At 40.8% G+C, this 57,671-nt stretch carries 49 protein-coding genes (1 of these 49 only partly in view); 23 read left to right on the forward strand and 26 right to left on the reverse strand.

Going from position 1 to position 57,671, the window contains the following annotated elements; genetic code table 11:
* Window positions 1-83: 83 nt before the first annotated feature.
* Genes BVU_RS12720 through metH form a run of 3 tightly spaced genes read left to right on the forward strand, consistent with a single transcriptional unit; the run spans window position 84 to window position 3,896 of the window.
* Complete coding sequence (locus BVU_RS12720; RefSeq protein ID WP_005847462.1) at window positions 84-653, forward strand: Yip1 family protein; 570 nt, start codon at window positions 84-86, stop codon at window positions 651-653.
* On the forward strand, window positions 653-1,105 hold the full coding sequence (gene smpB / locus BVU_RS12725) for an SsrA-binding protein (protein WP_005847465.1): 453 nt from the start codon (window positions 653-655) through the stop codon (window positions 1,103-1,105). The genes BVU_RS12720 and smpB overlap by 1 nt, the downstream gene beginning before the upstream one ends.
* A gap of 37 nt (window positions 1,106-1,142) precedes the next feature.
* The gene (gene metH / locus BVU_RS12730; protein ID WP_005847467.1) at window positions 1,143-3,896 is read left to right on the forward strand and encodes a methionine synthase; all 2,754 of its coding nucleotides are present in this window, start codon (window positions 1,143-1,145) and stop codon (window positions 3,894-3,896) included.
* A gap of 194 nt (window positions 3,897-4,090) precedes the next feature.
* Here the strand turns inward: metH and BVU_RS12735 are convergent, their stop codons facing one another.
* From BVU_RS12735 to xpt, 4 genes are all read right to left on the reverse strand, one after another.
* Window positions 4,091-4,936, reverse strand: coding sequence for a sugar phosphate nucleotidyltransferase (locus BVU_RS12735; protein ID WP_005847471.1), 846 nt, complete (start codon window positions 4,934-4,936; stop codon window positions 4,091-4,093).
* Window positions 4,933-6,363 carry a RapZ C-terminal domain-containing protein gene (locus BVU_RS12740; RefSeq protein WP_011965636.1) on the reverse strand — a complete coding sequence of 477 codons (1,431 nt, stop codon included), beginning with the start codon at window positions 6,361-6,363 and terminating at the stop codon, window positions 4,933-4,935. The genes BVU_RS12735 and BVU_RS12740 overlap by 4 nt, the downstream gene beginning before the upstream one ends.
* 102 nt (window positions 6,364-6,465) lie before the next feature.
* Window positions 6,466-7,797 carry a nucleobase:cation symporter-2 family protein gene (locus BVU_RS12745; protein ID WP_011965637.1) on the reverse strand — a complete coding sequence of 444 codons (1,332 nt, stop codon included), beginning with the start codon at window positions 7,795-7,797 and terminating at the stop codon, window positions 6,466-6,468.
* Window positions 7,798-7,801: 4 nt separating this feature from the next.
* Window positions 7,802-8,368 carry a xanthine phosphoribosyltransferase gene (gene xpt / locus BVU_RS12750; RefSeq protein WP_005847479.1) on the reverse strand — a complete coding sequence of 189 codons (567 nt, stop codon included), beginning with the start codon at window positions 8,366-8,368 and terminating at the stop codon, window positions 7,802-7,804.
* Window positions 8,369-8,724: 356 nt separating this feature from the next.
* Between xpt and BVU_RS12755 the strand changes: the two genes are divergently transcribed.
* Together BVU_RS12755 and BVU_RS12760 are read left to right on the forward strand one after the other, a co-directional pair.
* On the forward strand, window positions 8,725-9,048 hold the full coding sequence (locus BVU_RS12755; protein ID WP_005848233.1) for a hypothetical protein: 324 nt from the start codon (window positions 8,725-8,727) through the stop codon (window positions 9,046-9,048).
* A 205-nt stretch (window positions 9,049-9,253) separates the two neighbouring features.
* Window positions 9,254-9,502, forward strand: a complete 249-nt coding sequence (locus BVU_RS12760) for a hypothetical protein (RefSeq protein WP_011965638.1) — start codon at window positions 9,254-9,256, stop codon at window positions 9,500-9,502.
* Between the two features lie 87 nt (window positions 9,503-9,589).
* Here the strand turns inward: BVU_RS12760 and BVU_RS12765 are convergent, their stop codons facing one another.
* The 10 genes from BVU_RS12765 to BVU_RS12810 all read right to left on the reverse strand — a co-directional run bounded on the left by BVU_RS12765 (window position 9,590) and on the right by BVU_RS12810 (window position 18,934).
* On the reverse strand, window positions 9,590-10,219 hold the full coding sequence (locus BVU_RS12765) for a nitroreductase family protein (protein ID WP_011965639.1): 630 nt from the start codon (window positions 10,217-10,219) through the stop codon (window positions 9,590-9,592).
* A gap of 12 nt (window positions 10,220-10,231) precedes the next feature.
* A complete protein-coding gene (locus tag BVU_RS12770; RefSeq protein WP_011965640.1) occupies window positions 10,232-11,584 on the reverse strand; it encodes a dipeptidase in 1,353 nt (450 codons plus the stop codon).
* Between the two features lie 13 nt (window positions 11,585-11,597).
* On the reverse strand, window positions 11,598-12,674 hold the full coding sequence (aroC, locus tag BVU_RS12775) for a chorismate synthase (protein WP_005847197.1): 1,077 nt from the start codon (window positions 12,672-12,674) through the stop codon (window positions 11,598-11,600).
* 208 nt (window positions 12,675-12,882) lie between these two features.
* Window positions 12,883-13,464, reverse strand: a complete 582-nt coding sequence (locus tag BVU_RS12780; protein ID WP_005847199.1) for a LemA family protein — start codon at window positions 13,462-13,464, stop codon at window positions 12,883-12,885.
* Between the two features lie 36 nt (window positions 13,465-13,500).
* The gene (locus BVU_RS12785) at window positions 13,501-14,421 is read right to left on the reverse strand and encodes a TPM domain-containing protein (RefSeq protein WP_011965641.1); all 921 of its coding nucleotides are present in this window, start codon (window positions 14,419-14,421) and stop codon (window positions 13,501-13,503) included.
* Window positions 14,418-15,368, reverse strand: a complete 951-nt coding sequence (locus tag BVU_RS12790) for an alpha/beta hydrolase (protein WP_005848225.1) — start codon at window positions 15,366-15,368, stop codon at window positions 14,418-14,420. The genes BVU_RS12785 and BVU_RS12790 overlap by 4 nt, the downstream gene beginning before the upstream one ends.
* A 7-nt stretch (window positions 15,369-15,375) precedes the next feature.
* The gene (locus BVU_RS12795; protein ID WP_005847207.1) at window positions 15,376-16,116 is read right to left on the reverse strand and encodes a shikimate dehydrogenase family protein; all 741 of its coding nucleotides are present in this window, start codon (window positions 16,114-16,116) and stop codon (window positions 15,376-15,378) included.
* 18 nt (window positions 16,117-16,134) lie between these two features.
* The gene (gene ubiE, locus BVU_RS12800) at window positions 16,135-16,872 is read right to left on the reverse strand and encodes a bifunctional demethylmenaquinone methyltransferase/2-methoxy-6-polyprenyl-1,4-benzoquinol methylase UbiE (RefSeq protein ID WP_005847210.1); all 738 of its coding nucleotides are present in this window, start codon (window positions 16,870-16,872) and stop codon (window positions 16,135-16,137) included.
* Between the two features lie 92 nt (window positions 16,873-16,964).
* Complete coding sequence (locus tag BVU_RS12805) at window positions 16,965-17,909, reverse strand: phosphoribosylaminoimidazolesuccinocarboxamide synthase (protein WP_011965642.1); 945 nt, start codon at window positions 17,907-17,909, stop codon at window positions 16,965-16,967.
* A gap of 20 nt (window positions 17,910-17,929) precedes the next feature.
* A complete protein-coding gene (locus BVU_RS12810; protein ID WP_005847214.1) occupies window positions 17,930-18,934 on the reverse strand; it encodes a PhoH family protein in 1,005 nt (334 codons plus the stop codon).
* 157 nt (window positions 18,935-19,091) lie between these two features.
* Between BVU_RS12810 and BVU_RS12815 the strand changes: the two genes are divergently transcribed.
* Window positions 19,092-19,766: a DUF5715 family protein gene (locus BVU_RS12815; protein ID WP_005848222.1), complete on the forward strand. Its 675-nt coding sequence runs from the start codon at window positions 19,092-19,094 to the stop codon at window positions 19,764-19,766.
* A 34-nt stretch (window positions 19,767-19,800) separates the two neighbouring features.
* Window positions 19,801-20,574, forward strand: coding sequence for a tRNA pseudouridine(38-40) synthase TruA (truA, locus tag BVU_RS12820; RefSeq protein ID WP_041174455.1), 774 nt, complete (start codon window positions 19,801-19,803; stop codon window positions 20,572-20,574).
* Here truA and BVU_RS12825 read toward each other — a convergent pair.
* On the reverse strand, window positions 20,540-21,307 hold the full coding sequence (locus BVU_RS12825) for a TIGR03915 family putative DNA repair protein (protein ID WP_008669931.1): 768 nt from the start codon (window positions 21,305-21,307) through the stop codon (window positions 20,540-20,542). The genes truA and BVU_RS12825 overlap by 35 nt on opposite strands.
* Entirely contained in the window at window positions 21,304-22,572 is a 1,269-nt protein-coding gene (locus BVU_RS12830) for a putative DNA modification/repair radical SAM protein (protein ID WP_005847221.1), read from the reverse strand. The genes BVU_RS12825 and BVU_RS12830 overlap by 4 nt, the downstream gene beginning before the upstream one ends.
* Before the next feature lie 356 nt (window positions 22,573-22,928).
* On the opposite strand from BVU_RS12830, the gene BVU_RS12835 reads away from it, so the two are divergent.
* From BVU_RS12835 to BVU_RS12845, 3 genes are all read left to right on the forward strand, one after another.
* Window positions 22,929-24,269 (forward strand): TlpA family protein disulfide reductase, encoded by a 1,341-nt coding sequence (locus tag BVU_RS12835; protein WP_008669932.1) that lies wholly within the window; start codon window positions 22,929-22,931, stop codon window positions 24,267-24,269.
* 107 nt (window positions 24,270-24,376) lie between these two features.
* Window positions 24,377-27,580 carry a SusC/RagA family TonB-linked outer membrane protein gene (locus tag BVU_RS12840; RefSeq protein WP_224205139.1) on the forward strand — a complete coding sequence of 1,068 codons (3,204 nt, stop codon included), beginning with the start codon at window positions 24,377-24,379 and terminating at the stop codon, window positions 27,578-27,580.
* A 12-nt stretch (window positions 27,581-27,592) separates the two neighbouring features.
* Window positions 27,593-29,035 carry a RagB/SusD family nutrient uptake outer membrane protein gene (locus BVU_RS12845; RefSeq protein ID WP_011965644.1) on the forward strand — a complete coding sequence of 481 codons (1,443 nt, stop codon included), beginning with the start codon at window positions 27,593-27,595 and terminating at the stop codon, window positions 29,033-29,035.
* A 147-nt stretch (window positions 29,036-29,182) separates the two neighbouring features.
* Here the strand turns inward: BVU_RS12845 and BVU_RS12850 are convergent, their stop codons facing one another.
* Window positions 29,183-29,761 carry an FKBP-type peptidyl-prolyl cis-trans isomerase gene (locus BVU_RS12850; RefSeq protein ID WP_005847229.1) on the reverse strand — a complete coding sequence of 193 codons (579 nt, stop codon included), beginning with the start codon at window positions 29,759-29,761 and terminating at the stop codon, window positions 29,183-29,185.
* A 355-nt stretch (window positions 29,762-30,116) separates the two neighbouring features.
* Between BVU_RS12850 and BVU_RS12855 the strand changes: the two genes are divergently transcribed.
* From BVU_RS12855 to BVU_RS12885, 7 genes are all read left to right on the forward strand, one after another.
* Window positions 30,117-30,491 carry a hypothetical protein gene (locus BVU_RS12855; RefSeq protein WP_005847231.1) on the forward strand — a complete coding sequence of 125 codons (375 nt, stop codon included), beginning with the start codon at window positions 30,117-30,119 and terminating at the stop codon, window positions 30,489-30,491.
* Between the two features lie 410 nt (window positions 30,492-30,901).
* Window positions 30,902-32,704: a dihydroxy-acid dehydratase gene (gene ilvD, locus BVU_RS12860; protein WP_005847233.1), complete on the forward strand. Its 1,803-nt coding sequence runs from the start codon at window positions 30,902-30,904 to the stop codon at window positions 32,702-32,704.
* 99 nt (window positions 32,705-32,803) lie between these two features.
* Window positions 32,804-34,501 (forward strand): biosynthetic-type acetolactate synthase large subunit, encoded by a 1,698-nt coding sequence (ilvB, locus tag BVU_RS12865; RefSeq protein ID WP_011965645.1) that lies wholly within the window; start codon window positions 32,804-32,806, stop codon window positions 34,499-34,501.
* A gap of 10 nt (window positions 34,502-34,511) precedes the next feature.
* The gene (gene ilvN, locus BVU_RS12870) at window positions 34,512-35,066 is read left to right on the forward strand and encodes an acetolactate synthase small subunit (protein WP_005847237.1); all 555 of its coding nucleotides are present in this window, start codon (window positions 34,512-34,514) and stop codon (window positions 35,064-35,066) included.
* Window positions 35,066-35,809, forward strand: a complete 744-nt coding sequence (locus BVU_RS12875) for an acyl-[acyl-carrier-protein] thioesterase (protein WP_005847239.1) — start codon at window positions 35,066-35,068, stop codon at window positions 35,807-35,809. Before ilvN ends, BVU_RS12875 begins: the two co-directional genes overlap by 1 nt.
* Before the next feature lie 34 nt (window positions 35,810-35,843).
* A complete protein-coding gene (ilvC, locus tag BVU_RS12880; RefSeq protein WP_005847241.1) occupies window positions 35,844-36,887 on the forward strand; it encodes a ketol-acid reductoisomerase in 1,044 nt (347 codons plus the stop codon).
* A gap of 127 nt (window positions 36,888-37,014) precedes the next feature.
* The gene (locus tag BVU_RS12885; RefSeq protein WP_008669942.1) at window positions 37,015-38,100 is read left to right on the forward strand and encodes an energy transducer TonB; all 1,086 of its coding nucleotides are present in this window, start codon (window positions 37,015-37,017) and stop codon (window positions 38,098-38,100) included.
* A gap of 630 nt (window positions 38,101-38,730) precedes the next feature.
* Here BVU_RS12885 and BVU_RS12890 read toward each other — a convergent pair.
* The 6 genes from BVU_RS12890 to BVU_RS12915 form a co-directional block, all read right to left on the reverse strand.
* Entirely contained in the window at window positions 38,731-40,863 is a 2,133-nt protein-coding gene (locus BVU_RS12890; RefSeq protein ID WP_005847247.1) for a peptidylprolyl isomerase, read from the reverse strand.
* Between the two features lie 105 nt (window positions 40,864-40,968).
* Window positions 40,969-42,228, reverse strand: a complete 1,260-nt coding sequence (locus tag BVU_RS12895; protein ID WP_011965646.1) for a hemolysin family protein — start codon at window positions 42,226-42,228, stop codon at window positions 40,969-40,971.
* Window positions 42,229-42,241: 13 nt separating this feature from the next.
* Window positions 42,242-42,886: an LPS export ABC transporter periplasmic protein LptC gene (gene lptC / locus BVU_RS12900; RefSeq protein ID WP_005848207.1), complete on the reverse strand. Its 645-nt coding sequence runs from the start codon at window positions 42,884-42,886 to the stop codon at window positions 42,242-42,244.
* Window positions 42,887-42,888: 2 nt separating this feature from the next.
* Window positions 42,889-44,244 carry a tetratricopeptide repeat protein gene (locus tag BVU_RS12905; protein ID WP_005848206.1) on the reverse strand — a complete coding sequence of 452 codons (1,356 nt, stop codon included), beginning with the start codon at window positions 44,242-44,244 and terminating at the stop codon, window positions 42,889-42,891.
* A gap of 46 nt (window positions 44,245-44,290) precedes the next feature.
* Window positions 44,291-45,607 carry a membrane protein gene (locus BVU_RS12910; protein ID WP_008669946.1) on the reverse strand — a complete coding sequence of 439 codons (1,317 nt, stop codon included), beginning with the start codon at window positions 45,605-45,607 and terminating at the stop codon, window positions 44,291-44,293.
* Complete coding sequence (locus BVU_RS12915) at window positions 45,594-46,322, reverse strand: type III pantothenate kinase (RefSeq protein WP_005847258.1); 729 nt, start codon at window positions 46,320-46,322, stop codon at window positions 45,594-45,596. The genes BVU_RS12910 and BVU_RS12915 overlap by 14 nt, the downstream gene beginning before the upstream one ends.
* Before the next feature lie 126 nt (window positions 46,323-46,448).
* Between BVU_RS12915 and BVU_RS12920 the strand changes: the two genes are divergently transcribed.
* From BVU_RS12920 to BVU_RS12940, 5 genes are all read left to right on the forward strand, one after another.
* Entirely contained in the window at window positions 46,449-47,624 is a 1,176-nt protein-coding gene (locus BVU_RS12920) for an Lnb N-terminal periplasmic domain-containing protein (protein ID WP_005848203.1), read from the forward strand.
* A complete protein-coding gene (locus tag BVU_RS12925; protein ID WP_011965647.1) occupies window positions 47,621-49,204 on the forward strand; it encodes an alkaline phosphatase family protein in 1,584 nt (527 codons plus the stop codon). Before BVU_RS12920 ends, BVU_RS12925 begins: the two co-directional genes overlap by 4 nt.
* Before the next feature lie 95 nt (window positions 49,205-49,299).
* Complete coding sequence (gene secA, locus BVU_RS12930) at window positions 49,300-52,596, forward strand: preprotein translocase subunit SecA (protein WP_005848202.1); 3,297 nt, start codon at window positions 49,300-49,302, stop codon at window positions 52,594-52,596.
* A gap of 122 nt (window positions 52,597-52,718) precedes the next feature.
* Entirely contained in the window at window positions 52,719-53,711 is a 993-nt protein-coding gene (locus BVU_RS12935) for a DUF6340 family protein (RefSeq protein ID WP_011965648.1), read from the forward strand.
* A gap of 70 nt (window positions 53,712-53,781) precedes the next feature.
* A complete protein-coding gene (locus BVU_RS12940) occupies window positions 53,782-54,231 on the forward strand; it encodes a hypothetical protein (protein ID WP_005847268.1) in 450 nt (149 codons plus the stop codon).
* Window positions 54,232-54,304: 73 nt separating this feature from the next.
* Here the strand turns inward: BVU_RS12940 and BVU_RS12945 are convergent, their stop codons facing one another.
* Both BVU_RS12945 and BVU_RS12950 read right to left on the reverse strand, forming a co-directional pair.
* Complete coding sequence (locus BVU_RS12945; protein WP_005848201.1) at window positions 54,305-54,682, reverse strand: hypothetical protein; 378 nt, start codon at window positions 54,680-54,682, stop codon at window positions 54,305-54,307.
* On the reverse strand, window positions 54,679-55,224 hold the full coding sequence (locus tag BVU_RS12950) for an RNA polymerase sigma factor (RefSeq protein WP_011965650.1): 546 nt from the start codon (window positions 55,222-55,224) through the stop codon (window positions 54,679-54,681). Before BVU_RS12950 ends, BVU_RS12945 begins: the two co-directional genes overlap by 4 nt.
* 144 nt (window positions 55,225-55,368) lie before the next feature.
* Here BVU_RS12950 and BVU_RS12955 point away from each other — a divergent pair, with 144 nt between their 5' ends.
* Window positions 55,369-55,809, forward strand: coding sequence for a DUF6249 domain-containing protein (locus tag BVU_RS12955; RefSeq protein ID WP_005847274.1), 441 nt, complete (start codon window positions 55,369-55,371; stop codon window positions 55,807-55,809).
* 180 nt (window positions 55,810-55,989) lie between these two features.
* On the opposite strand, the gene BVU_RS12960 is transcribed toward BVU_RS12955, so the two are convergent.
* On the reverse strand, window positions 55,990-57,671 hold the 3' portion of the coding sequence (locus tag BVU_RS12960) for a valine--tRNA ligase (RefSeq protein WP_005848198.1). Its footprint extends 946 nt past the window's final position; only the last 1,682 of its 2,628 coding nucleotides appear in the window; its start codon lies off the right edge, out of view; it ends in the stop codon at window positions 55,990-55,992.

Below are 57,671 nucleotides of genomic sequence, written 5' to 3' on the forward strand. Positions count from 1 at the left end.
ATGCGTTTTTTTATTCGTTTATTCCAGTGAATTAATTACCTTTGCATTTCATTGAAGTTGAACTGAGGTAAATAGATTAGGCATTGAATTACAAAGATTTATTTAAACGAGTAATATCGCTGATTTCATCTCCGGCAAAAGCATGGGAGGAAATTGGCAAGGAAGAGGATAGGCGTAAAGTGCTGGGAGCATTTGTTTATCCCATGATAGGTTTATGCGGATTGTCCGTTTTTATAGGTACATTCATTGGGAATACGGCAGGGGTCGCTGCTTTCCAGATAGCAATGACACGATGTTGTGCTATATTTGTATCCTTGTTCGGAGGATATTTTTTGGCGGCATACGCCATAGACCAGTTGGGCAAGAAACTGTTAGGACGTGAAGACCAGTATGAACTAAATCAGCAGTTTGTAGGTTATTCTATGGTAGTGACTTTTGTGCTCGATATTGTCAGTGGGTTGTTCTCTATTTCCATTCTCCATTGGATATTGCAATTTTATACTATATTCGTGGTGTTCGAGGGTGCACGTACCCTGATGAAGGTAAATGAAGAGAAACTGACACGATACACCTTGATTGCTTCAGTTATTATAATTGTTTGTCCGGCATTGATTGCCGCTGTGTTTAATGAGTTATCTGTTATTTTAAATTAATGAAACCGACTCCTATTAATATAAAGAATAAGCGTGCATCGTTCGATTATGAATTTATCGATACGTACACGGCAGGTATCGTGCTCACGGGAACCGAGATAAAGTCCATCCGTTTGGGCAAAGCCAGTCTGGTAGATACCTATTGTTATTTTGTGCAAGGCGAGTTGTGGGTGAAGAATATGCACATAGCCGAATACTTTTACGGCTCATACAATAACCATTCTGCCCGTCGCGAACGTAAATTGTTGTTGAATAAGAAAGAACTGCGGAAATTGGAAGAAGCCGGAAAGAACCCCGGTTTTACGATTGTCCCTGTCCGTCTGTTTATTAATGAGAAAGGACTGGCGAAGCTGGTTGTCGCATTGGCTAAAGGTAAGAAACAATATGATAAGCGCGAGTCATTGAAAGAGAAGGACGACCGTCGCGAAATGGACCGTATGTTTAAAAGGTAAGTGAAATCCGTGTTATCCGTACCCCAAAAATAGACTTATGGCTACATTAAAACAACTAATTGACGAGAGAGTTCTCATTCTTGATGGTGCAATGGGAACTATGATACAAAGGTATAATTTGTCTGAACAGGATTTCCGGGGAGAGCGTTTTGCTGAGATGCCCGGACAGATGAAGGGCAATAATGACTTGCTTTGTCTTACCCGCCCTGATGTGATAAAGGATATCCACCATAAATATCTGGAAGCAGGGGCTGATATTATTGAAACAAATACGTTCAATGCCCAACGGGTTTCGATGGCAGATTATCATATGCAGGATTTGTGCCGTGAGATTAATCTGGCCGCTGCCGGACTTGCTCGCGAAATGGCTGACGAATATACCGCGAAGACCCCTCATAAACCTAGATTTGTAGCAGGTTCGGTAGGTCCTACCAACAAAACTTGTTCCATGAGTCCGGATGTCAATAATCCGGCCTTGCGTGCTTTGACATACGATGAACTGGCCGCTGCCTATCAGGAACAAATGGAAGCTTTGCTGGAAGGAGGAGTGGATGCGCTTCTGATAGAAACCATTTTCGATTCCCTGAATGCCAAAGCGGCCATTTATGCTGCGGAAACGGCAATGAAGAAGATAGGGCGTGAGGTTCCTCTTATGCTTTCTGTTACTGTTTCGGATATTGCAGGACGTACTCTTTCGGGGCAAACATTGGATGCTTTTCTGGCATCCGTACAGCATGCGCCTATTTTTTCTATCGGCCTGAACTGCTCGTTCGGAGCGAAACAATTGAAACCTTTTCTGGAAGGGCTGGCTGCACGGGCACCTTATTATATAAGTGCCTATCCCAATGCCGGACTTCCTAACAGTTTGGGACAGTATGACCAGACTCCGGAGGAAATGGCTTCAGAAGTGAAGGAATATATCGATGAAGGATTAGTAAACATTATCGGTGGTTGTTGTGGTACAACGGAGGAATATATTGCAAAATATCAGGAATTGATCGTTTCCGGTTCTGCCTGGGTATCTCCTCATATCCCTGCCACCACTCCTGAGAGGCTGTGGCTTTCCGGGTTGGAGCTGTTGGAGCAGACTCCCGAAATGAATTTTATTAATGTAGGCGAACGGTGCAATGTGGCCGGATCCCGTAAGTTCCTCCGTTTAATCAATGAAAAGAAATATGAGGAAGCGCTAAGTATCGCTCGCAAGCAGGTGGAAGACGGTGCTTTGGTGATTGATGTAAATATGGATGACGGTTTGCTGGACGCCCGGGAGGAGATGACTACTTTCTTGAATCTGGTCATGTCCGAACCCGACATAGCCCGTGTACCTGTTATGATTGACTCTTCCAAGTGGGAAGTCATTGAGGCCGGACTGAAATGCCTGCAAGGAAAGTCCATTGTCAATTCTATTTCTTTGAAGGAAGGGGAGGAGATATTTATAGAACATGCCCGTCTGATAAAAAAACTGGGAGCTGCCGTTGTAGTGATGGCTTTCGATGAAAAAGGACAGGCAGATACTTTTGAACGTAAGATTGAAGTCTGTGCCCGTGCTTATAAAATATTGACAGAACAGGTGGATTTTAATCCTCATGATATCATTTTCGACCCTAATGTACTGGCTGTGGCTACGGGTATTGAGGAACATGATAATTATGCGGTGGATTTTATCAAGGCTACCGGATGGATCAAAAAGAATTTGCCCGGTGCACACGTCAGTGGTGGCGTGAGCAACCTGTCGTTCTCCTTCCGTGGAAATAACTATATCCGTGAGGCGATGCATGCCGTGTTTCTTTATCACGCTATCCGTCAAGGTATGGATATGGGTATTGTAAATCCTGCTGCTTCGGTGCTCTATACGGATATTCCTGCTGATGTGCTGGAACGGATAGAGGATGTGGTCTTAAACCGTAGGCCCGATGCTGCCGAACGTTTGATAGAGACTGCTGAGGCGTTGAAAAATACGGCGACCGGAACAGAAGCGGTGAAACAGGATGTGTGGCGTGAAGAACCGATGGTAGAGAAACGGCTTCAGTATGCCTTGATAAAAGGCATTGGCGATCATTTGGAAGAGGATTTGGCAGAAGCGGTTAAACTGTATCCTAAAGCAGTGGATATTATTGAGGGTCCGCTAATGGAAGGTATGAATAAAGTCGGAGAATTGTTTGGAGCAGGGAAAATGTTTTTACCGCAAGTTGTGAAGACTGCCCGTACCATGAAAAAGGCGGTAGCGATTTTGCAGCCGCTTATTGAGGCCGACAAACAGGAAGGTGTCCGCAGTGCAGGAAAAGTATTGATGGCTACCGTAAAAGGGGATGTGCATGATATTGGGAAGAATATCGTATCAGTGGTCATGGCTTGTAATAACTATGAAATTATAGACCTTGGCGTGATGGTTCCTGCCGAAATGATAGTCAGGAAGGCTATAGAGGAAAAGGTGGATATAATAGGATTAAGCGGGCTGATTACTCCATCATTGGAAGAAATGGCGCATGTGGCTGTAGAGTTAAAGCGTGCGGGGCTGGACATTCCCATTATGATTGGAGGAGCCACTACTTCCAAGCTACATACTGCCTTGAAAATAGCACCTGTTTATGGAGGTCCGGTCATTCACATGAAAGATGCTTCACAGAATGCCTTGGTAGCCGCCCGTTTGCTGAATCCGGAATCTTCTTTTGAGTTTGTGGAAAGGCTGAACAAAGAATATGAGGATCTTCGTCTGAAAAACAGTGCCAAGCAGGTAAAAACGGTATCTTTGGAAGAAGCTCAGAAAAATAAATTGAACCTTTGGTCATAAAGAAGTGTCCCCCAAAAAGTTAAACACAAAACTTTTTGGGGGCACTTCATAAAATTACGACTTTTTTTATCTGCCCATTTTATTCGAAAGAATAAGAAGCTATTTGCTAGCAAACAAAACAGTATCCCGCCTGAAATAACCCATTATATTAGGCGGGATACTGTTTTATGTTATGGATATATTTCTAGGACTGCTTAGAATTTACTGAGAAACTCTTCCGCTTTTTCCAGATTTTCGGGTTTGCCGATATCAAGCAATTGCAAGTCATCTTCTACATAGCACTGGATGTCGACCCTGTGACATATGGAGAGATAGAAATCGATAATGGAATATTTTCCTTTGGGAAGGAGATGTAAAATTTTAGGGGTGGTCACTTGTATTCCGCTATAGGCGTATTCCTGGTATTCCCCTTCTCTATACCGGAATCCTGCCGGTTTGGTTTCCATGGTGTCCTTATTGACCCAGCCACATAACAGATTGTCGTCATTAAACAACAGGTAACGGGAGGTCTTGCGCTGGCTGACTAAAAGGGTGGCATTGATGTTAGGACTATGCTGGTGATAATACATCAGACTTTCAAAATCGCAATTGGAAAGGATATCTACGTTGTGGAGCAAGTAGCATTCTTTCCGCATAACTCCTAAGGTTTTTTCGATTATCTCTTCCTCATCCATCCCTTTGTTCAGATTTTCGAATATCAGTTCATACGGGGTTTCGCCTTTTTGGGTAAACATATTCTCAGGATGGTATAATAAATGGTATGCTTTTTCCAAACCGCCGCCGGTATCAAGCAGGCAGTCTGTTTCGTCCGAGATTTGTATGTTGACTCCAAAGTTCTGGTTAGCTTCCAGAAAAGCAAGAATCTGATTGGAAAAGTGGTGTACATTGATCACTATTTCATCAAATCCTGCTGCTTTCAGCTTTAAGATGATGTGCTCTAACATGGTTTTTCCACCTACCGTTACTAAAGCTTTGGGACGGGTGTCTGTTATAGGTTTAAGTCGGCTGCCTAGTCCGGCGGCAAAAATCATTGCTTTCATAATGTTCTTTCAAATGTTTGTTCTATATTCTGCTCACGGTGTATGAGTTCTACTTTTACACCGAATTTTTTATTGATATGTTCTGCCATGTGTTGCGCTGAATAAACAGAACGGTGTTGTCCGCCTGTACAGCCGAAACATACAGACAGATTGCTGAAACCTCGTTCCATGTATCTTTTTACTGAAGCATCCACTAAAGAATAGGCAGCATTTAAAAATGGGAATATTTCCCCGTCTTCTTCCAAAAAACGAATAACAGGCTCGTCTAACCCGGTGAAAGGTTTGTAACGTTCATATTTTCCGGGATTGTTTACGGCACGGCAGTCGAAAACATACCCGCCACCGTTGCCTGTGGGGTCGTTGGGTATTCCTTTTTTGTAGGCAAAACTCATAACCTTCACAGTGAGTTGCCGTTTTTTTAAGTCATCTTTAAATTGTTTCAGTTCGGTCAGGTCTTTTAGTACGGAACACAGGTAGGAATATTCGGGGTATTCATTATGAAGCAATTGTCGCAGGTTCTCGATGGCGTATGGTACACTTTGGATGAAATGTGGCTTCTTTTCGAAATAGCCACGGAAACCGTAGGCTCCCAATACCTGCAAGGTGCGGAAGAGTACGAAGTGACGCAACTGGCTAAAGAAATAATCACGGTCTACTGGTTTGTATTTGGAGAGGGCGTCTATATATTCTTCCAACAGTTCGTTGCGCAGGGTTTCGGGAAATTTAGCTTTAGCCTGCCATAAGAAAGAGGCTACGTCATAGAAAAACGGTCCTTTACGTCCTCCCTGGAAATCAATGAACCAGGGTGCTCCATCCTTTATCATCACGTTTCTGCTTTGGAAATCCCGATACATAAAGGTGGCGGAAGAGCTGCGTAACAGTACATCACTCATTTTTTGAAAGTCATCTTCCAGCTTGTCTTCTTGAAACTCCAGGCCGGTAGCTTTCAAAAAGCAGTATTTAAAATAGTTCAAGTCCCAAAGGATAGAACGTTGGTTGAATTCGGCTTGGGGATAACAGTGTGAAAAATCAAAGCCGTCTGCTCCGGCAAATTGGATAGAAGGCAGTAGGCGGATGGTCTTGCGCAGCAATTCTTTTTCCTCTTCGGAGAAGACGCTGGTCGCCCGCCCTTTTTCAATAGCGTTGAACAACAGGATATCTCCTAAATCTTCTTGCAAATAACAATTCTTGTCTTCAGAACAGATGTATACTTCTGGAACAGGAAGACCTTTCTTGCGGAAGTGTGCTGCCATATAAAGAAAGGCTTCGTTTTCTTCTTTGGCAGTGCCGTATACGCCAATCAGTTTTTGGGTTCCGGTCAGCCGGAAATAACGCCTGTTGGAACCGGATGAGGGTAATTCTACAATCTCTTCGGGTACTTCTCCGAGATAGGTTTGATATAGGTTCTGTAAATCCTCTGTAATCATAATCATATTTTGGAACAAAGATATATATTATTCTCCCTTTCTTGGCTGATTTGCAAAGAAAGTTAATGCTTTAGTTCCAAATTATGAGAAAATTACTTGTTTTTACTCTTTCATCCGTATCAGTGCATTTGAAATGATGGCAGTCACTCCGCCTGTTGTAATGCCGGATGAGAAAATATTCTTTATTGATTCCGGAAATTGACATAGTATTTCAGGAACCATTTCTACACTTAAACCTAAAGCGAAACTAAGTGCGATGACTAATGTTGCTTTCCGGTTGATCTTCTGTGCTGCGATAATACGAATGCCTGCTGAAGCTACTGTTCCGAACATCAGTAAAGTAGCGCCTCCCAATACAGGTTCGGGCATTAGGGAGAAAATTAATCCTACACTGGGAAATAATCCTAATAGAATAAGAAAACCTGCAATGTAATAGCCTACATATCGGCTGGCTACTCCTGTCAGTTGTATCATACCGTTATTTTGCGCGAAAACGGAGTTTGGAAAAGAGTTGAGAATACCTGCCATCATCGAATTGAATCCGTCTGCCAAAATTCCTCCCGAAGCACGTTTGATGAATGTTTTTCCTTCTACAGGTTCTCCTGATATCAGTGAGTTGGCAGTAATGTCTCCATAGGCTTCTATGGCTGTTATCAAGAATACTAACCCCAAAGCTATGAATGCGGAAAAGTCGAAATCCAGTCCGTATTTAAATGGGAGGGGAATATTGAAACCACCAAAACTTTGTACTGCCGAGAAATCAATTCTACCGAGTCCCCAGGCAACTAAATATCCTATAATCAGACCGATAACGATGGAACTCATACGTAGGTAGCGGTTGGAACTTCTATTAAAAAGGATAATGAGGATAAGTACCAGCAGAGCTAGACCTAGATTCTCAAAACTTCCGAAAGTGCCGTTGCTTTGGGCGGAAACACCCCCGCCACAAGCTGTGATACCTACTTTTATCAGGCTCATTCCAATCAAAGTGACTACAATGCCCGATACCAGAGGGGTGATTATTTTACGGGTATATTTTAAGATGCGGCTGATGACCATCTCTACAGATGATGCCACGATGCAAGTGCCGAAAATCAGTGGAAGTCCGCCCAGCATACCTGCCGAGATGATGGGACCGATAAATGAAAAACTGGTTCCTTGGATACATAAGAGACCGGTGCCGATGCCTCCTATCCGTCTGCATTGGATAAAGGTAGAAATACCTGAGGCAAAGAGAGACATGGATACTAGGAAACTGGTGGTTTCCAAATCCAGTTTTAATGCTCCAGCGATGATAAGAGGCGGAGTGATGATGGCTACAAAAATAGCAAGCAAATGCTGTATGGCAGCAAAAATGGCCTCTCGTACAGGGGGGCGGTCGTTCAATCCGTAAATCAGTCCGGTATTGGATTGGGCGGTTTGAGATTCCTGCATGGGGTTATCTTATTTTGATTTCACAATTGTCCAGACTTTCAATGATGGCCAATGATTCTACGCGGATACCTGCATTACGCAAATAATCTCCGCCATGTTGGAATGCTTTTTCGATGATGAATCCCATTCCGGACAGTTCGGCTCCGGCTTTTTCTACCAAATCGATGATACCCTTGGCTGCATTGCCGTTGGCGAGAAAGTCGTCAATAAAAAGAACACGGTCTCCTTTGGACAGGAAATCTTTACTGACACATACATCATAAGAACGGTCTTTAGTAAATGAATATACACTGGTGGTGAGCATATTTTCCATTGTGACGGGTTTCTTTTTCTTGGCGAAGACAACAGGAAGTTCCAGTAAGTAGCCTACCATGATGGCGGGAGCTATACCACTGGCTTCGATGGTCATAACTTTATTGATATTGGTAGAGGCGAAACGGCGTACAAATTCTACAGCAATGGATTTCATGAGGATAGGATCCATTTGGTGATTGATGAAATTGTCTACTTTCAGTATTCCTCCTTCGAAACATTTTCCGTCCCGTAAAATGCGTTCTTTTAATGCTTTCATTCAAACTGTATTTTATAAATGAGTCGCAAAAGTACGTATTTTGCTGCATTATGCCAAACGTTTGTACAACTATCTCTACAGAAGCCTATTTACTTAATGATCAGGAAAGCCGGAATAAATAAGCCTGTGGAAGCATAAGCTGGTGTGGATTAAAGAATGTTTATTTCCACAAACTTTAGTTTATATATTTGGTGTGTACTTCTTTTCTTGATAATTTAGTTCTCAATATAATTTTCTTAGTTTAGTATTCTTACTTAGCGAAGATATTCTAATGGGAGGAAATGACTGAATATGATGTATATTTTTCTTGTCTTTTATGATATCTGTCGGTAGGTAAACATTTAAATTTAACCATTATGAAAAAGATATTTTTATCACTTGTATTCCTTTTTGGTGTAGGAACTTTTGTCATGGCTGATGATACCATGAAAGTAAAGAATGATACAGTTGCCGTTGAAGACGGATTTAAAAACATAGACCTGAAAGAGGTTCCTCAATCTGTTAAAGATGCCATAGCCAAAAAATATCCCGAATCAACTCTTAAAAGTGCTTCTCTTTCTCTGAAAGAAGAAGGGGTGAAGGCATATAGAATAATATATGTAACCAAGGAAGGGGTTGAAAATAGTATTCTTATTAATATAAAGACGGCTCCTGCTAAAACGGCTCCTGCTACAAAGTAGTTTGACAGGTAGTATAGAATTGAATGTTTTATTAATATATTGAAAGCCACCTTGCTATGGTGGCTTTTTTTGATGGGATAAGTTTTTTTCCTGTCGGATTTAGATTTTATATGTATCAAAGAACAGGTTGAATTTGTAAGAAATAGGCTATATGCTTATATTTGAACATAGTTTAAAATCAAGTTTATAATCAAATAGAAAAAGTATGAAAAGACAATTATTTACAGTGTTAGTGTGCATGACGATGTTTGCTGTTGCATCTTGTGGCGAAAAGAAAGGAAAGGATAAATTCGAGGAGCGTATAGAAAAAGCCAAAGAATCGGTTGAAGATGTGGTGGATGATGCCAAAGATCAAATTGAGGATAAAGCTGATGAGGTTGGGGAAACCTTGGATAAAGCTAAAAGCAAGATAGAAAAAGCCAAAAAGAAACTTGATGAGGCTAATAGAGATTGAGAAAAATTGATTATGGATGAATGGAAAGAGATTGTCGGCTGATTTATATTAAACCAGCCGACTTAATTTATATTTCTAGACCTTTGTTCACCATTTGTTATAATGGATATTTTCGGTCTTGAATTTGTCTTTAGCTTCTTCCCGATGTTGTGGATAACCTACCGGAATCAAATTGAAAGGAATGATATGGTCTGGTAAAGACAAGACTGACCTTACCTTTGCAATGCGGTCGTTCTCCGGATAGACCGCAGTCCATACCGCTCCCAACCCCATTGATTCTGCTGCCAGCAACAAATTTTCGGATGCGGCAGAGCAGTCCAGCATCCAGTACCTATCTGTTTCTCCGTTCAGGGCTTTGCTTAAATCACCACAAACCACGATGGCTAGCGGAGCCTGTGCCGTCATCTTGGCATAAGGCAGTTCGGCGGCCAGTTTATCCAATACTTTACGGTCATCCACTACCACGAAAGCCCAGGGCTGCTTGTTTACTGCTGTCGGTGCAGCCATGGCAGCTTTTACTAATAAATCCACTTTTTCTTTTTCTATCGGTTGGGGTGTATAGGTCCGGACGCTCTTTCGGGCAAAGATATTTTCTATAGCCGTGTTCTTTCCTGTTTCTTCTTTTTTTGCTTCCATATTGTTACAACCTCCTGTAATTAGTAATGTTATTGAAAGAGTAACAGTTGTCAGAGTTTTAAAGATTGTTGCCGCAGTCATTTTTATTATTGATTAATAATTGAGATGGAATTCTACCACAGCTTCAATTCCTTTGCGGAATATATCCAGAGAGAAGTTTTCATTGGGCGAATGGATGGCGTCACTTTCCAATCCGAATCCCATGAGAACGGTCTTTATACCTAGGATTTGTTCAAAATCGCTGATGATAGGAATACTTCCTCCACGGCGTACGGCAAGTGGTTTTTTTCCGAATGCCTTAGCAAAGCCTTTTTCGGCAGCCTGGTAGGCGGGCAAGGTGATGGGGCATACATATCCTTCGCCTCCGTGCATCGGGGTTACTTTTACTTGTACATATTCCGGAGCGATAGACTGGATATAGTCCACAAACAATTGGGAAATTACAGCGTGGTTTTGATGTGGAACCAGTCGGCACGATACCTTGGCATATGCTTTTGAGGGAAGTACTGTTTTTGAACCTTCGCCTGTATATCCGCCCCAGATGCCACAAATGTCAAAAGAGGGACGGCAGCTGTTACGTTCTAAAGTAGAATATCCTTTTTCACCTTTCAGTGCTTTTACACCGATGGCTTCCATGTATTTTTTTTCGTCGAAAGGAATTTGTGCAATCATCTCACGTTCGGCTGCCGGTACTTCCTCTACATCGTCATAGAAATGGGGGATAGTGATGTGTCCGTCTTCGCCAATGACTTGGGCTAACATACTGCACAGGGTATTGATAGGATTGGCTACCGCTCCGCCGAAGTGTCCGGAATGAAGGTCACGGTTCGGACCGGTCACTTCTATTTCCCAATAAGCCAGTCCTCGTAAACCTGTGGTCAGAGAGGGAAGATCCGCGTCTAGCATACTGGTATCCGAAACAAGAATTACATCGGCTTTCAGCAATTCCTTATGTTCCTTGATGAAGGTATTCAGACTGGGAGAACCTATTTCTTCTTCACCTTCGAAAATAAATTTCACATTGTGTTTCAGCAGTCCGTTTTTTACTACGTATTCGAATGCTTTTACTTGGATCATGGCTTGTCCTTTATCATCGTCAGCTCCACGTGCCCAAATGTGTCCGTCACGAATTTCAGGTTCAAAAGGCTGGCTTTTCCACAGGTCCAACGGCTCGGCAGGCATTACGTCATAGTGGGCATAAATCAATAGGGTAGGAGCATCATTGCTTACATGCTTTTGTGCAAATACCAATGGATTGCCTTGTGAGGGCATTACCATGGCTTCGTCTGCTCCGGCTGTCAACAAAAGTTCTTTCCAACGTAAGGCACAGGCCAGCATATCGTTTTTATGTTCGGGTAAAGCACTGATACTGGGAATACGGATGAGGCTGAAAAGTTCCTCCATGAAGCGTGCTTCATTTTCTTTAATGTATTGTTTTATTTCCATAATTGAATGATTCTTATAGTTGTGTAGTTCTGTCTATCAGATAATAATCCAAAATGGTCATGGCAGCCATGGCTTCTACAATGGGGACGGCACGCGGCAGTACGCAGGCATCATGACGCCCTTTGGCTTTCATGGTCGTGTCTGTGCCGTTGATATTTACTGTATGTTGCTCCATCAGAATTGTGGCAACTGGCTTGAATGCCACACGGAAGTAAATGTCTTGCCCGTTGCTGATGCCTCCTTGTATTCCTCCGGAATAATTACTTTTTGTTTCTACTCTTCCGTTATTATTATAAAATACATCATTCTGCTCACTGCCTTTTAGCTCCATGGAGTCAAAACCTTGTCCGTAAGAGAAACCTTTTACGGCATTGATACTTAACATGGCATTTCCTAGTGCGGCATGTAACTTACCGAATACGGGTTGCCCTAGTCCGATAGGGCATCCTTTGATGACGCAACTCACTACCCCGCCTATTGTATCGCCTTCTCCTTTGATTTTCCAGATAAGTTCTGCCATTTCCTTGGCTTTTTCCGGATCGGGACAACGCACATCGTTTGTTTCTATCAAGTCGAGGTTATAGCTTTTGTAATCTTTATCAAGTTTGACAGGTCCTACCTGTGAGGTATAAGCTGTGACACTGATTCCTAGTTGTTTCAATGCCAATTTGGCTAAAGCTCCTGCTACTACACGTGAAATGGTTTCTCGTGCTGATGAACGTCCCCCGCCACGGTAGTCACGGATTCCGTATTTTTGCATATAAGTATAATCTGCGTGTGAAGGGCGGAACAGATTCTTGATATTCTCGTAGTCGTTTGAATGTTGGTTCTTGTTCCATACCACAAATCCGATGGGGCAGCCGGTGGACTTGCCTTCGAATATACCTGAAAGGAATTCCACTGTATCAGGCTCCTTGCGGCTGGTGGTAAGTAATGACTGTCCGGGACGGCGGCGGTTCAGTTCCTGCTGAACGAAATCCATATCAATCTTAATACCGGCAGGGAAGCCGTCAATGACGCCGCCTACTCCCGGTCCATGGGATTCACCGAAACTGGTTAACCGGAAAATATTACCAAATGAATTGAACATATTGCTTGTAGTTTTAAAAGTTTCTTTCCGTAAAGATAATGATTTTAGGGATAATATACTTGATTGTTGCTGAAAAATTAGCAGAATGGATAAAAATGGGGTACGGATTGTATGAATTTTACAGTTTGGAATAAGAAAAACTGTAAAATTCATACAATCCGTACCCGGAAACTGTTTCTTAAGGATGGAAACAGGTATCTTTTACGAGTTAGAATTCTACCTTAGGTGCTTTATCGGCTCCTTCCTCAGATTCAAAATATGGGCGTTTGTCAAATCCGAACATGCCAGCAAGCAAGTTACGGGGGAAAGTACGGATGGCTGTGTTATATGCCCGTGCTGTGTCATTGAATCTTTTGCGTTCTACGCTGATCCGGTTTTCTGTACCTTCCAATTGTGCTTGCAACTCTTTGAAGTTCTCATTGGCTTTCAAGTCGGGATAAGCTTCGGTGATAGCGAGCAGGCGGCTCAATGCACTACCTACTTCGCCTTGTGCCTTTTGATAGGCCTGCATTTTTTCGGGAGTCAGGTCATCGGCGCTGATCTGCATCTGAGTGGCTTTGCTACGGGCGTCTACTACGGCTTGAAAAGTTTCTTTTTCGTGTGAGGCGTATCCCTTTACTGTATTTACCAGGTTGGGTATTAAATCAGAACGGCGTTGGTACTGGTTTTCTACATTGCTCCACGCTGTGCTGACAGATTCATCCATTTTTACCATACCATTATAAGAGGTTATTCCCCAAATGGCAATTAATACAATGACTACTATTACAATAATCGTTGACTTTTTCATATGTATATACTATTAAAATTATGAATATTCTTGTTCTTAAAAACGGCTTCCGGCTCCTCCGCCTCCAAAGCTTCCACCTCCGAAACTTCCTCCGCTAAATCCGCCTCCACTTCCACCGTGGCCACCAAAAAATCCTCCTCCCATTCCGCCTATAAACGGCCCTCCTCCTCGGGGGCCTTTGTAATTTTCATCTCTCGACCGTTCTTTCCGTCTGAGGATATGTCCGCAATTTCTGCATTTATATACTACTTCTTCAGTCTTTGTTCCGTTACTTCGGTCTATAACTTTGGAAGAAAGACGTTGCAGTTTGTGTTTTTTGCAGTGGGGGCAGCGTGTTTTACGCCAGTTTGCATACAATCCGATGCCAATAAATCCTCCGAAAATCACAAAAAAGATGATAATGAATTCCAAGGGATCATCTTCGCTTTCGTCATTGCCGATATTTTCCATGGAACCGTCCAGGTAGCCGTTTACGGCCCGTATTCCTGCTACCATTCCGGCGTTCCAGTTATTGTCCTTGAAATAGGGCAGCATATAGCGGTTCTGAATCCGTTTGCAGATGGCATCCGGCAATATCCCTTCAAGGCCATATCCGGTAGCGAATTGCACACACCGCTCGTCGGTGGAAAGCAAGATGACCAATCCATTGTCACGTTCTTTTTGTCCTACGCCCGTTTCCTGTCCCAGCCGGTGGGCAAAATCAAAACAATCACCTCCCTCTATGCCTGTTACCGCTACCACTAATGTCTGTATACCTGTTTTTTGCTCTAAAGCGTAGAGGATGCTGTCCATAGTGGTGACAGCGGTGGATGAAAGGATACCGTCGGGATTGCTGACGTAGCGGGTACGGTTTTGCAAATGTACCATCGGTATGTCTTTTATGGCATATTCTTTGGCTTGAAGCTGGACGGAGCCTAGAAGCATGAAAAAAGTAAGTAAAAATGTCAATTTTCTCATTGGATGTATTTGTCTACAAATGCTTTTACTTTTTGGGTATATTCTTCAGTATTGAACAGATAGGAATGTGCATGGTCTGCTTCCGGAACTATCCATAATGCTTTGGGCTGAGGTTTTGCCTCATACAATTTGTACACCATCCATGTGGGTACGTAGTCATCTTTATCACCATGGATAAAGAACATGGGCAGATGGCATCGGGCTACCTGTTTCAATGCGGATGCTTCTTTGAACCCCCATCCATATTCCAGCTGGCATAACCAGTCGGCGGTGTACATTAACGGGAATTGAGGCAAGCCGAATTGTGCTTTCAGTTCTTTGGAAAATTGGTCCCATACGCTGGTATATCCGCAGTCCTCGACAAAACATTTCACATAGTCGGGTTGCGGTTCGCCCGAAACCATCATAGTGGTGGCTGCACCCATCGAGATTCCATGTACTACCATGCTGGTGCTGTCACCGTAAATTCGATTGGCAACCTCCATCCATTGTGTTACATCTTTGCGGTCTAACCATCCCATTTGTATGGCATTTCCACCGCTCAGGCCAGTGTCGCGTAAATCTGGTAGGAGGATGTTGAAATCCAGTTTTTTATTGTATAGATAACCTATCATCATCATGCGGATGGCATTGTCTGTATACCCGTGTACTATAACTGCGGTTTTGGCTGTCGGGCGGCTGGAAGCCACATAGTAAGCATGCAGTTTTACGTGGTCGGGAGAATAGATAAAGGTATCCTTCAGTGCTTGGTTCTGTTTCAGACTATCTATCCACGGTTTTAGATAGGGGTAAGTCTTAAACATATATTGCCAGGAACTTTCCAAATTCTTTCCTCTGTTTTCAGGGCGTAAGGAATAGTTCAGCATATATTGACTGCCTCCAAGTAGGACTATAATAAGCAGAACGAATATACTACTCGTTCCAATAATCATTTTTTTTCTTTTCATACCTTAACTATTTGTTCCATATATCCCATGCACCAAAGGCTTGCAATAAGAGCATTTCTAAACCGTTTTTGGTAATTGCCCCTTTGTCTGCCCCCTTTTTCATAAAAAGAGTAGTGTCAGGATTATATAACAAATCATAAAGCAAATGGTTGGGTGTGAGATATTGGTATGGAATATTGGGATATTCATCGGCACGGGGATACATACCTACAGGAGTACAGTTGACAACTACTTTATACTCATCCATGATTTCGGGAGTGAGCTGATCGTAAGTCAGCATTTCTTCACGCAGGTTCCGTGATACGAATTTGCATTCCAAACCTAATTTTTTCAGTCCGTAAGCAATCGCTTTCGAGGCACCTCCTGTTCCTAGGATCAGAGCTTTTTTGTGCTGGGGTTCCAGCAAGGGTTCGATAGATTGAGTGAAGCCAATCACATCGGAATTATAGCCTATCAGCCTGGTCTTACCTTTTTGGCGGACAATTTTGATTACATTGACGGCTCCGATGGCTGCCGCATCTTTATCCAGTTCGTCCAAATAAGAGATGACTTGTTCTTTATAAGGTATAGTGACATTGAGCCCTACTAAATCAGGATTAGCCAATAGCACAGAAGGCAGTTCTTTGATGGATGGGATTTCGAAGTTTACATATTCGGCATCAATGTTTTCCGAATGAAACTTTTCATTGAAAAAGTTCTTTGAGAACGAGTGTCCTAACGGATAACCTATCAAACCATATTTTTTCATAAAACTCTATACTTTAAATTATTTCGTTGCTAAATAAAGCGTACAGATACCTAGTGTCAACCGCTTGAAACTCACCTGATTGAATCCGGCTTTACGGATAATGTCTGTCATTATTTCGCCTTGTGGAAAGGCTTTGATGGACTGCGGCAGGTAAGTGTAGGCACTACGGTCTTTAGAGAGTAGCTTGCCCAAAGTGGGGATGACTATTTTAGAATAGACAGCATATAGCTGTTTCATGGGGAACCAGTCGGGTTCGGAGAGTTCCAAAATGACTAGTTTTCCGTTGTCTTTCAGTACGCGGTGCATTTCGCGGAGTCCTTTGTCAAGGTCTTCGAAATTGCGTACACCGAATGCTACGGTAATAGCGTCAAAGCGTTTGTCGGGAAAGGTGAGTGCTGTACAGTCTTCCTTAGCGAAAGAGATGCGGCTGTCCAGTCCGGCGGCTTTTACTTTTTCACGTCCCACATTCATCATGCCTTCGGATATATCGGTACCTATCAGCTCTTGGGGGTGAAGTGTCTGACAGGCTTGAATGGCAAAATCGCCCGTTCCGGTGGCTACATCCATTATATGTTGCGGGTGAAAAGGTTCCAGCCAGTTAATGGCTTTGCGGCGCCAGCTTTTGTCAATGTTCCATGAAAGGGCATGATTCAACTGGTCGTAAGCAGGGGCAATGTTGTCGAACATTTTCTCTACTTGGACGCTTTTCTTTTCGTCAGCGTTGTAGGGCTTGATTTTTTCTTGTGGGTAGTTCATGTTTAATTAAAATTGAAAATTAAAGATTAAAAGGAGAGGATGGAGGATAGATTCCTGTACCTGTCTTTTAATCTTTAATTTTTCATTTTTATTTATTTCAAGTATTCGGTTACGTTCTTTTCTATACGTGCGGCGATATTTTCAGTGTCTGCTTTCACAAATTTTTCGCCGGTGATGTGTTCGAACAGTTCCATGTAGCGTTCGCTGATAGAATTAACGATTTCCGGGGTCATTTCGGGAACTTGTTGTCCTTCTTTGCCTTGGAAACCATTTTCCATCAACCATTCGCGTACGAACTCTTTAGAAAGTTGTTTTTGAGGTTCGCCTTTTGCAAAGCGTTCTTCATAACCTTCCAAGTAGAAATAACGGCTTGAATCCGGAGTGTGGATCTCATCCATCAGATAAATAGTGCCGTTGTGTTTACCGAATTCGTATTTGGTATCTACCAGGATCAGTCCGCGTTCTGCAGCGATTTCAGTACCGCGTTTGAACAGAGCCAATGTATACTTTTCCAATATTTCGTATTCTTCGGGAGTGGCCAGACCTTGTTTCAGAATTTCTTCCTTAGAGATGTCTTCGTCATGCAGGCCCATTTCGGCTTTAGTGGTTGGAGTAATGATTGGTTCGGGAAATTTCTGGTTTTCTTTCATTCCTTCGGGAAGTTTTACACCACAGATTTCACGAACGCCGTTTTTGTAAGCACGCCATGCGCTACCGCACAGGTAACCACGGACAATCATTTCCACAGGAAAACCTTGACACATAACTCCTACGGTAACCATAGGATCTGGAGTCGCCATTTTCCAGTTGGGGCAGATGTCGGTAGTTGCATCCAGAAATTTGGCTGCAATCTGGTTCAGCATTTGTCCTTTGTAGGGAATACCTTCAGGCAGAACTACGTCGAATGCGGAGATACGGTCGGTAGCTACCATTACTAACTTTTCGTCATTGATGTTGTATACATCACGCACTTTGCCGTGGTACACACTTTTCTGTCCCGGAAAGTTAAAGTCTGTTCTTGTTAATGCTTTACTCATGTCTTTATTTATAATTAAAATCAATAAATTCGTTTTATGTTTTCAGATTTTTCACTTCGTTCAGAATGACATGAATGAAGGGTTTTCTGTTTTTCTTCAAACTTCTCGTATGCTTCCACAATGCGGGTAACCAGTTTGTGCCGTACAATGTCCTTCTTGTTGAGTTCGATGAAACTGATTCCTTTCACGCCTTTCAGAATTTTTAGTGCCTGTATCAACCCCGAAGTTTGTGAAGATGGTAAGTCTATCTGTGTCATGTCACCTGTTACAATCATTTTGGTGTTCATCCCCATACGGGTGAGGAACATCTTAATTTGCTGGGTGGTGGTATTTTGAGCCTCGTCCAATATCACTACAGCATCATTCAAGGTGCGTCCGCGCATAAATGCCAATGGGGCTATTTGAATCACATTCAATTCCATATATTCTTTTAGCTTGGCGGCGGGAATCATATCTTGTAATGCGTCATACAGTGGTTGTAGATAAGGGTCAATCTTATCTTTCATATCACCGGGTAAAAATCCGAGTTTTTCTCCTGCCTCCACAGCCGGACGGCTCAAAATAATTTTTTTGATTTCTTTGTTTTTCAGGGAACGGACAGCAAGGGCGATAGCAGTGTATGTCTTTCCTGAACCTGCGGGACCGATAGCGAACAGCATATCGTTCTTTTCGTATTCTTGTACCAGCTTCAACTGGTTCTCACTACGGGGAACGATCGGTTTTCCTGTTACACTGAATACAATAGTATCCCCTGTATTCTCTATTTGGGGTGAACGACCTTTCACTATGTCTAAAATCACTTCTTCTTTCAGTGAGTTATACTGGGCGCAATGCTTTTCCAATGCCAATATATTCTCTTCAAAAGCACACATTTCCTCTTCGTCTCCCAATACTTTGATGACATTTCCACGTGCCACAATTTTTAATTTGGGATACAAAGCTTGTATCATTTTCATATTGACGTTGTTTACGCCATAAAATATCACAGGATCAATATCCTCTAAAACTATATGTTTTTCTATCATTTAACTAGTTTAGGTACTTTATGTACTTGTTTATAGGGTGCAAATTTAATGAAAGGTTTTCATTGTTCTTATTTTCCGGGCAATTTATTTGCATAAGCTTTTTCAGAAAAAGGATTTTAATCTATCTTTGCGAGGAATTTGAAAAGATAGTTAGATTATGAATTGTATGAAAGGTGCATGTTGCACGCTATTGTCACTTTTGTTTTCCTTGACAGTTTCTTCCGGTTGCAAGGAAAAAGATATGTCCATGAAGATGAACGAGCCTCATAATATAAAAGGTGTAATTAGCTATAAACGTAGTTTCGGTGATTTGAATGATACTCATCTCAGTGTGGCGAAGAAAATAGGAATTCGTCCGTTGGCTTCTCGTTCGGAAGCAGAGGGGCTGGGTGGCAAATTGGTTCAGATAAAACCCTGTGAGCGTTATGCCATGGATTCGCTGACTCACTCCATTCCTTTTCTGATTCCGCAGGCTAGTGCGTTATTGGATACAATAGGAGCCAATTTTTTGGATTCATTGAGTTGCAAAGGATTGAATCCTAATCAAATCATTGTTACTTCTGTACTTCGTACGGCAGATGATGTGAAACGTCTTCGTCGTCGCAATGGAAATGCTTCTGCCAATTCAGCTCATGCTTTTGGGACAACTTTCGATGTCAGTTACCGTCGGTTTTGTAAAGTGGAAGACCCGGATGGACGTCCTATGCAGGATGTTAGTCCGGATACGCTGAAGTTGGTATTGGCCGAGGTACTCCGTGATCTTCGGAAATCGGACAAATGCTATATTAAATATGAGTTGAAACAGGGATGTTTTCATATAACAGCCCGCTGATTTATTGAATTTTCACTTGGTCGGAGGCTTTACGATGCGGTATTTCATATATTTGGCTTATGATGGAACGAATTATCACGGTTGGCAGATTCAGCCCAATGGTGACAGTGTACAGGAAACATTAATGCGTGCTCTTTCTACTTTTCTCCGTCAAGAAATAGAGGTAGTGGGAGCGGGACGTACTGATGCCGGTGTGCATGCGCGTCTCATGATCGCGCATTTTGATTATGACCGGGAGTTGGATTGTGTTCAGATAACGGAGAAATTGAATCGCTTGCTTCCTCCCGATATAGCGGTTTACGCTGTAAAGCGGGTGAAGGATGATGCGCATGCCCGTTTTGACGCGACTTATCGTACTTATAAGTATTATGTGACTACCCGGAAAGATCCGTTTAACCGTCACTATGCCTGGAGGCTTTTTAATTCATTGGATTTTGAGAAAATGAATGAGGCTGCCCGTGTATTGTTTGATTATACTGATTTTACCAGTTTCAGTAAATTGCATACTGATGTGAAGACGAATAATTGCCGGATTATGCATGCTGAATGGACGCAGGTGAGCGGGACAGAATGGGTATTTATTATTAAAGCTGACCGTTTTTTACGGAATATGGTAAGGGCTGTGGTAGGTACGTTGGTAGAAGTGGGACGTGGTAAAATGACTGTGGATGAGTTCAGGAAAGTGATAGAGGATAAAGATCGTTGTAGTGCCGGGAGTTCTGTTCCGGGACATGCCTTGTTTTTGGTAGATGTGGGATATCCGGAAGAACTGTTTATTGTTTCTCCGTCAGATATTTCCAATATCTGACAGGCATATCTTGCCGGTGTTTTCTGGGATTCCAACGTTCTTTGATGCAAATGGACTTGAAATATGTTTTCCAAAGTTTCTGAAACAATTTCTCATCATTGTCCATCAATGTTTCATTTAGCATTCCTGTGACCAGATGCGCTTGGCGGGGGTCTTCAAATGTTACTTCTTCCATCTCCGTCAGATTATAGTAATATCCATATTGTCGCTTCACATCATAAATGAGCCAACGCTGGTCGGCAAACCGGTCTTTGAAATGATCCACAGCCAGTGGCAGTGCGTTGAATTGAGGCTCTACGGCTGCAAAGAAAGTTCCGTCCGCAGCTTTTTGGAAACGGACGAACTGCATGAGGTGTACTCGTTCTCCATCTACTCTTTTATAGATTTTCGCAAGCTCCAGCACATCAGGATCGGCAAAGTTGGTTTCGATGGAATGAGGAGAGTTTATGGCCTTCCGGATATAGCGGAAAAGCATTTCGTCCACCTTTGGTAATTCTGATAACCAGCAGCAGGTCAGGCAGAACAGGGCATGCTTGGAGATTTTTTTCTGTAATCCGCGCCACACTCGTCCGGCTTTCTCTTCATCAGTGGCTATGTGTATGGCTTCATCATAAAATAAGGGTAGCGGCTCGCCTTCCATCAAGAGCGAGTCTGGAAAGGTTTTGCGGAAGTAGGCATCGAAAATGCAAGTCAGCAAGCCTTCAAATGTATGGTCATAGATAAACAGAATCATTCGTTATCAGTGAAGTTTAGTATTAATTGGCGTTCGTCCACTTTCTTTTTGGGTTTGGGTACTAACAGTCTGCGTACTCCTGTCGGGGTCAGTTCATTAACAGTTCGGGTGGGGAGTTCGTTGCAGGTTATGAAGTATTGCGCTTTTTTCATCACTACACCTATTTTTTTCAGTTCATAGAATCCCAGTTTGGAGAAGCGGCGTGATGCGATGATTTGTCTTGCCGATTTGATTCCGATGCCCGGTACTCTGAGAATCATTTCGTAATCTGCCTGATTTATATCTATCGGAAATAGTTCGGGATGCCGTAATGCCCAACCTAGTTTGGGATCGATTTCCAAATCCAGGTCGGGATAGGAGTCATCTACTATTTCTTCTACTTTAAATTGATAGAAACGTAACAGCCAGTCGGCCTGATACAAACGGTTCTCCCGTACCAATGGCGGCTGTTTCAGTGCCGGAAGTCGTTTGTCGTATGTATTTACGGATATATATCCTGAGTAGTAAACGCGCCTCATGGTGGGGTGTTGGTAGAGTGAAGAAGAAAGATAAAGGATGTCTTTGTCTGATTCGGTTGTGGCACCGACAATCATCTGCGTGCTTTGTCCGGCAGGAACGAAGCGTGGAACATGGCGGAATTTTTTCCGGTCTTCCTTATTGGTAAGTACTCCCTGCTGGATATAGCGCATGGGCTGGTACACACTTTTGTGATCTTTTTCGGGAGCCAGTAATTTCAGATTCTCTTCTTTGGGAATTTCTATGTTTACACTGAGGCGGTCAGCGTAGAGTCCGGCTTCATTAACTAGTTCGCGACTGGCTCCGGGGATGCTTTTCAGGTGAATATATCCGTTGAATTTGTGTACTAACCGCAGGTCTTTGGCAACACGTACCAACCTTTCCATGGTGTAATCCGGATTGCGTACAACGCCGGAGCTGAGGAAAAGCCCTTCTATATAGTTGCGCCGGTAGAATTCGATGGTGAGGTCTACCAGTTCGCTTACCGAAAGTGTGGCACGGGGAATGTCATTGCTTCTTCTATTGATACAATAGGCACAGTCATATATGCAATAATTGGTCAGCATAATTTTCAGCAAGGATATGCAACGACCGTCCTCGGCGAAGCTGTGGCATATTCCCCAGCCGCCTACGGTGTTTCCCAATGTGCCTGATTGGTTACGGCGCACAGTCCCACTACTGGAGCAGGAAACATCATATTTGGCAGATTCTGCTAGTACTTTCAATTTGGCAAGGACATTCTCATTCATTTAATCAGAATATTTCTGCCAAAAATACAGATAGTCTTTGGAATGGGCAAACGGTTTGGCATTTTCTCCGTTAATTTTTAACTTCTTTGTTGGATTATGCTGTTCCTTTTTTCTAATTACAATATAAGCCCGCTTGCTTTAAGCAGGTGTGTATTGGTGGTGACTATAATTCTTTTAACTTCTTTGTGGAGAATATATGGGGTATTGGAACGGGGATGAACTCTGTATGAATTCCATCGCTTTTTTTATGTTAAGATGCTACTTAAACATTAGTTTATGTAATATAAATTAAGGCGGTTTGCAAATTATTTATTAATTTCGCACTTCATTTTTAATGTTTAATATAAAAAATATTTATGGAGTGGTTTAAGAAAAAAATGAGAGTCTTTCTTTTTGTCTGTTTGTTATTCCCTTTTTATAGTTATGCGGCAAAGATTTCTTTGTCTATAAGTGGTAAAATAGAAGATCATTCAGCAATGCTTTATTTTCCTGACGGGAGAGAACTTCCTATTTCAATAGATGCTTCAGGAAAGGGAGAATTGGTAGTCGATGTTACGGAGCCTGTTTATGTGGCATTAGGTTATCATTATATAAGTCGTACTTTGTTGCTTACACCTGATACAGATATACAAATTTCTTTTGAAAATAAAAAATTTGGAGAACGTGTAGCCATTACAGGCACAGGTTCACAAGTAAATATCTATTTGAATAACGGACGTTTGAAAGCAGCAAAAATTGATGATATGGCATTAGGAGAAAAAGCGTTCTTTTTGAAAATGGATAGTATTTTGAATGTAAATCTGCAAGAGTTGGATCATGCCGGATTATCAGAGGAAATTAATGAAATGGAGAAAATACGTTTGAAATATTTTACTTGTGCTACATTGCCTTCTTATCCTTATTTCCATATGCGTATAGCTAAGGATTCTACTTATGAAGCTTCTTTAGAATATTGGAGTAAGTTACAGGAGTTGATGGTTATGGATGCTTCTTTGTTGCGATATGACGAATTCCGTTCATTTTTGGTTGAGGCGGTAAGCAGAGTGGCAAGAAAACAATACCCGGAATCAAAGTCTTTGGATGCAGTAGTCCGATATGTGGAATCGGAAGTGAAGGAGCCTGGTATTGCAGAGTTCTTAATAAATAAGAATGTATATGCTTATGTAGAGAGATATGGACTTGATTCTGCTGATGCTTATTGTGCTGTGTTCGATCGGTATGTAAAATCACCGCTATTGGTGAAGAATTTTGAGACATTGTGCAATCGTTGGCGCAAATTGTCGGTAGGAGCTCTTTCTCCAAATTTTAACTGTACGGATTTGTCTGGTAAAAAAGTTTCTCTTTCTGATTTTAAGGGAAAGTATGTATATATAGATATTTGGGCTACTTGGTGTGGTCCTTGCCAACGTGAAATTCCACATTTGCAAAAGTTAGAAGAAAAATACCATGGAAAAGATATTTATTTTGTTAGTATCTCATGTGATAATAACAAAAAAGCATGGGAAAATAGAGTGAGGGCTGGTTTAAAGGGTATTCAGTTGCATTTTGTAAATGGAGATACATTTATGAATGACTACATGATAAAGGGGATTCCCCGTTTTATTCTTTTAGATAAGGAAGGAAAAATTATATCGGTGGATATGAGTCGTCCTTCTGATCCCAAAACAATAGCTAAATTAGATGAATTACTTAACTGACTTTTATATTGATAAATTTTTTTAATTTTATGAGTGAAGAATCAGTAAACTCAAGAAGGTGCAAAGGGGGAAATCTGTTTTTTTCAAGAATTCTTTTTTGTATTTGTTTGTGTGGACCGGTAGCTTATGCGTTGGCAGAGGAAAGTACTGTCGTTTCAGAAATACGGCAGAATGAAAAAAAATCTATTTCGGGAGTGGTTACAGATACTAATGATGAACCGTTGATTGGAGCGACTGTATTGGTAAAAGGAACTCAGAATGGTACCGTAACAGATGTGGATGGACGTTTCCATCTGAAGGTAAACAGTGGGGAAACACTTGTGGTTTCATATATTGGTATGAAATCAAAAGAAGTGGCGGTTGTGGATGGAAAGAAAGAGCTTTTTATTCGGTTGGATGCGGACACTGAAATGTTGGATGAAGTGTTGGTTACTGGATATCAGACTTTGTCGAAAGAACGTTCTACGGGTGCGTTTTCTAAAGTTTCTACTGAAAAGTTAGAGTTGAAACGTATGGATAACTTGTCTTCTATGCTTGAGGGACAAGTGGCTGGATATGTGAATGGACAGATTCGTGGTGTCACAACCATGAATGCTGTCGCGAATCCGATGGTCGTGATTGATGGATTTCCTGTAGAAAATACAACATTAGACAGAATAGGGCAGACAACTGAAAATATGCCTGATTTAAATCCGGAAGATATTGAAAGCGTAACAGTGCTGAAAGATGCTGCTGCTGCTTCTATCTACGGTGCGCGAGCTGCTAATGGCGTGATTGTGATTACTACGAAAAAGGCTAAAGAAGGTAAAGCGGAAGTAAGTTTTTCTTCTACCTTTACAGTGCACCCTTATTCTTATTATAAAAAAAATCGGACTAATGCGGCTGATGTTATTGCTATGGAACGTGAATGGGCGACTATGGCATTGAGTACGCCTGAGGCTGCGGAGATGCAGGCTGCCGATTTGCGTGAAAACGGACCATATCCTAGTTTGGGAGTTAATACTTTGTTAGATATGTACACTGGGAAAATCAGTATGGCTGAGGGAGATAAAATTCTGAATCAGTTGGCTTCCTACGGTTATCAATATTATGATCAGGCAGAAAAATATGGTAAGCGTAACCCTTTTTACCAGCAGTATAATTTGAGGGTAGGTAAAACAACAGAGCGTAATTCTTTTAATTTCTCTACTACTTATTGGGATAATGATTATGAGGATATAAATCATAGTGATTGGAAATTAGGTATCAATATTACTAATTCATTACAGCTAACCAATTGGTTGCATTTTGATACAGGCGTTTATCTGAAATATGGCAAAGAGAAGAACCAGTCATATGATTTGTTTGATCCGGGCTTTTCTGTCATGCCTTATGATCCGTTGGTCAATGCAGATGGAAGTTATTTTGTGGCACCTTCACAAAGTGACAAGTCACGTCGTGATTTAGTGGATCAATATGGGCTGTATTCAGAAGATCTCGTGCCGATGGATGAGTTGAATTATGCTCTTAATACAACCAAAACTTTTGAAACCCGCGCTTATGCTAAGTTGAAGTTTGATTTGACTTCTTGGTTGAATTACAATGTGATGTTCCAATATGAAACAAGTGATTCGGATTATGAATCATTGGGTGAGAAAGAGTCAAATTTTATGCGTAAGCGTATTAATGATTTTACCAGCAAATCACCGAATGGCAGTTCTTTGGTATATAATCTGCCGAATGGAGATTCGTTTCATACGTTGAAGAACAGCAAACATAGTTATAACTTCCGTCAACAGTTGAGTCTTGATAAAACATTTGATGAAAAGCATAATTTAGTATGGATATTAGGACAGGAAGTGCGCCATTCATTGATTAATTTTGATGAAAATACGGTATACGGATATGATCCGGAGCTTAAAACATGGCAAAATTATAATATGAAAGATTTGGCTTATTTTTCGGGCTTGTTAGGATCTGCTCAGTTAGATCAGAATAGTATTGCTTCGTCTCGTGAATTGCTTAATCGTTTTGTTTCCTTCTATTCGAATGCATCGTATACGTATGATGATAAATATGTACTTTCTGGAAGTATTCGTTGGGATCGTTCGAACTTGTGGGGAACTAATTCGAAATACCAGAATAAACCTTTATGGTCAGTCGGGGGAAGTTGGAATATCTATAAAGAGAAATTCTTTCAAGCGGATTTTGTAGACATGTTGAAATTACGCGCTTCATACGGTATTGGTGGTAATATTGGGCGTAATACAGCTCCCTATCTGATAGCTTCCTATTATGATTCCAGCCTTGTGGATGGTATGGCAGGGTCTGTGAATACTCCTCCCAATAAGGATATCCGTTGGGAAAAGACAACGACTGTGAATGTAGGTGTAGATTTTGCTTTGTTCCGTCATCGTCTGTCGGGAACAATAGAGTATTATAATAAATATAGTGTTGATCTACTTGCTGCTATAAATGGTAGTCCTACACAAGGGTTTGGCTATACAACGTTGATGACGAATAATGGAAAAATGGTAAACCGGGGAGTGGAAATCACTTTGAGCGGAGAGATTATCCGTCAGAAGGACTTTAGTTGGAACGCTTCATTGTTATATGCATTTAATCGTAATAAAGTAAAACACATCAGTGTGCAACCAAGTTTGTGGGATAGCCGTATAAGTATGCCTACCAGTTATCCTATGGTTGGAAAACCATTATATGGTATTTATGCGTATAAGTGGGCTGGATTGAATGAGAATGGTGATCCACAGGTATATGATGCGGAAAATAATGTCACTTCAGGTCCTGCACGTGATTATCATGCATTGGTTTATTGTGGTACGACTGTTCCTATACATAATGCTTCGTTAACCAATGTATTACGTTATAAAGGTTTTGAATTTTCAGCAATGCTGATATTGGATGCAGGTCACAAGTTGCGGTCAAGCAATATTCCAAGCATTAATATGTCGAACGGACGTATTACATCTACTGCTAAGGGTATAGTGGACCGTTGGACTCAGCCTGGGGATGTAACGGACGTACCACGTCTGCTTTTCTCTAATGATACGGAGAATTTTAATACACACCGTACGGAATTATATCGTTATTCGGATTTGTTTGTGTATGATGCATCAAATATTCGTTTGAGTAATATTTCATTGGCGTACAGAGTTCCGGCCCATTGGTGCAAGAAAATTTCTCTTTCCGGCGCTCGTCTTCAGTTCAATGTAGAGAATGTAGCAACATTTGCTTTTGATAGTAAAGCGAATTACGATTTAGGCGGTAAAGTGAAACCGAATTATGTATGGGGATTGTATTTGAATTTTTAAAGGATGAATAATATGAAAAAACAAATGATAAAGATAAGCAGTCTGCTTTTTGTTATGGTGGCTATGATGCTTTCCGCTTGTGATGATTATTTGGATGATGTGCCGAAAGGGCAGAAGATTCCGAAGACATGGGAAGACTATAATGCTTTTATCCGAAATAATTTTTCCTACCATTTTCTTGATCCCGATCAGCTTGCGGTATTAGCAGGAGATATATTTAAACTTCCTTCTGCCGTAACTAGTCCGTCGTTAACACGTGCCAATTATTACGCAGATGAATCTGTAAATCGAATAGACTTAATGACAGGCAATGATAAGAACCCTTATTTTAATGCTTATGAGGGACTTTTTGCGTGGAATCTAATCGTAGAGGATGTACCGGATGCGACAGAATGTACGGAGGTTCAGCGCCGTCAGTTAATAGCTCAGGGACGTGTTCTTAGAGCCATGCATTATTTTTATTTGGCTAATTTTTATGCTGACCAGTATGATGAGGCTACTAAGGATAAACTGTCAGTTCCTTTGATAACTTCGGCTTCTGTGGAGGCTCCGTCGCCGCAGGTAACTTTGCAAACAATCTATGAGTTTATGCTTGATGATTTGAATAAGGCGGTTGAAGATCTGCCTGTACATAGTGAGTCGATTCTTCATCCTAATCGGGCACTTGGATATGGTATGTTGGCTCGAGTGTATTTGTCTGTGGGGGATTATGACAATGCTTTGAAGAACGCTTCATTGGCATTGGAGCAAAATGACCAGCTTTTTAACTGGATAGATCTTTATGAGGCGGATAAGGAGCGCTATGATGATCCCAAGAATTATACATCAGGGGTAGCCGGTAATCCTGAAACAGATAATGTAGAGAATTATATTTATTGTTATGGATCTTCCACTTCAGGCTGGACTGGCTTGAATAACACAAGCTACGCTATTTCTCCTGAACGGGCGGCTCGTTTTGAAAAGGGGGATACTCGTCTGCTGACCCATTGGAAATCCAGAGTGTCATCTTCCGGTATTCCTTATTATGCGGGTATCTATGCTTTGGAAATGAATAAAGGAGGTATGCGTTCACCTGAAATGTATTATATAAAGGCCGAATGTTTGGCTCGTAAAGGGGGAGAAGCTAATATTAGAGAAGCAATGGAACTGGTGAATAAGGTGAGAAAAACACGTATTCTTCTTGAGTTTTATCAAGATTGGACTGCTGCAACAACGAAAGAAGCAGTGGAAAAAATAATAAGAGATAAAGAGAGTGAATATATCCAGACTCAGGTTATATATTGTGATTATAGACGTTTGAATAAGGATCCGGAGTATGCCCGTACTTTTCCACGCACTATTGAAGGAAAAGAGTATATTCTAAAGTCTGATTCGCATTTATGGATTATGCCTTTTCCGCGTGAAGCCGTATCTAATCCTGGAAATGGAACGATTACACAGAATGTGGAAAAGTAATAAAGCGATAATTTTGCGATAGAATTTATATTATCGATAGGAGTATTCTGAAAAGATTAAGAAATATCCGGATATCCTATAGAGAGAAACAAAAAGGGCGGAACAAAAAATCCGCCCTTTTCTCGTTTTATTATTTTTCAAATTGGATTAGTGGCAATGTCCGCATCCACAGTTGTTTTCATCACTACAACCATCACCGCATCCACCTCCGCAGTCACCACAACCACAGCCGCATCCTTCTCCACTCATCATTTTTACCATTTCCTGAATTTCTTCATTAGTGGCTGTGCGGGATTCTACTACTTCACCTTCAAAAGTGAGATCTTTACCTGCATGAGGATGGTTTAAATCTACAGTAACAGTGTCATTGGTTACTTCGCTTACGGTAGCGTAGAAGTGATGGCCTTCATTGTCCTGTAAGGGAATGACAGCCCCCGGGAAGATACGTTCTTCATCAAAAACACCATCAATGGTGAACATATCTTTAGATACAGTGCGCACACCTTCGGGCATATATTCTCCGTAGGCTTCTGCGGTAGGAATGACAAATTCAAATTTATCACCCTTCTTCAAGGCTGTTATTTCTGTTTCAAAGCGTTCCAGTGTGGTTCCTAAGCCGGATATGAACTGGAAAGGATGTTCTACAGTTGCTTCTTCTACCAATGTTTTCTGGCCGTCTTGCATTACATAAAGTTTGTATGCTACGGTGATGTACTTATTTTCCATGTTTTCTTATTATAATAATGTAATATAAACTACTTACGTAAGTTTTCCGTTGGCAAAGATACGAATTAATTCCCCTTAATCCTTTGTTATTACGTTTATATTACATAAATTTGTTATTATGATACTATAAATGCATTTTCGGTGGCGTTTAATCCTTGATATAAATCAATTAACTGCTCGTTTTGATAGATGTTTGCTTTAATTAACAGATATATGACAACATGTTATAAAGCATGTTGTTATATTTGCAACGTAAAGAGAAAGAGATAACGAGATTGTTTTTAAAAGGTATTATTTAGTTCTTAGGTACTAAGTAAATTGTTTTTAGGTTTAACAAATTAAAATTTTAGGTATTATGAAACGTTTAGTATTGTTGGTTGTAGTGGCATTAGGAATGTCAGCTACAAGTTTTGCAGGAGAAAAAGTAGAAGGTAAAGATTGGAAGGTAGATGTTAACGTCGCAAAGTTGAGCAAATATTTGAATCTGGATGCACGTCAGATGGAGGAGGTTGCTAATATTTCTGATTATTTTGCTGACAAAGTGCAAAGCGCAAGCTACGCAAAAGAAGCTAAACAAGGTAAAAAATTGCGTGAAGCCGTATATGGAAACTTCAAACTGATGAAACGTACATTGACAAATGAGCAGTACAAGAAGTATGTGCAGTTGTTGAATGTCACATTGAAAAACAAAGGGTTGGATTCCTATATGGAAGATGCGGCGAATAAATAAATTTATAAAGTGAAATAAATGAATAGAAAAGAGAGTGCATTGGTTTGTATTCTCTTTTTTATTTATCCGTCGGAAGATATAGTGTATATTTGTGATAAAATGATTGTTTAAAGCCCGATTTAGTTACGAATGATAATTTATAAGAAAAAAAATCTTCATTTTATTTGTTTGTTACAAAAAACGCTTTACCTTTGCAGTCGTTAAAGAAACAAAGAAAACAGATATATGAATATTACTACTCTAAATAACCTGGCAGTCCTGCATATTATTCGCGTCGTGGTGGTCACACTGGGAGCGTGAGAAAGGTTGTGTATGTGTAGTTGTACATATAAAGAAATAATTGAAAGCCTTTCTCACATGGTGAGGAAGGCTTTTTCAATAAGTATAGGACGTTATAGATTTAGAATAAGATGAAGAATCAGTTACGCAGTTCGTTTAGCACACAGGGTCGCCGTATGGCAGGAGCGAGAGCTTTATGGGTAGCTAACGGCATGAAAAAAGAAATGATGGGCAAGCCCATTATAGCCATAGTAAATTCGTTTACACAGTTTGTTCCGGGACATACCCATCTGCATGAAATAGGTCAGCAAGTAAAAGCCGAGATCGAAAAACTGGGATGTTTTGCAGCAGAGTTCAATACAATTGCCATTGATGACGGAATAGCTATGGGACACGATGGTATGCTATATTCACTGCCCAGTCGTGATATCATTGCCGACAGCGTGGAATATATGGTGAATGCTCATAAGGCGGATGCAATGGTGTGTATCAGTAATTGTGACAAAATCACTCCGGGTATGCTGATGGCTGCCATGCGGCTGAACATACCGACTGTTTTTGTATCGGGTGGTCCTATGGAGGCAGGAGAATGGAATAACCAGCATCTTGATTTGATAGACGCCATGATTAAATCTGCTGATGCATCGGTCAGCGATGAGGATGTGGCTCAAATAGAAGATAATGCGTGTCCCGGCTGTGGATGCTGTTCAGGTATGTTTACGGCTAATTCCATGAATTGTCTTAATGAGGCTATTGGTCTGGGACTTCCGGGTAATGGCACTATTTTGGCAACTCATGCCAATCGTACTCAGTTGTTTAAAGATGCGGCTGCTCTGATAGTGAAGAATGCTTATAAATACTATGAGGAAGGAGATGACAGCGTGTTGCCACGCAGCATTGCTACTCGTGATGCTTTTCTGAATGCCATGACATTGGATATTGCAATGGGTGGTTCCACCAATACTGTGCTCCATCTTTTAGCTATCGCCCACGAGGCGGAAGTAGATTTCAAGATGGATGATATTGATATGCTTTCACGCCATGTGCCTTGTTTGTGTAAAGTAGCTCCGAACACACAGAAATATCATATCCAGGATGTGAACCGTGCCGGCGGTATCCTTAATATATTGGGAGAATTATCCAAGGGTGGTTTGCTGAAAACCGATGTGAAACGAGTGGACGGTCTGACATTGGCGGAAGCTGTCGAAAAATATAATATATGTAAGAAGGAAGTGGATACTGAAGCAAAACGTATCTATTCAAGTGCTCCGGGAAACAAATTCAATATAAAGCTGGGTTCTCAGAATGCTGTTTATAAAGAACTGGATACAGATCGTGCCAATGGTTGTATCCGTGATTTGCAACATGCTTATAGTAAGGACGGAGGTTTGGCTGTTTTGAAAGGGAACATTGCACAGGATGGTTGCGTAGTGAAAACAGCCGGAGTGGATGAAAGTATTTGGAAATTCTCGGGACCTGCCAAGGTGTTCGATTCGCAGGATGCTGCTTGTGAAGGTATTCTAGGAGGAAAGGTAGTCAGCGGAGATGTTGTTGTTATCACTCATGAAGGTCCGAAAGGTGGTCCCGGTATGCAGGAAATGCTTTATCCTACTTCTTATATCAAATCCAAGCATTTAGGAAAAGAATGTGCTCTGATTACCGACGGACGTTTTAGTGGAGGAACCTCGGGATTAAGCATCGGGCATATTTCTCCCGAAGCTGCAGCGGGTGGTAATATCGGAAAAATAGTGGATGGTGATATAATTGAAATCGATATTCCGAACCGCAGTATCAATGTGAAACTGAGCGACGAAGAATTGGCCGCCCGACCGATGGCACCGGTGACCCGCGACCGTAAAGTTCCTAAAAGCTTGAAGGCATACGCTAGTATGGTAAGTTCTGCAGATAAAGGAGGAGTGAGAATCATTGACTAAATTAGAAATTAAAAATTGAGAATAAAAAACAGTTTCGTTGTCATCGGCCAGTTGTCCGGCATCGTATTTTTTTGAATCTCAATTCTCAACTAAACAATTATGGCAAAAGAAAAGATAACAGGAGCAGAGGCGATGATGCGTTCTTTGGAGTATCAAGGAGTAAAAACTCTTTTCGGATATCCCGGAGGTTCTATCATGCCTACTTTTGATGCTTTATATCATCATAAAGATACATTGAACCATATATTGGTCCGTCATGAACAGGGAGCTGCCCATGCAGCACAGGGATTTGCCCGCGTATCCGGGGAGGTTGGTGTCTGTTTGGTGACTAGCGGACCCGGTGCGACAAATACCATCACCGGCATTGCCGATGCTATGATTGACAGCACGCCTATTGTGGTGATTGCCGGACAGGTAGGAGCTTCTTTTTTGGGTACGGATGCTTTTCAGGAAGTAGATCTGGTGGGCATCACTCAGCCTATTACCAAATGGAGTTACCAAATTCGCCGTGCGGAAGATGTAGCTTGGGCTGTAGCCCGTGCTTTCTATATAGCCAAAAGCGGACGTCCCGGTCCTGTTGTTCTGGACTTTGCCAAGAATGCACAAGTGGAGATGGTGGATTATGAACCGATGAAGCTTGATTTTATCCGTAGTTATGATCCGGAACCTAATCCTGATAAGGAATCTCTTCAGGAGGCTGCCGAATTGATAAACAATGCCCAAAGGCCATTAGTGTTGGTAGGGCAGGGGGTAGAGTTGGGTAACGCGCAAGATGAGTTACGTGCATTCATAGAAAAAGCCGATATGCCTTGTGGCTGTACTTTGCTGGGACTTTCGGCTATACCGACTTCGCATCCTTTAAATAAAGGAATGTTAGGTATGCATGGAAATCTGGGGCCCAATGTCAAGACTAATGAATGTGATGTGTTGATTGCCGTAGGTATGCGCTTTGACGACCGTGTAACCGGAAAATTAGAGACATATGCTAAACAGGCAAAGGTGATTCATTTGGATATTGACCATTCTGAAATAGACAAGAATGTAAAAGTGGATGTACCCGTATTAGGTAATTGTAAACATACGCTAGCTATGCTGACGCAACTTATCCGGGAGAATAAACATTCCGAATGGATTGATAGCTTTGCTGAATATGAAAAGACGGAATATGAACATGTTATCAGTAAAGAAATTCATCCTGTTGACGGGGCATTGAATATGGGTGAAGTGGTGCGTGCGGTGAGTGAGGCTTCGAATAATGAGGCCGTACTGGTGACAGATGTGGGACAGAACCAAATGATGGCTGCTCGTTATTTTAAATACAGTAAGAACCGCAGCATTGTAACTTCGGGTGGATTGGGAACAATGGGATTCGGTCTTCCCGCTGCTATAGGCGCTACTTTCGGTTGCCCGGATCGTACTGTATGCGTATTTATGGGTGATGGCGGTTTGCAGATGAATATTCAAGAATTGGGAACTATCCTGGAGCAAAAAGCGCCGGTAAAGATTATTTTGTTGAACAATAACTATTTGGGTAATGTTCGTCAGTGGCAAGCTATGTTTTTCGGTCATCGTTATTCATTTACTCCGATGTTGAATCCGGATTACATGAAGATTGCCGAGGCATACGAGATTCCTGCCCGTCGTGTCATGAAGCGCGAGGAATTGCAGGATGCTATCCATGAGATGCTGGCTAATGACGGGCCGTTCCTGTTGGAGGCTTGTGTGATAGAAGAGGGAAATGTATTGCCGATGACACCTCCGGGAAGCTCGGTGAATCAGATGTTACTGGAATGCTAATTTAATAATTATGGATAAGACATTATATACATTAATCGTTCATTCAGAAAATATCGCCGGTTTGCTGAACCAGATTACGGCTGTGTTTACTCGTCGCCAAATCAATATCGAAAGTCTTAATGTTTCTGCGTCTTCCATCAAGGGAGTGCATAAATATACTATTACTGTCTGGACTACTCAGGATGTGATAGAAAAGGTGGTGAAGCAGATTGAGAAGAAAATAGATGTTTTGCAGGCACATTATTTTACTGATAGTGAGATTTATCAGCATGAGATTGCTTTGTACAAGGTTTCTACTCCTGAATTTCAGGAGAATCCTATGGCATCTAAAGTTATCCGCCGTTATAGTGCCCGCATTGTAGAAGTAAATCCGGTTTTCTCTATTGTTGAAAAGAATGGAATGAGTGAGGAAATTACTGCTCTTTATGAGGAGTTGCGCGGATTGGGATGTGTGTTGCAGTTTGTACGTTCGGGACGTGTGGCGATTACTACCAGCTGTTTCGAGCGTGTGAACGAATATCTGACCCAACGCGAGGAAAAGTATCGCCAGCAAAAAACGGAATAATGATGAGTGAGAATAAAGTAGGAACATACAGATTTGTGGCAGAACCCTTTCACTGTGATTTCAGTGGAAAGTTGACTATGAGTGTGCTGGGTAACCATTTGCTGAATTGTGCCGGCTTTCATGCTGCCGACCGGGGATTTGGAATTGCTACACTCAATGAGAATCATTATACATGGGTACTTTCCCGTTTAGCTGTAGAGTTAGAGAATATGCCTTGTCAATATGAGGGATTCAGTATTCAGACATGGGTGGAGAACGTGTATCGCCTTTTTACAGACCGTAATTTTGCAATTTTGGATAAGGAAGGAAAAGCTGTCGGATACGCCCGTTCCGTATGGGCGATGATCAGTATGGAAACTCGCAAACCTGCTGACTTGCTTACGCTTCACGGAGGTAGTATCACTGATTATGTATGCGATAAGGAATGTCCTATAAGCAAGCCCGGTCGTATTAAGGTGACAGAGAAAACTCCGGTTTCTGAATACCAGACCAGATATAGCGATATTGATATCAATGGTCATGTGAACAGTATTAAGTATATAGAACATATTCTCGACCTGTTTCCTATAGAATTTTTTAAGGAGAAACGGATTAAACGTTTTGAGATGGCTTATGTAGCTGAAAGTTATTATGGTGATATATTGAGTTTCTACCGCGAGGAAGTGGGGGAGAAAGAATATGATATAGAGGTGAAGAAGAATGGCACAGATGTTGTCGTTCGCAGTAAGGTGATATTTATTTAGAATCTAATTTTTAATTTTTAATTTATAATTTAAAATGGCACAATTGAATTTTGGCGGCGTTACAGAAACTGTAGTTATCCGCGATGAATTTCCTTTGGAAAAAGCACGTGAAGTATTGAAAGATGAAACAATCGCTGTGATCGGGTATGGTGTGCAGGGACCGGGGCAGTCTTTGAATCTCCGGGACAATGGTTTCAATGTAATCGTTGGTCAGCGTCCGGGAAAAACATATGAAAAAGCAGTTGCTGACGGATGGGTTCCGGGTGAAACTCTGTTTGGTATTGAAGAGGCTTGTCAGAAAGCGACTATCGTAATGTGTCTGTTATCTGATGCAGCTGTTATGTCTGTATGGCCGACTATCAAACCTTGCTTGACTCAAGGCAAGGCACTTTATTTCTCTCATGGCTTTGCTATTACTTGGAGTGACCGTACAGGGGTAGTTCCTCCTGCTGATATTGATGTGATCATGGTAGCTCCTAAAGGGTCGGGTACTTCACTGCGTACCATGTTCTTGGAAGGTCGTGGTTTGAACTCTTCATACGCTATCTATCAGGATGTAACCGGCAAGGCTTATGAACGTACTATTGCATTGGGTATTGGTATCGGTTCAGGCTATTTGTTCGAAACGACTTTCCAGCGTGAAGCAACTTCTGACTTGACTGGTGAACGCGGTTCTTTAATGGGGGCTATCCAGGGATTGTTGTTGGCTCAGTATGAAGTATTGCGTGAAAACGGACATAGCCCTTCTGAAGCGTTTAATGAAACTGTAGAAGAATTAACCCAGTCATTGATGCCTTTGTTTGCTAAGAATGGTATGGACTGGATGTATGCTAACTGCTCTACTACTGCTCAGCGCGGTGCATTGGATTGGATGACTCCGTTTCATGATGCTATCAAACCTGTAGTTGAAAAGTTATATCACAGTGTGAAGACTGGCAACGAGGCTCAGATTTCTATCGATTCTAACTCTAAACCCGATTATCGTGAAAAATTGGAAGAAGAATTGAAAGCATTGCGTGAAAGCGAAATGTGGCAGACGGCTGTAACCGTACGTAAACTTCGTCCTGAAAATAATTAATAGTTAGTATTTAGTATAGAAAGCGGGGGTGCGATGAGGCATCTCCGCTTTCTTTTATATATATTAATGTTAGTGGTATTGTTTATATCATGTGTAGTCGCTAAATTTGTGAAAACTTGACTTAGACATGAATAATAGATTATCACTTTTATTAATAGGGTGCATATTTCCCTTTCTATCTTTTTATGCACAAAAGAATATGAATCTTCCACCATATTATCCCACAGTAAAAGGTATTACGGATTATGCTGTGTGGCAGCTTGTATATCCGGATTCTTTATTGAAGGCGGATATTGCAGGTGAAGCAGTGTGTACACTCCGCATTGATAGTTTGGGTATTGTCCGTAGTAAATATATTGAAGCCACTCATCCTTTGTTTGCCAAGGCGGCCGAAGATGTGATTGAGGGGATGCGTGAATGGCAGCCTGCAAAGAAAGCGGGTAGAGATATAGATAGTACTGTAGTCTTTCATATTCCTTTTAATCCTGATATTTACAGTGACCGCATTTGGAGGCAGCAGCAAGTTCTGGAATCTTGCAGGGGACAATTTGTCGATTCCATGCCTGTCTTTCCAGATGATATTCGTAGTCTTGTTATGGGAAATATGGGTTGGCCTGATGATAAAGTGGATAAAGCCGTTGCTATTTGCCGTTTTACGGTGAATGAAAACGGGGAGATTATGAATATCCGTGTGATAAAAGGCACTCATCCGGCTTTTGATAAAGAGGCTATACGTATTCTTTCTAATTTTCCCCGGCTGATTCCTGCCATGAAAAACAGCAAACCTGTGCCATATGATTATTTTTTGACTATGCGTTTTTGGAAAGAGGATCTGGAACATTATTTATTGTATAGGGAATGTGCACAGGAAGATTTGGAAAAGACCACTTGGGAGCCTTATAGATACTCTTCTTATCCCGGTGGTACTGTTGCTTTGACGCAATTTATAAATTCTCATCTGAAAATAACTCCCGAAATGAAGGCTACGGGAAAGCAGGGACGGGTGATTTATAGTTTCAATGTGGATATAGATGGTTCAATGAAAGATTTTCGGCTGGTGAGAGGACTTGATCCATTAATGGATGCCGAAGCATTGCGGGTACTTCAATTAGTGAATGAAAAATGGAGTACGGGGTATTATTTCAATTCAAAGAAATGGTATCGGGAGTTTTATGTGAATCAATTCACCATTCCCATTATTTTTAGTTGGTAGCTTATATATATTGCTACTTTGGACTTGAGATTTCGATGTTTTGACAGTTTTGGGAGTCCACCTGTAACATTAAGGAGGATTACCGTTCTTGAAGGATCATTTTGTTCTTCGGTCAACTTTCGGAAGTATCTCTGACCTGTCAGTTTTTCGATACAGGAACTTCGAGCATGTATGCCCTCATGCCCTCATTGTGTGTATAACAGGCTAATTATAAATTACTTATGTGTTGACGGTAAAAATACTTGCTTTCACTTATACTCTCATGCCCTCACTATGTTTTGAAGTTTCTTTTTACATAACATGCTTGTTGTCAGTTATGTATATTTTTTACAGGCTGTTTGTGTTTGATGCAAAGTAGGACATTTTCAGGCTTTTCTATCGTAAGAAGTATGCATGAGAAGGGTTTCTACGAAATGAGGCTTACGATGGAATTTTCGGCAGGGGTAAAAAAGATCAAGACGTTTTTAAAAAAGCTCTTGTTCTTTTTTAAAAAGGCGGTTATCTTTTTTTAAAAGCTCTTGATCTTTTAAAAAAACGTCCTGTCACCAACGACAGGAAGAATATAAAAACAGGCTGTACCAATCATTTGATACAGCCTGTTTTTATATTTATAGGATTATATACTACAGATTAGAAGTACAGATAACGGTCATCTTTCACTTCAGCTTTTTTGTAGAGGTCATTGATGAAACTGCTAGCATAACGTCCTGCCATATTAGACAAGTTGTTTTCTTCGTTTTTAGCATCAAATTCTTCTGCACTTTTTTCTTTGTTATAAACCTGAATCATGTAAACACCTGCATTACCCTTGATAGGACCAGTTAACTTGTTTACTTCAGCTTTGCTTGCATAAGCACCTAAAGCTGGTTCGCTGGCGCGAGTTACTGAAACATATGCCGGAGCAGAGAAAGTGATATGTTTTACAGAATCGCTAACTGCATTTGCCATATTTTTCACTTGGTCAATGCTGTTTGCACCTTTCATTTCAGCTATCAGTTTTTCAGCTTTTTTATCTTTGATGATTTCTGCTTTCAGCATGTCGGCAACCAAGTTGATATTACGATATCCGGCAGGATTAATCTTTTCAAGAGCAACTACCATCAGATGATCGTTCTCACCACATTCATACAATGGAGACACTTCACCTTCTTTGGCTGCAAAAATCCATTTCAACGCTTCACGGGTTCCTTTTACACCACCCACACGGTGTTCTGCGCTACGGAAATCAGCACGTTCTAACAAGCGGTATCCGCTTTCTTCTGCATTGGCAACAATCTTATCCATTGTAGTGTTCTGCGCTACGAATTGGCTGAAATCATTATATGCCTTGTTGTATGTTTCTTTGCTGAATTCAACCGGACGTTTAATCACTGCAACTTTATATTTATCTTTCATGGCTTTTTTATCCAACACTTGAAGAATAACGTTAGCTTGTCCGATCTGAAGATTGCTTAATTCTTTAACATTAGAGTTAATCAATGTGTTGATGTATTTAGCATTGTCAGCATCTAATGCAGCACCTTCATAGTTGCGTGCAGTCAACCAGGTTGCTTCACCTGTCTGACCATATTTTTTTGCGATATCAGCAAAGTCAGCTCCATCTTTCAGTGCATTGAAAATACTATCGGCTAAAGTTGCGGTTTTAGCAGCATCTTCAGCATATACCTGAATTTGACGATATTGGATTGAATCGGGAGCAGTCTGCTTGGCAATAATTTTAAAAGCATTATATGAATCATCTGCCTGATTATAGTAAGGACCATATACTTCGTTGATAGTTACAGAGTCCAAACGAGCAACTACATCATTAGGATATACAGTCTTGTTGATTGCAATTTCAGAAAAAGGAACAACAGAGCCGGTGGAACGGATGAATGTGTTCATGTCGGCAGCGGTACCTAGCTGGTTGGCATATTCGGTTACTTCATTTAATACTTCTTTGCGATCTTCTTCAGATGGAGTTACCAATACATCAATGTATTTGATGTTACGAGTTTCAACCGGCTGTTCGAAAGAACTTTTTTTCTTGTTATACAGATCTTTGATTTCGCTGTTTGAAACCGTGATAGTTGAATCGCTGATAGAAGAATAAGGAATTGCAGCCAGTAAAACGTCTGATTGTTCAGTGCGTGATGTAAACGCATCTTCAGCTGCAACCGGATTTGAAATCAATGATTTTGCAATCAGGTTCTGATATTTTTCAGCTAAAGTAGATTGGATCAAAGTCTTTTCAATAAAATTCCAAAAAGCTCCCATTTTTTGATAGTATTCTACATATTGTGCAGGCATTTTGCTTGCATCCAGGTGAGCGTAATCTACCAGGAATTTTTTCAGCATATCTTTGTCGAAAGCACCGGTTTGCGGATTGCGGAACGGAGTTTGCATTAATAAGGGGTTAGTACCCTCCTCAATGATTGCTTGAACTTCAGCTTTGCTGACAGTCAGTCCCAATTTTGCAGCTTCTGCTGCGATTAATTGGTTATTTACGTAAGATTGCCATACTTGGTCTTTCACTTGAGTCAGTTGGTCGTCATTTAATGCAGAAACACCTTGTGTCAATTTAATGACTTCTGTGTATTCGTCTACCATTTTTTGATACTCTTGTGCTGTAAGTGTTTTTCCATTCACTTCACCTACGTCTTGTTTACCCTGATGTGGTTGGAGAACCTTCCATGCGTCTCCGGCAATGAATGCGAAGAGGGCAAGTCCGATTACAACGACCAACAGAGGGCCTTTACTTCTGATTGTTTGTAATGTTGCCATTTAATTTTACTATTTTTGTTTATTGTTTTTTTATACTTCATAGATTTAGCGCACGAAGATACAAAAAATGCAGCTTACAAGCTATTTTATTGTGAAAAAAATCTATTATTCGGTTACTTTCAACTTTACTAATTCAATTTTGGTTGCTGTTACTTTAATTATTTTGAAATGGAATTTATCGAAAGTGATCTCTTCATGTATTTTGGGGAAGCTTTGGTATTGGTGCAGGATGAGTCCACCGATAGTTTGGTAATCATCATTTTCCGGTAGGTCAAGTGAGAACAATTCATTGACTTTTTCGATTTCCAGACGTCCGGAAAGGATGTATTCATTGTCACCGACAGATTTGGCTATGTAAGAAGTCGTGTCATGCTCGTCTTCTATTTCACCGAAAATTTCTTCCACTAAATCTTCTAGCGCCACGATGCCGGATGTACCTCCGAATTCATCGACTACTACAGCTAAGGATTTCTTTTGCTGCATGAATAGTTTCATCAGCTTATGCGCTCCCATCGTTTCGGGAGCAATAGGTAGTTGGCGTACACTCTTAGTCCAGTCGGTCTGTTCACGAAACATTTCAGAAGAATGGATATAACCTATAATATTGTCAATGTTTTCTTTATAGACAATGATTTTACTGATTCCGCTTTCAATGAAGCGGGCTTTTAGTTCTTCTATGGGAGTTCCATATTCTATGGCAACAATTTCGGTTCTGGGTACCATACAATCCCTAATTCTGATATTCGAAAAATCTAGTGCATTTTGGAATATCTTGACTTCGGTGTCTATGTCTTGTTCATTTTGAACATCTTGTATACTGCTTTGAATAAAGTAATCTAGATCGACTTTGGTAAAAGCTTTTTCATTGGCTTCTTTATTTGTTTTAATGCCTATTATGTAAAGTAATATATTGGATATTCCCGAAGCAAACTTGCTGATGGGATAGAGCAAGACATAGCAAATGTAAGTGGGAACTGCAAAAATATTCAGAGTGAAATTGGGATTAATCTTAAATAAGGTTTTAGGAAGGAACTCTCCTGTGACCAAGATGATTAATGTGGAAATAATTGTTTGGATCAGTACTAATAAAAAGTGGTTGTCTATCAATCCTGCCAGCAAGTTTTGTTCAATGACTTGTGCCATCAATATACCGTAAATGACCAAAGCGATGTTGTTCCCTACCAACATGGTAGAGATAAAATTGTTCGGATTATGAAAGAAGATGGAAAGTATACGTGAATTTATGCTTTGGCTGTTACGATCCATTTCAAAACGTAATTTATTGGATGAAACAAAGGCTATTTCCATGCCGGAGAAAAAAGCGGAAAAAGCCATTGTGATAAGAATTTGTATAATAATACCCATAATAGTGAGTGAATTAGCGTATCGAATCAGTTCTGGTGCTATTTGCAACAGCTTTTGTACTGTCTGCTGGTGCTGTATCTTCTACAGTGAAAATACCTGTGTTATTATAAATTTGATATTCTGTCATTTGCTGGTTGGATTCAAATCCATAACCGGTAATGATTTTGTCTTCTTGTTCAATGCGGATAAATTTGTCAGAATAGACCCTTTCCTGTTTTTCATCCCAAAAGAGCAGGTCTGTGTCAAATTTGTCGCCTCTTTGGCTGCGGATATGCACATTGCTTCTCAATTCCCAAAGTTTCTTTTTCTCGTAGTAATAGGCTGTATCGGCTTTTATGCTGGCATCAATATGGAATAGGGAATCAAACTTTTCCAGATAAACTCCTTTTTCAAAAGCCCAATAAGGAGGGTTCTTTTTATCATAAATTTCCCATTCTTCTGTGATAATTTTGTAGCGGGTAATACCGGAATCGGATATAAGGGTAGTAACCCCCAATGTTTTCATGCTAGGCAATGAATCTCTTTCTGTAATGGCTTCCGCCAGATTTTTTTCGCCTCCTGAGCATGCTGGGAATAAAACAAACATAACAGTTGCCCAAATGGCAACTGTTATGTTTAGAAATATAAAGTGTGATTCTTGTTTTTTTTCAGACGACATAATTATCTGATAGTTGTTGTTTCACCAATCCATCCACCGATTGTAACAGAGTCACCTTTCTTCAAGCTGAGGAAGAACAAGTCTGCGTCTTTAGGAGTATGGGCTGCATAAGTACCAATTAGTTTATTTGCTTCTTCAGCAACACTAGGATCTACACTTTTTGCTTTCTGTAATTTGTCGATAACAGCAAAATAAGTACACTTGTTCAATGCGGCTTCATCACTCCAGTTAGGGCTTGATGCATACATATTAGCAATTAAAATGTAAGGCTTACCATTGTTTCCATCCAATGAGATTGACTTCAGCGCATATTGTTTTGCCTTGCTCAACTGTTTTTTGCTGAATAAAATAGCAGCGGTTTTGTATGCATAGTCGGCTTTCTTTAATGGGTCTTGTTCTAAGTTGATAGCCTGATCAAAATAGTCGATACATTTGTCCATATCACCTTTCTTGTAATACATGTATCCGCAACCTACAGCAGTTTCGGCAGTCGGTTCGATGGCATGTGCGGCTTCAGATGCAGCAAAGTAAGCTTCCTGTTCTGTACAGTTTAGCATCTGCATTACAGAAATAACTTGCTTCAGATAATCCAAATTAGTTTTGTTTTGTTCAACTTTCGGAGCATAGATAGCTTGTAGGTTGTCGCAAGTCGCTACACCACTGTTAATGAAAAATGCATCGATATTGTCTTTTGCCACTTTCAATAATTTTTTGTCATTTTCCTTTGTAGCAGCTTTTAAAGCTCCATCAGCAACTCCTGATGCAAACAAGTAATCCTGAATGAATTGTTCTTTGTATGCTTCATCACTCTTCATTTTACGGGCAGCAGCATCCATGAATTCTTGTAATACAAAATAGTCGGAATTTTCTTTTTCAAGTTCAATGGCTTCTTTGAACATGTTGTATGCTTCATTCATGTCCTGTCCACCCATTGTGAAGTAGTCATGTGCCTTCATTCCGATAATTGAACCCTTTGTAGCATCTCTTTTAACCAACTTGTTCAAATCGTCCAGATATTGGATACGCTGGTCGTGAACTTTCATCAGTTCATTGAAGTATTGTTTTTGCTTAGCTGCATCTTTTTCACCGGCTATTAAAGCACGAAGAATTTTTGCACCATTAGTATAAGTACTTACTTGAGCTTTGGGGGCTTCTGTAAATACGCTCATCCAAGGAGTATAGGCGTCCTTGAAATTGTTAGTTTTGACATACTCAGTGTAAATACTGATATTTTTCAAGCATCGGATACTGTCTTCACCATGTCCGAATCTTGATCCGTCTGACGCTCCGGTCTGAGCGAAAGAAGCTGTTGTACCTAAGGAAAGAACGAACAGCGCTGTTACCATCTTCATTTTCATCGTATATAAATTTAGTTGTTGTTATTTATTTGCTTCTCTCCATTTATTAATCCACTTTCCATTTCATGAACCAACGTTCATTGAAAGTGAGCCCGATATTGATTCTCAAATAGTTCTCTTCCATTAATCCTTTAAATTTAGGACTGACTTTAATGTATTGTCCGGAAATGTTCAGCATAGATTTACTTTGGAACATGGGAAGTCCGAAACCTACACTGACGCCATATTCGCGTGCACCGTCTTGAAAACTGGTTGCTCCTGTGTCCGGATCAGTATAGCTTACCTTATTATAAGGAGTTGAATAATAAGCTCCCATACGGTAACGGATACGCTTCAGATAGTTGTGGCTGATATAACTTGGTACGAATTCCGCACCAAAAGCTATTTTTGTGCGGTTATTCATTTCCACACTTTCTTTGTTGAACTTGCTCCAAGTCAGATCGGCTGTATTCCATTTTTGTAAAGTATAGTCAACCCCAATCGTCAGGCGGTTGTCATATACATAAGTAAGACCTGCACCAAATGTATGTGGCATTTTAAACGGGTTGGGAATAGTATCGCCGGTTTGTGACTGTACATAAATGGAACCATTACTTTCCGTACCTGTCTGATGATATTTATATGCATCTCCGTGCAAGGTATGTCCCAGTGTATAAACGGCACCTACATTTATTGTGTTTTTCTTGTTTAACTTATAAGTATACTGTAAACCAAAATCCAATTTATAATCACTGATGGAAAATTTGTCTAATTTGATACTACGTGTATCTGTCGCTCCAATAGCTGTCATGGATTGATGGGTAATGTCTCCATAAAGATATGAAAAATTTGCACCAACAGACAAATTATTAAATACTTTATAACCTAATCCTACAAAAACCTGATGAAAGCCTCCGTCGCCATTATAAGATTCGGCCCACTTTCCGTTATTGTCTACATCCTCAAAATCATGTGTTTTGGAAATGTTGTAACCTACTGTGGAAAATGGAAGAAAACCAACTGTCATTCCCATTTTTTGCCATAGACGGAATTGCATGGCCAAATAGTCAAAACTTGAGTTTTTAGCATTGGTTTTTACATTACCATCCTTGAAGTTCGCATTTTGAAGAGTCATTCCTGCATCGAACAAGAATGTCAATGAATCGATAGCTGTATAAGATGCCGGATTAGACGCGTTGATTTGGTAGCCGTTTCGCAAACCGTATGCTATTCCTCCCATTGCTTTACTGTTACCAAAATTTTGATCAGCTAACTGACCAAAGCCGTAGCGTGTATAGGGAGAATTTGTGCTTGTTTGGGCTACGGCCAGCCCTGTGACTGTGAGTAATATTGACGCACTAATCAGTCTTTTATAATTTATCATTATAGCTTAATATTCTGTTTAAACCTTTCAATACTAAAAATCTATCTGCAAAGATGATACTTTTTAATTTTGTATCAAAAGAAAATTCATCTCCGCCCGTTAAAAAAACCAAAAGCTCCGGATAATTCTTTTGAAGATGGGTGATATAGCCGCTCATTTCAAATTCCATTCCGCGAATGACTCCTGCCCGGATAGCCGTTTCTGTAGATTGTCCATACATCGGAACTTCTCCTTTAGCGCTTACTTTGGGAAGTTTGTCGGTGAATATGTTCAATGCCTTGAAACGCATACGCATTCCTGGAGAAATATTGCCTCCATGATAGGCTCCGTCAGCGTCAATAAAATCGTATGTGACACAGGTTCCTGCGTCAATAACCAGCACATCGTGTCCAGGCTTCAGCCAGTTTGCTGCGACCACAGCTGCTAAACGGTCCATGCCCAGTGTTTGAGGCGTTTTATATAAATTAGTGACGGGAACAGGGGTTTCATGACTTAATTCGATGATGTTAAAAGGCAATCTTTCCAGTTGGTGCCGGATCGTATTGCTTAGTGTTATGACAGAAGCTATGATACCTCGTTTCAACGGGTATCGGGAGCAAAGCATCGGGAGGCAATCTAAAGAATGATTGGAGCCACGAAATACTTCAACTAACTCGCCTTTGTCGAATATAGCCAATTTGGCTACTGAGTTTCCTATGTCGATTATTAAATTCACAACTTTGCTTTTTCGGCTGCAAAGTAACGCAAAAAATAAATAGGAATAGCAATAAAAAATGGTATTTGTGAGGAATTAATTAATATTTAGGTGTACTTTTGCATCGGTAAACAGAGAATGGAATTTATGAATAAATTAATTATAGCATTGATATTGTTATTCTTTTTCTTGGGCCAATCGGTTAGAGGTCAGGAAGATAACATAAAGGTAAGTCTGATGACTTGTGCTCCCGGTACGGAAATATATGCTTTGTTCGGGCATACGGCATTGCGCTATGAGGATAAGGCACGTGGAGAGGACTGGGTGTTTAATTATGGTATGTTCAGCTTTAATACTCCCCATTTTATCTATCGTTTTGTCAAAGGAGAAACTGATTATGAATTGGGCGTAACCCGTTATCCTTATTTTGAAGGCAGTTATGCTATGCGTGGTTCCTCGGTCTATCAGCAGACATTGAATTTGACTATTTCGGAAAAACAGGAACTCAGAAGATTGCTGGAAGAGAATTATCTGCCGGAGAATAGGGTTTACCGTTATAACTTTTTCTATGATAATTGCACTACCCGTGCGCGTGATGTAATAGAAAGGTGTATTGAAGGGAAGGTTGTTTATTCTGAAGGAAAGGAGGGGCTCTCTTTTCGGGATATTGTCCATCAATATACTAAAGGACACAAATGGGATGAGTTGGGCATTGATATGTGTTTGGGCAGTGAAGCTGATAAGCCTATTGATGCGCGTAAGCAGATGTTCGCCCCTTTTTATTTGCTGGAAGCGGCAAAAAAAGCGACTATAGTAGTAGGTGACAGCGTGCGTCCTTTGATTCTGCATGAAAAAAAGGTGGTGGATGCAGAACCGGAGAATGTTGGTGACGGTTTTCCATTGTCACCCCTGGCGTGTGTCTTTATTTTAATAGGAATTACTTGTTTTGTAGGATGGTTGCAGTTTAAAACCAGGAAAATAATCTGGATTTGGGATTTGCTTCTTTTTGGTGTACAAGGGTTAGCGGGGTGTGTCATTACTTTCCTGGTCCTTTTTTCTACTCATCCTACGGTAGGGTCCAATTGGCTTATCCTTTTATTGAATCCTATCCCTTTACTTTACCTTCCGGTCATGGTTTGTCGAGCTATAAAAGGTAAAAAAGACCTCTATCATACAATAAATGTAGCGTATTTAACACTTTTTATAATGATAATGCCGTTTGTACAGCAAAAATTCAATGTAACGGTATTACCTTTGGCACTGTGTTTGTTGATATGTTCTGCAAACCACGTTTTATTATATTACAGACAAAACAATAAATGAAAGGACGCATCTTAACTTCTCTTTTGACTGTTATCGCATTAACAGGGTTGCAGGCACAGAACATTCCTGCGGTTCCCAGGTTGGTGGTCGGATTGACTATTGACCAGTTGCGGACTGATTATATAGAGGCTTTTTCGGCTTTATACGGTGAACGTGGTTTCAAGCGGTTGTGGAGAGAAGGACGGATTTATCGGAATGCCGAATATGACTTTATTAATGTGGATAAGTCATCAGCTGTAGCGGCCATTTATTCTGGCACTACACCTTATACCAACGGAATCGTGGGGGATAACTGGATGGACCGCAGTACTCTGCGAGTTCTTAATTGTGTGGACGATGCTGATTTTATGGGTATTTACACTTCAGAGTCCACTTCTCCGCAGAAAATGAAGGTGTCGACTTTGACAGATGAGTTGGTAATAGCCACACAAGGAATAGCTGAAGTTTATTCTATCGCTCCTACACGTGAAATGGCGGTGTTGGCTGCCGGTCATGCTTCGAAAGGTGCATTCTGGTTGAATGATGAAACAGGAAAATGGAGTGGCAGTACATATTATGGTACATTTCCTGCATGGGTGACTACTTATAATGACCGTGAAGGATTGGATTTCCGTATCGGCAATATGTCGTGGGAGCCTTATTTGCCTGTGACTGTCTATAAATATTTGACTAGCGAGAACAAACAAGTTACGTTCAAGCATAATTTCGATGACGAGCGGAAAAATAAATACCGTAAATTGAAAACAAGCCCTTATGCTAATGATGAGGTAAACCGTTTGGTTAATGCTTGTTTTAGTAATACTTCCATTGGAAAGGATGCTGTTCCGGACTTTTTGTCACTGGCATATTATGCCGGGAATTATGATCATAAGGCTCCTGCAGAACTCCCGATGGAAATGCAGGATACCTATGTACGTCTGGACAACAGTATTGCTGAATTATTGGAATTGATAGACCGGAAGGTTGGTTTGAACAATACTTTATTCTTTATAACCTCTACAGGATATGCTGACGCTGATCCTGTTGATTCTCCTCAATATAAAATACCGGGTGGAGAATTCCATATTGAACGTTGTTCTGCTCTGTTGAACCTTTATTTGGCAGCTATTTACGGTGAAGGACAATGGGTGGAGGCGCATTTTGAGCAGCAAATATACTTGAATCATAAGCTGATAGAGCAGAAACAACTGAATATATCCGAGATATTAAATCGTGCGGCAGAATTCTTGGTACAGTTCAGCGGAGTGAAAGATGTGTATTCTTCACAACGTTTGCAATTGGGAGCGTGGACTCCTACCATTGATAAAATAAAGAATTACTATAACCCGATATGTTCCGGAGACTTATGGATAGAAGTCTTACCAGGCTGGACTGTATTCCGTGAACATTCGCTTGATACGCAGGTGCAACGCTATTCATATGCGTCGGCTCCATTGATTTTCATTGGGAACGGAATGAAACCGGAAATAATCCATGCGCCTATAAAAATAGGCAATATAGCACCCACCGTAGCCCATTACATGCGTATTCGTGCTCCTAATGCAGCCGTTCTGGCACCAATGACAGACATCAGAAAATAATATTAAGGAGAGAAGTGCAAATAAATCAGCATTTTATTGTAACTTTGCACTTTCAAAAGTAATCAAATTAGAAAATAATAAAAACAAAAAATACAATGGGATTTAATGAATTTATTGGCAAATTGTTTGGAAATAAGGCCACTCGTGACATGAAAGAAATCAAGCCATGGGTTGATAAAATAAAGGCTGTTTATCCGGAAATTGCCAAATTGAGCAATGACGAGCTTCGTGCAAAAACAGTAGAATTAAAGAAGTACATTTCTGATTCGGCTGCTGAGGAACAAAAGAAGATAGAAGAATTGAAAGGTACTATCGAAACTACAGAACTGGAAGATCGTGAGGGCATCTTCGCGCAGATAGACAAACTGGAAAAAGAAGTGCTGGAAAAATATGAAAAAGCACTGGATGATGTACTTCCGCAGGCTTTTGCCATTGTAAAAGACACTGCACGCCGTTTCTCTGAAAATCCGGAATTGGTTGTAACCGCTACCGATTTTGACCGTGAATTGGCTGCTCAAGGAAAAGATTTTGTGCGTATTGAGGACGATAAGGCGATTTGGCAGAACCATTGGATTGCTGGTGGTAATGACATGGTATGGAGCATGGTGCATTACGATGTGCAGTTATTCGGTGGTGTAGTGTTACATAAAGGCAAGATTGCCGAAATGGCTACTGGTGAAGGTAAGACGTTGGTAGCCACTTTGCCTGTGTTTTTGAATGCACTGACCGGTAATGGCGTACATGTAGTTACTGTTAATGATTACTTGTCAAAACGTGACTCGGAATGGATGGGGCCATTGTATCAGTTCCATGGATTGAGTGTGGACTGTATTGATAAACACCAGCCCAATTCTGATGCACGCCGCAGAGCTTATATGGCCGATATCACTTTCGGTACGAATAATGAATTCGGTTTCGATTACTTGCGTGACAATATGGCTGTCAGTCCAAAAGACTTGGTGCAGCGTAAACATAATTATGCTATTGTCGATGAGGTGGACTCTGTATTGATTGACGATGCTCGTACTCCGTTGATTATTTCCGGTCCTGTTCCTAAAGGTGAGGATCAGTTGTTTGAGCAACTCCGTCCTTTGGTAGAGCGTCTGTTTGAAGCTCAGAAAAAGTTGGCTACCCAATATTTGGCCGATGCCAAACGCTTGATTGCATCGGATGACAAGAAAGATCAGGAAGAGGGATTTTTGGCATTGTTCCGTAGTCATAAGGCACTGCCCAAAAATAAGCCGTTAATCAAGTTCCTAAGTGAACAAGGTATTAAGGCAGGTATGCTGAAGACCGAGGAAATTTATATGGAACAGAATAACAAGCGTATGCCTGAAGCCACTGATCCATTGTATTTCGTAATTGATGAAAAGCAAAACAGCGTAGATTTGACCGACAAAGGTATCGACCTGATTACAGGAAATGCGGCAGATCCTACTTTATTCGTTTTGCCTGATATTACTTCCCAATTGTCTGCTTTGGAAAATGAGACAGATTTGACAGAAGAAGAAAAACTGGCCAAGAAAGATGAACTGATGACAAATTACGCTATCAAGTCTGAACGCGTACACACTATCAACCAGTTGCTGAAGGCTTATGCCATGTTCGAAAAGGATGACGAATATGTTGTAATCGACGGACAGGTTAAGATTGTTGACGAACAGACAGGACGTATTATGGAAGGCCGTCGTTATTCTGACGGTTTGCATCAGGCTATTGAGGCCAAAGAAGGCGTGAAGGTGGAAGCAGCTACCCAGACCTTTGCTACCATCACTTTACAGAACTATTTCCGTATGTATCATAAATTGTCGGGTATGACCGGTACAGCGGAAACGGAAGCGGGAGAACTTTGGGATATTTATAAATTGGATGTCGTTGTTATTCCGACGAATCGTCCTATTGCCCGTAAAGATATGAATGATCGCGTTTATAAGACAAAACGTGAGAAGTATAAAGCTGTCATCGAAGAGATTGAAGAAATGGTAAAAGAAGGACGTCCTGTTCTGGTAGGTACCACTTCGGTGGAAATCTCTGAAATGTTGAGCAAAATGCTTGCAATGCGCAAGATTGAGCATAATGTGTTGAATGCGAAACTGCATCAAAGAGAGGCGGATATTGTGGCACAGGCAGGTCAGAAGAGTATCGTGACTATTGCTACCAACATGGCAGGTCGTGGTACCGACATTAAGCTGAGTCCGGAAGTGAAAGCTGCGGGCGGTTTGGCTATTATCGGTACGGAACGTCATGAAAGTCGCCGCGTGGACCGTCAGTTGCGTGGTCGTGCCGGTCGTCAAGGGGATCCGGGTTCATCTGTGTTCTTTGTATCATTGGAAGATGATTTGATGCGTTTGTTCTCTTCAGATCGTATTGCCAGTGTAATGGATAAACTTGGCTTCAAAGAAGGTGAGATGATTGAACACAAGATGATTTCAAATTCCATTGAACGTGCTCAGAAGAAAGTGGAAGAAAATAACTTTGGTATTCGTAAACGCTTGCTGGAATATGATGATGTGATGAACAAACAGCGTGTGGCTGTTTATACCAAACGTCGTCATGCCTTGATGGGTGAGCGTATCGGTATGGATATCGTGAATATGATTTGGGATCGTTGCGCTTATGCTGTAGAATTGGGCGACTTTGATAATGTGAAGATGGAAATATTGCAGACATTGGCAATGGAAGTACCATTCACAGAAGAGGAGTACAACAAGATGAGAAAAGAAGATCTTGCTGAGAAAACCTTTGAAGCGGCAATGAACAACTTCAAGCGCAAGACAGACCGTATGGCCCAGATTGCCAATCCCGTTATCAAACAGGTATATGAGATGCAAGGGCATATGTACGAAAACATCATGATTCCTATTACGGATGGCAAACGCTTGTATAATATCTCTGTCAACTTGAAGGCGGCTTATGAAACAGAAGGCAAGGAGATTGTGAAGTCATTTGAGAAGGCGATTCTGCTTCATACTATTGATGATGCATGGAAAGAAAACCTGCGTGAACTGGATGAACTGAAACATTCTGTACAGAATGCTAGCTATGAGCAGAAAGATCCGCTGCTGATCTTTAAGTTGGAATCTGTCAATTTGTTTGACAACATGGTAAATAAGATCAATAACAATACCATTTCTGTATTGATGCGTGGACAAATCCCGGTTCAAGAACCGGAACAAGTTCGTGAAGCTGCTCCCGAACCGCAGGCTCCTCGTCAACAGTATAGAGAGGAAAAGCAGGATTTAAGTGATCCTCACCAGCAAGCTGCTGCCGAACATGACACCCGCGAGGTAAAGCGTGAGCCGGTTCGTGCGGAAAAGACAGTGGGTCGTAACGATCCTTGTCCTTGCGGAAGCGGTAAGAAATATAAGAACTGTCACGGGCAAAATGCGTGATAAATAACGATTATTATAGAAACGTTCGGGTAGAATTTACTACCCGGACGTTTTTTTTATTCCTTTTAACTTACTTCTTACATAAATAAGCGTATTTTTGTTCCCTAAGAAAAAATGATAATATGAAAAGATCCGCCTCATTAATAATTCTAGTTGCCGGGACACTTTTTGCTTCCTGCAGCAGTTTGCAGACCATATCTTTTGACCAGTTACAGGCAGCCGATGTCAGTTTTCCGGATGCTGTGAGAAAAGTGGCTGTGATAAACAATATGCCTGTACTGAAAACTAAAGATAATCATGAAATACTGAGCAGTGAGTTGGAAGGCGATGGTAAAGTGGCATCCGAAGCTTTGGCAGAGAATATTGCCAATGTGAATTATTTCGATCAGGTCATTATCTGTGATTCTGTATTCCGGGCACAGGATAAAGTGCCACGGGTTAATGTCATTCTGACTAAAGAGGAAGTACGGAAACTGAGCGAGGACTTGGGAGTGGATATGATATTGTCTTTTGATCGTATTCATATTCAGACTAAGCCCGGCGTACTGTTCTATCCGGATTTTCCTATGCCTATAGATGCTGTAGATGGAATTATATCTCCGATTGTTAGAGTATATATTCCCAATCGTGATAAACCTTTGTTTGTAGTTGCCAAGCAAGATACCATTTCCTGGGAAATAGAACCAGCTCTTTCTGACCGGAAGATAGTAAAAGAAGCTTCGGAATATGCCGCTTCTATTCCAGTAGAACATCTGTTGCCACATTGGGATGAGGTGGCTCGTTTTTATTACGATGGCGGGAATATTGAAATGCGCGATGCCGGTGTATATCTTCGTGAGAACAATTGGGATGAAGCGTATAGTCAGTGGAAGATAGCCTATGAGAAGAGAAAAGGCCAGCAAAAGATGAAAGCGGCTTTTAATATTGCACTATATTATGAAATAAAGGATAATGTAGAACAGGCCAAGGAATGGTTGGGTAAAGCGAAGAAATTGGTGAAATCAGGCAGCAGGGATGAACAATTGATAGCCTTTTATTCATTGGAGTTAGAGAAAAGAGGGAGTAAGCTATCCCAATTGAGAATACAAATGAAACGTTTTGATGATAATTTTTAGAGAATAAGTGTTGAGAGAAAGATTTTTTTTGTACTTTTGGATATAAATAATATATAAAATTGATTTTGGTATGAAACTCAGTGCACAGTCACATGCTTCTATTGCGTCTTCGCTTCGGGAAGCGGTTGATAAATATATAGCGGATGGAGAGAGAACGGTAGTCACCGATATCCATTTGCAACCTAAGCAGGACAGTGGTGAATTAGTTATTTTTAATGATGATGACGAAGAATTGTCACGTACCATAATTGAAGAGTGGGTGGATTATAGTGAAGATGATTTTTATACAATAGTAGAGCGTATACTTCGTGGGGAGATCAACGCATTGAAAGATACGGGAGTTTTGGATAAGTTAGCTATAATGAAGCCTTATTCTTTTGTTTTGGTTGATGAGGATAGGGAAACTGTAACCGAACTTTTATTGATAGATGATGAAGACACTTTATTGCTGAATGATGAACTTTTAAAGGGTTTGGATGAAGAATTGGATGCATTTTTAAAAGACTTGCTTGAAAAATAGATAAAATAATAGGAGCATCGGGATAGTAAAGTTTCCGATGCTTTTTTATATCATAGGTGAAGAAAATGTTTTTTCAAGAGTGGCGTTTAAAATATTGTTTTCTCATCCATCGGTCAAAAACCATGAATAAGGGTATAGTTATGATGAATAGCAGATAAATGAGAGGAATTTGTATTTTTAAAACATGACTGCCAGCAAGAAATGCATGATACATAGTTTCCTTAATGTGCTTTCCAAAATAAATATACAGACCGATGCTGCCGCTTATTATTAAGAATAGAGAAGCAGCAATAGTAGCTAGTAACATCTTTCTCTCCTGTTTCTTTTCACGTAAGAGTATAGCTTCCTCTACTTTCTGCATGGTGCGGAAAGTAAAATTGGAGGTCAGCCGGAATTGGGGCTGTTCTTTTACAGCCTTCATTAATCCTTTATCTTTTTGTTTCTCGTTCATTCTGCTTCTGTTATGAGTATATATAATTTTTTTCTTATTCGATGCAATTTTACTTTTGCATTGCTTTCCGTCAGTCCCAGGATAAGAGCGATTTCACCGATAGTTTTCTCTTCATTATAAAATAGGGAAATCAAGGCGCGTTCTTCTGCATCCAGTTTCTTGATGGCCTTATTGAGTTTTCCTACCTGCTCCTCGCTTTCATCATTCAGGGCATCGTCTATTTGCTGGTCGGATATATTCATTAACATGGCACTGTCCATAACAATTAACTCTTGTTTTCTTTTTCTGGTTGCCGATATGGCGGTGTTATATGCAATGCGGTATATCCATGTAGAGAAACTACTCTCTGCTTTAAACGACGAAAGATGTTCAAAGGCTTTCAAGAACGTATCCTGGGTCAACTCTTCCGCATCCTCCTGATTCTCCACGATGCGTATAATCAAGATAAATACTTGCTGACTGTATTTATCCAAGAAGTATTCGTAGAGAGAAGTTTCTCCTTTTAATATCCTATGAATAATATGTGTTTCGTCGTTTTCCATTTTGTCTATTAGACGCAGGGCTGGGAGAGAGGTTACATAAAAAGAGAAAATATTTTTTTCTTTCTCAAAAGTGTAACCTCTTTGGCTACGCAGCGTCTAATGAATACAAAGGAACAAAATTAATAACTTAAATACGAATAAATTATGGGTTACATTACCGGTTGGATTGTTGTAGGTATCATTACATTAGGAATCTACAAATTATTTGAACTTTTTGTTGGTAAGAAAGAGCGTCTTACTATGATAGAAAAATTGGGAGACAAGTTAGATCCTTCCATGTTGGGGAACAGGCTTAGCCTGCCTCTTCCTGTAGGAACTCCTTTCATGTCATCTTCCCCGATTTCTTTCTCGGCCTTGAAATTTGGCTGTTTGTTGCTGGGTATGGGACTAGGGTTGTTGACTGGTTATATTATTTGTGCAACCACGGTTCCCGATTATTTCACAGAGCGTAATTGGCGCATGAGCGAGTTAACTTCATTGATTTATGGTGCAAATGTCTTGCTTTTTGGTGGTTTGGGCTTGGTAGTTGCTTTTATAGTAGAATTGAAAATTTCTCAGAAAAACAGGAAAGATCATACCCGTTGAATAATGAAAGACAATTAGAAAAAAGAAAGAGATGTGTCAAAATTTGAAGTAATTATCAAAACTATCCGAGCTTTGCAGCAAGACAATAGCAGAATTACTTTTGACACATCTCTTTATTAAAAAAGAAGTGATGACCGCTTTACATAGAATGTTGCAATCTCTGTAAAGCGGTATATTTTTTTATTTTTTCAAAGCAGCAATACTTTCTTTTAAAGAAGCTATTTTGCTTTCTGCATCAGCCTGTTTCTTACGTTCCATATCAATAACGTTGGCTGGTGCTTTGCTGACAAATTTTTCATTGCTTAATTTTTTCAATACACTTTGCAAAAAGCCTTCCTGATATTTTAAATCAGCCTCCAGTTTTGCCAGTTCTTCTTCTGTGTTGATTAAATTGCCCAATGGTATGGCATATTCAGTGGTACCTACCATAAATGAGCCGGAGCCGTCAGCTTTATTCTCTACGGCTTCGATAGAAGAGAGGTTACACAATTTAGTAATAACAGGATTGAATGTAGCTACTGGATTTACACCTACTACTTGCAACTCCAAAGTTTCTTTCTGTGCAATGTTTTTCTGTAAACGAATAGTACGGATACCACCGATTACTTCTTTCACTACTTCAAATTCTTTGACGATAATCTCATTACAAGCAGTCGGAATGTTCAATTGCTGGACCATCAGGCTTTCCCCTTCTTTGCGGTCATATATATGTTGCCATAACTCTTCGGTAATGAAAGGCATGAACGGATGCAGCAACTTCAGCAAGTTATCAAAGAAGCCTAAAGTTTTTTCATAGGTCGCTTTGTCAATGGGTTGTCCGTATGCCGGCTTGATCATTTCCAGATACCAGCTTGAGAATTCGTCCCAGAATAATTTGTATACAGCCATCAGTGCTTCGCTCAAACGATATTTGCCGAATAAGTCAGCTACTTCTGCAGCTGTTTTTGCCAACATGGATTCAAACCATTCAGTGGCCAGTCTTGCATATTCGGGCTGTGCAATATCGGCAACTTCCCAACCTTTCACCAAGCGGAATGCATTCCATATTTTGTTATTGAAGTTACGTCCTTGTTCACATAACGCATCATCAAATAAAATATCGTTTCCTGCGGGAGCGGCAAGCATCATACCCATTCGCACGCCATCGGCACCATACTTGTCAATTAGTTCCAACGGGTCGGGTGAATTGCCCAAAGACTTTGACATCTTACGTCCCAGTTTGTCGCGTACGATACCAGTGAAATAAACGTTTTTGAACGGCATATCACCTTTATATTCATATCCTGCCATAATCATTCGTGCCACCCAGAAGAAAATGATATCCGGTCCTGTAACCAAGTCACTAGTAGGATAATAGTAGTTTATTTCTTCATTATTAGGATTATTGATACCGTTAAATAAAGAAATGGGCCACAGCCATGAAGAGAACCAAGTGTCCAGACAGTCATCGTCTTGACGTAAATCTTCCATTTTCAGATTGGTATTACCGGTTTTTTCTTGTGCCAACTTCAAAGCTTCTTCCGCTGTTTCGGCTACTACATAACCGCCTTCGGGCAGAAAGTATGCCGGAATGCGATGTCCCCACCAAAGCTGGCGGCTGATACACCAGTCTTTGATATTTTCCAGCCAGTTTTTGTAGGTGTTCTTGTATTTGGCAGGATAGAATTTCAGTTCATCATTCATTACAGGAGGCAATGCCATGTCTGCAAAATGTTGCATCTTCAAGAACCACTGCATGGACAGTTTCGGTTCGATGGCTACATTGGTACGTTCCGAGAAACCTACCTTATTAGTATAAGCTTCTACCTTTTCCAGCAATCCGGCAGCTTGCAAGTCTTGTTCAATCTGTTTACGTACATCAA

Source organism: Phocaeicola vulgatus ATCC 8482, assembly GCF_000012825.1.
GTDB classification, from domain to species: Bacteria; Bacteroidota; Bacteroidia; order Bacteroidales; family Bacteroidaceae; genus Phocaeicola; species Phocaeicola vulgatus.

Coding starts and splice junctions, on each gene's coding strand:
- BVU_RS12790 (WP_005848225.1), bottom strand. CDS start 15,368: ATGAAAAGAAAAAAAATGATTATTGGAACGAGTAGTATATTCGTTCTG.
- lptC (WP_005848207.1), bottom strand. CDS start 42,886: ATGTCGTCTGAAAAAAAACAAGAATCACACTTTATATTTCTAAACATA.
- BVU_RS12955 (WP_005847274.1), top strand. CDS start 55,369: ATGGGTTACATTACCGGTTGGATTGTTGTAGGTATCATTACATTAGGA.
- BVU_RS12905 (WP_005848206.1), bottom strand. CDS start 44,244: ATGAAAATGAAGATGGTAACAGCGCTGTTCGTTCTTTCCTTAGGTACA.
- BVU_RS12795 (WP_005847207.1), bottom strand. CDS start 16,116: ATGAAAAAATATGGTTTGATAGGTTATCCGTTAGGACACTCGTTCTCA.
- aroC (WP_005847197.1), bottom strand. CDS start 12,674: ATGTTCAATTCATTTGGTAATATTTTCCGGTTAACCAGTTTCGGTGAA.
- ilvB (WP_011965645.1), top strand. CDS start 32,804: ATGGCAAAAGAAAAGATAACAGGAGCAGAGGCGATGATGCGTTCTTTG.
- BVU_RS12945 (WP_005848201.1), bottom strand. CDS start 54,682: ATGAACGAGAAACAAAAAGATAAAGGATTAATGAAGGCTGTAAAAGAA.
- BVU_RS12755 (WP_005848233.1), top strand. CDS start 8,725: ATGAAAAAGATATTTTTATCACTTGTATTCCTTTTTGGTGTAGGAACT.
- BVU_RS12875 (WP_005847239.1), top strand. CDS start 35,066: ATGATGAGTGAGAATAAAGTAGGAACATACAGATTTGTGGCAGAACCC.
- BVU_RS12885 (WP_008669942.1), top strand. CDS start 37,015: ATGAATAATAGATTATCACTTTTATTAATAGGGTGCATATTTCCCTTT.
- BVU_RS12825 (WP_008669931.1), bottom strand. CDS start 21,307: ATGATTCTGTTTATCTATGACCATACATTTGAAGGCTTGCTGACTTGC.
- BVU_RS12805 (WP_011965642.1), bottom strand. CDS start 17,909: ATGAGTAAAGCATTAACAAGAACAGACTTTAACTTTCCGGGACAGAAA.
- BVU_RS12765 (WP_011965639.1), bottom strand. CDS start 10,219: ATGACTGCGGCAACAATCTTTAAAACTCTGACAACTGTTACTCTTTCA.
- BVU_RS12950 (WP_011965650.1), bottom strand. CDS start 55,224: ATGGAAAACGACGAAACACATATTATTCATAGGATATTAAAAGGAGAA.
- BVU_RS12920 (WP_005848203.1), top strand. CDS start 46,449: ATGAATAAATTAATTATAGCATTGATATTGTTATTCTTTTTCTTGGGC.
- BVU_RS12760 (WP_011965638.1), top strand. CDS start 9,254: ATGAAAAGACAATTATTTACAGTGTTAGTGTGCATGACGATGTTTGCT.
- BVU_RS12850 (WP_005847229.1), bottom strand. CDS start 29,761: ATGGAAAATAAGTACATCACCGTAGCATACAAACTTTATGTAATGCAA.
- BVU_RS12740 (WP_011965636.1), bottom strand. CDS start 6,363: ATGATTACAGAGGATTTACAGAACCTATATCAAACCTATCTCGGAGAA.
- BVU_RS12835 (WP_008669932.1), top strand. CDS start 22,929: ATGGAGTGGTTTAAGAAAAAAATGAGAGTCTTTCTTTTTGTCTGTTTG.
- ilvC (WP_005847241.1), top strand. CDS start 35,844: ATGGCACAATTGAATTTTGGCGGCGTTACAGAAACTGTAGTTATCCGC.
- BVU_RS12830 (WP_005847221.1), bottom strand. CDS start 22,572: ATGAATGAGAATGTCCTTGCCAAATTGAAAGTACTAGCAGAATCTGCC.
- metH (WP_005847467.1), top strand. CDS start 1,143: ATGGCTACATTAAAACAACTAATTGACGAGAGAGTTCTCATTCTTGAT.
- ilvN (WP_005847237.1), top strand. CDS start 34,512: ATGGATAAGACATTATATACATTAATCGTTCATTCAGAAAATATCGCC.
- BVU_RS12855 (WP_005847231.1), top strand. CDS start 30,117: ATGAAACGTTTAGTATTGTTGGTTGTAGTGGCATTAGGAATGTCAGCT.
- BVU_RS12890 (WP_005847247.1), bottom strand. CDS start 40,863: ATGGCAACATTACAAACAATCAGAAGTAAAGGCCCTCTGTTGGTCGTT.
- truA (WP_041174455.1), top strand. CDS start 19,801: ATGCGGTATTTCATATATTTGGCTTATGATGGAACGAATTATCACGGT.
- ilvD (WP_005847233.1), top strand. CDS start 30,902: ATGAAGAATCAGTTACGCAGTTCGTTTAGCACACAGGGTCGCCGTATG.
- BVU_RS12815 (WP_005848222.1), top strand. CDS start 19,092: ATGAATTGTATGAAAGGTGCATGTTGCACGCTATTGTCACTTTTGTTT.
- smpB (WP_005847465.1), top strand. CDS start 653: ATGAAACCGACTCCTATTAATATAAAGAATAAGCGTGCATCGTTCGAT.
- secA (WP_005848202.1), top strand. CDS start 49,300: ATGGGATTTAATGAATTTATTGGCAAATTGTTTGGAAATAAGGCCACT.
- BVU_RS12845 (WP_011965644.1), top strand. CDS start 27,593: ATGAAAAAACAAATGATAAAGATAAGCAGTCTGCTTTTTGTTATGGTG.
- xpt (WP_005847479.1), bottom strand. CDS start 8,368: ATGAAAGCATTAAAAGAACGCATTTTACGGGACGGAAAATGTTTCGAA.
- BVU_RS12935 (WP_011965648.1), top strand. CDS start 52,719: ATGAAAAGATCCGCCTCATTAATAATTCTAGTTGCCGGGACACTTTTT.
- BVU_RS12745 (WP_011965637.1), bottom strand. CDS start 7,797: ATGCAGGAATCTCAAACCGCCCAATCCAATACCGGACTGATTTACGGA.
- ubiE (WP_005847210.1), bottom strand. CDS start 16,872: ATGAACTACCCACAAGAAAAAATCAAGCCCTACAACGCTGACGAAAAG.
- BVU_RS12895 (WP_011965646.1), bottom strand. CDS start 42,228: ATGGGTATTATTATACAAATTCTTATCACAATGGCTTTTTCCGCTTTT.
- BVU_RS12940 (WP_005847268.1), top strand. CDS start 53,782: ATGAAACTCAGTGCACAGTCACATGCTTCTATTGCGTCTTCGCTTCGG.
- BVU_RS12925 (WP_011965647.1), top strand. CDS start 47,621: ATGAAAGGACGCATCTTAACTTCTCTTTTGACTGTTATCGCATTAACA.
- BVU_RS12810 (WP_005847214.1), bottom strand. CDS start 18,934: ATGATAGAAAAACATATAGTTTTAGAGGATATTGATCCTGTGATATTT.
- BVU_RS12735 (WP_005847471.1), bottom strand. CDS start 4,936: ATGAAAGCAATGATTTTTGCCGCCGGACTAGGCAGCCGACTTAAACCT.
- BVU_RS12780 (WP_005847199.1), bottom strand. CDS start 13,464: ATGAAAAAGTCAACGATTATTGTAATAGTAGTCATTGTATTAATTGCC.
- BVU_RS12910 (WP_008669946.1), bottom strand. CDS start 45,607: ATGATAAATTATAAAAGACTGATTAGTGCGTCAATATTACTCACAGTC.
- BVU_RS12785 (WP_011965641.1), bottom strand. CDS start 14,421: ATGAGAAAATTGACATTTTTACTTACTTTTTTCATGCTTCTAGGCTCC.
- BVU_RS12770 (WP_011965640.1), bottom strand. CDS start 11,584: ATGGAAATAAAACAATACATTAAAGAAAATGAAGCACGCTTCATGGAG.